The organism is Jatrophihabitans sp. (assembly GCA_036389035.1).
Classification (GTDB): Bacteria; Actinomycetota; Actinomycetes; order Mycobacteriales; family Jatrophihabitantaceae; genus Jatrophihabitans_A.
Genome location: DASVQQ010000005.1, coordinates 1 through 57,671 on the forward strand (window position 1 = coordinate 1; position 57,671 = coordinate 57,671).

44 protein-coding genes (1 of these 44 running past the window's edge) are annotated in these 57,671 nt (G+C 68.8%); 21 read left to right on the forward strand and 23 right to left on the reverse strand.

Translation table 11 applies throughout. From position 1 onward, the window contains the following. The first annotated feature begins 512 nt into the window (after positions 1-512). A complete protein-coding gene (locus VF557_01775) occupies positions 513-2,435 on the forward strand; it encodes an HAD-IIIC family phosphatase (GenBank protein ID HEX8078918.1) in 1,923 nt (640 codons plus the stop codon). Continuing rightward, positions 2,426-2,653: a phosphopantetheine-binding protein gene (locus tag VF557_01780; protein HEX8078919.1), complete on the forward strand. Its 228-nt coding sequence runs from the start codon at positions 2,426-2,428 to the stop codon at positions 2,651-2,653. Before VF557_01775 ends, VF557_01780 begins: the two co-directional genes overlap by 10 nt. A gap of 627 nt (positions 2,654-3,280) precedes the next feature. On the opposite strand, the gene VF557_01785 is transcribed toward VF557_01780, so the two are convergent. Further along, a complete protein-coding gene (locus VF557_01785; GenBank protein HEX8078920.1) occupies positions 3,281-3,826 on the reverse strand; it encodes a hypothetical protein in 546 nt (181 codons plus the stop codon). Between VF557_01785 and VF557_01790 the strand changes: the two genes are divergently transcribed. The 6 genes from VF557_01790 to VF557_01815 all read left to right on the forward strand — a co-directional run bounded on the left by VF557_01790 (position 3,816) and on the right by VF557_01815 (position 9,030). After that, positions 3,816-4,730, forward strand: coding sequence for a beta-propeller fold lactonase family protein (locus tag VF557_01790; GenBank protein HEX8078921.1), 915 nt, complete (start codon positions 3,816-3,818; stop codon positions 4,728-4,730). The two genes, VF557_01785 and VF557_01790, sit on opposite strands and share 11 nt — an antisense overlap. Before the next feature lie 110 nt (positions 4,731-4,840). Continuing rightward, positions 4,841-5,182, forward strand: coding sequence for a VOC family protein (locus tag VF557_01795; protein HEX8078922.1), 342 nt, complete (start codon positions 4,841-4,843; stop codon positions 5,180-5,182). Between the two features lie 43 nt (positions 5,183-5,225). Beyond that, a complete protein-coding gene (locus VF557_01800; protein ID HEX8078923.1) occupies positions 5,226-5,717 on the forward strand; it encodes a DUF3253 domain-containing protein in 492 nt (163 codons plus the stop codon). Between the two features lie 185 nt (positions 5,718-5,902). Then, positions 5,903-6,106: a (2Fe-2S)-binding protein gene (locus tag VF557_01805; protein ID HEX8078924.1), complete on the forward strand. Its 204-nt coding sequence runs from the start codon at positions 5,903-5,905 to the stop codon at positions 6,104-6,106. A 38-nt stretch (positions 6,107-6,144) separates the two neighbouring features. Continuing rightward, positions 6,145-6,609: a bacterioferritin gene (bfr, locus tag VF557_01810; GenBank protein ID HEX8078925.1), complete on the forward strand. Its 465-nt coding sequence runs from the start codon at positions 6,145-6,147 to the stop codon at positions 6,607-6,609. Between the two features lie 1,080 nt (positions 6,610-7,689). Beyond that, positions 7,690-9,030, forward strand: a complete 1,341-nt coding sequence (locus VF557_01815) for a hypothetical protein (GenBank protein HEX8078926.1) — start codon at positions 7,690-7,692, stop codon at positions 9,028-9,030. A 42-nt stretch (positions 9,031-9,072) separates the two neighbouring features. Here the strand turns inward: VF557_01815 and VF557_01820 are convergent, their stop codons facing one another. The 5 genes from VF557_01820 to VF557_01840 all read right to left on the reverse strand — a co-directional run bounded on the left by VF557_01820 (position 9,073) and on the right by VF557_01840 (position 15,658). Then, positions 9,073-10,212, reverse strand: coding sequence for a geranylgeranyl reductase family protein (locus VF557_01820; GenBank protein HEX8078927.1), 1,140 nt, complete (start codon positions 10,210-10,212; stop codon positions 9,073-9,075). 10 nt (positions 10,213-10,222) lie between these two features. Next, on the reverse strand, positions 10,223-11,251 hold the full coding sequence (locus VF557_01825) for an NAD-dependent epimerase/dehydratase family protein (GenBank protein HEX8078928.1): 1,029 nt from the start codon (positions 11,249-11,251) through the stop codon (positions 10,223-10,225). After that, the gene (locus VF557_01830) at positions 11,248-14,001 is read right to left on the reverse strand and encodes an alpha/beta fold hydrolase (GenBank protein ID HEX8078929.1); all 2,754 of its coding nucleotides are present in this window, start codon (positions 13,999-14,001) and stop codon (positions 11,248-11,250) included. Before VF557_01830 ends, VF557_01825 begins: the two co-directional genes overlap by 4 nt. A 31-nt stretch (positions 14,002-14,032) precedes the next feature. After that, positions 14,033-15,058: a 3-oxoacyl-ACP synthase III gene (locus tag VF557_01835; GenBank protein ID HEX8078930.1), complete on the reverse strand. Its 1,026-nt coding sequence runs from the start codon at positions 15,056-15,058 to the stop codon at positions 14,033-14,035. A 126-nt stretch (positions 15,059-15,184) separates the two neighbouring features. Next, positions 15,185-15,658: an SRPBCC family protein gene (locus tag VF557_01840; GenBank protein ID HEX8078931.1), complete on the reverse strand. Its 474-nt coding sequence runs from the start codon at positions 15,656-15,658 to the stop codon at positions 15,185-15,187. Between the two features lie 242 nt (positions 15,659-15,900). On the opposite strand from VF557_01840, the gene VF557_01845 reads away from it, so the two are divergent. Next, positions 15,901-17,025: a YihY/virulence factor BrkB family protein gene (locus VF557_01845; GenBank protein HEX8078932.1), complete on the forward strand. Its 1,125-nt coding sequence runs from the start codon at positions 15,901-15,903 to the stop codon at positions 17,023-17,025. Here VF557_01845 and VF557_01850 read toward each other — a convergent pair. After that, positions 17,022-17,543 (reverse strand): carbonic anhydrase, encoded by a 522-nt coding sequence (locus VF557_01850; GenBank protein ID HEX8078933.1) that lies wholly within the window; start codon positions 17,541-17,543, stop codon positions 17,022-17,024. The two genes, VF557_01845 and VF557_01850, sit on opposite strands and share 4 nt — an antisense overlap. Positions 17,544-17,811: 268 nt before the next feature. Here VF557_01850 and VF557_01855 point away from each other — a divergent pair, with 268 nt between their 5' ends. Continuing rightward, positions 17,812-19,293: an MFS transporter gene (locus VF557_01855; GenBank protein HEX8078934.1), complete on the forward strand. Its 1,482-nt coding sequence runs from the start codon at positions 17,812-17,814 to the stop codon at positions 19,291-19,293. Between the two features lie 63 nt (positions 19,294-19,356). Here VF557_01855 and VF557_01860 read toward each other — a convergent pair whose 3' ends face one another. After that, entirely contained in the window at positions 19,357-20,130 is a 774-nt protein-coding gene (locus VF557_01860) for a GAF and ANTAR domain-containing protein (protein HEX8078935.1), read from the reverse strand. A 166-nt stretch (positions 20,131-20,296) separates the two neighbouring features. On the opposite strand from VF557_01860, the gene VF557_01865 reads away from it, so the two are divergent. Beyond that, positions 20,297-22,369: an EAL domain-containing protein gene (locus tag VF557_01865; protein HEX8078936.1), complete on the forward strand. Its 2,073-nt coding sequence runs from the start codon at positions 20,297-20,299 to the stop codon at positions 22,367-22,369. Positions 22,370-22,452: 83 nt separating this feature from the next. Then, entirely contained in the window at positions 22,453-24,753 is a 2,301-nt protein-coding gene (locus VF557_01870; protein HEX8078937.1) for an EAL domain-containing protein, read from the forward strand. Positions 24,754-24,861: 108 nt separating this feature from the next. On the opposite strand, the gene VF557_01875 is transcribed toward VF557_01870, so the two are convergent. Together VF557_01875 and VF557_01880 are read right to left on the reverse strand one after the other, a co-directional pair. Continuing rightward, complete coding sequence (locus VF557_01875) at positions 24,862-25,593, reverse strand: hypothetical protein (protein ID HEX8078938.1); 732 nt, start codon at positions 25,591-25,593, stop codon at positions 24,862-24,864. Between the two features lie 85 nt (positions 25,594-25,678). After that, positions 25,679-26,614: a hypothetical protein gene (locus VF557_01880; GenBank protein ID HEX8078939.1), complete on the reverse strand. Its 936-nt coding sequence runs from the start codon at positions 26,612-26,614 to the stop codon at positions 25,679-25,681. A gap of 408 nt (positions 26,615-27,022) precedes the next feature. Between VF557_01880 and VF557_01885 the strand changes: the two genes are divergently transcribed. From VF557_01885 to VF557_01895, 3 genes are all read left to right on the forward strand, one after another. After that, a complete protein-coding gene (locus VF557_01885; GenBank protein ID HEX8078940.1) occupies positions 27,023-27,988 on the forward strand; it encodes a DUF1702 family protein in 966 nt (321 codons plus the stop codon). Between the two features lie 164 nt (positions 27,989-28,152). After that, positions 28,153-29,115, forward strand: coding sequence for a DUF1702 family protein (locus VF557_01890; GenBank protein HEX8078941.1), 963 nt, complete (start codon positions 28,153-28,155; stop codon positions 29,113-29,115). 3 nt (positions 29,116-29,118) lie between these two features. After that, positions 29,119-30,501 (forward strand): cytochrome P450, encoded by a 1,383-nt coding sequence (locus tag VF557_01895; GenBank protein HEX8078942.1) that lies wholly within the window; start codon positions 29,119-29,121, stop codon positions 30,499-30,501. A gap of 304 nt (positions 30,502-30,805) precedes the next feature. Here the strand turns inward: VF557_01895 and VF557_01900 are convergent, their stop codons facing one another. Continuing rightward, positions 30,806-31,636 (reverse strand): helix-turn-helix transcriptional regulator, encoded by an 831-nt coding sequence (locus VF557_01900; GenBank protein ID HEX8078943.1) that lies wholly within the window; start codon positions 31,634-31,636, stop codon positions 30,806-30,808. Positions 31,637-33,541: 1,905 nt separating this feature from the next. Then, positions 33,542-34,723 (reverse strand): acyl-CoA dehydrogenase family protein, encoded by a 1,182-nt coding sequence (locus tag VF557_01905; protein HEX8078944.1) that lies wholly within the window; start codon positions 34,721-34,723, stop codon positions 33,542-33,544. Positions 34,724-35,255: 532 nt separating this feature from the next. Here VF557_01905 and VF557_01910 point away from each other — a divergent pair. The 4 genes from VF557_01910 to VF557_01925 all read left to right on the forward strand — a co-directional run bounded on the left by VF557_01910 (position 35,256) and on the right by VF557_01925 (position 39,990). Beyond that, positions 35,256-36,044: an enoyl-CoA hydratase/isomerase family protein gene (locus tag VF557_01910; GenBank protein ID HEX8078945.1), complete on the forward strand. Its 789-nt coding sequence runs from the start codon at positions 35,256-35,258 to the stop codon at positions 36,042-36,044. Further along, entirely contained in the window at positions 36,041-37,624 is a 1,584-nt protein-coding gene (locus tag VF557_01915) for a CoA-transferase (GenBank protein HEX8078946.1), read from the forward strand. The genes VF557_01910 and VF557_01915 overlap by 4 nt, the downstream gene beginning before the upstream one ends. 103 nt (positions 37,625-37,727) lie before the next feature. Continuing rightward, complete coding sequence (locus tag VF557_01920; protein ID HEX8078947.1) at positions 37,728-38,603, forward strand: alpha/beta hydrolase; 876 nt, start codon at positions 37,728-37,730, stop codon at positions 38,601-38,603. Positions 38,604-38,736: 133 nt separating this feature from the next. Beyond that, positions 38,737-39,990, forward strand: coding sequence for a cytochrome P450 (locus tag VF557_01925; GenBank protein HEX8078948.1), 1,254 nt, complete (start codon positions 38,737-38,739; stop codon positions 39,988-39,990). Positions 39,991-40,015: 25 nt separating this feature from the next. On the opposite strand, the gene VF557_01930 is transcribed toward VF557_01925, so the two are convergent. Then, positions 40,016-40,888 carry an arylamine N-acetyltransferase gene (locus tag VF557_01930; GenBank protein HEX8078949.1) on the reverse strand — a complete coding sequence of 291 codons (873 nt, stop codon included), beginning with the start codon at positions 40,886-40,888 and terminating at the stop codon, positions 40,016-40,018. A gap of 253 nt (positions 40,889-41,141) precedes the next feature. On the opposite strand from VF557_01930, the gene VF557_01935 reads away from it, so the two are divergent. Beyond that, the gene (locus VF557_01935; GenBank protein ID HEX8078950.1) at positions 41,142-41,900 is read left to right on the forward strand and encodes an FkbM family methyltransferase; all 759 of its coding nucleotides are present in this window, start codon (positions 41,142-41,144) and stop codon (positions 41,898-41,900) included. Between the two features lie 24 nt (positions 41,901-41,924). Here the strand turns inward: VF557_01935 and VF557_01940 are convergent, their stop codons facing one another. The 10 genes from VF557_01940 to VF557_01985 form a co-directional block, all read right to left on the reverse strand. Further along, the gene (locus VF557_01940; GenBank protein HEX8078951.1) at positions 41,925-42,572 is read right to left on the reverse strand and encodes a winged helix-turn-helix transcriptional regulator; all 648 of its coding nucleotides are present in this window, start codon (positions 42,570-42,572) and stop codon (positions 41,925-41,927) included. Between the two features lie 141 nt (positions 42,573-42,713). Beyond that, the gene (locus VF557_01945) at positions 42,714-43,262 is read right to left on the reverse strand and encodes a flavin reductase family protein (GenBank protein HEX8078952.1); all 549 of its coding nucleotides are present in this window, start codon (positions 43,260-43,262) and stop codon (positions 42,714-42,716) included. Further along, the gene (locus tag VF557_01950; GenBank protein HEX8078953.1) at positions 43,249-43,749 is read right to left on the reverse strand and encodes an acyl-CoA thioesterase; all 501 of its coding nucleotides are present in this window, start codon (positions 43,747-43,749) and stop codon (positions 43,249-43,251) included. The genes VF557_01945 and VF557_01950 overlap by 14 nt, the downstream gene beginning before the upstream one ends. Positions 43,750-43,751: 2 nt before the next feature. Beyond that, complete coding sequence (locus VF557_01955; protein ID HEX8078954.1) at positions 43,752-49,670, reverse strand: type I polyketide synthase; 5,919 nt, start codon at positions 49,668-49,670, stop codon at positions 43,752-43,754. After that, positions 49,667-50,680 (reverse strand): enediyne biosynthesis protein UnbU, encoded by a 1,014-nt coding sequence (locus tag VF557_01960; GenBank protein HEX8078955.1) that lies wholly within the window; start codon positions 50,678-50,680, stop codon positions 49,667-49,669. The genes VF557_01955 and VF557_01960 overlap by 4 nt, the downstream gene beginning before the upstream one ends. Next, the gene (locus VF557_01965) at positions 50,677-52,668 is read right to left on the reverse strand and encodes a CRTAC1 family protein (protein HEX8078956.1); all 1,992 of its coding nucleotides are present in this window, start codon (positions 52,666-52,668) and stop codon (positions 50,677-50,679) included. The genes VF557_01960 and VF557_01965 overlap by 4 nt, the downstream gene beginning before the upstream one ends. 455 nt (positions 52,669-53,123) lie before the next feature. Continuing rightward, entirely contained in the window at positions 53,124-54,188 is a 1,065-nt protein-coding gene (locus VF557_01970) for a carboxymuconolactone decarboxylase family protein (protein HEX8078957.1), read from the reverse strand. Between the two features lie 86 nt (positions 54,189-54,274). Further along, positions 54,275-55,930: a GMC family oxidoreductase gene (locus VF557_01975; GenBank protein ID HEX8078958.1), complete on the reverse strand. Its 1,656-nt coding sequence runs from the start codon at positions 55,928-55,930 to the stop codon at positions 54,275-54,277. Next, positions 55,927-56,496: a DUF5987 family protein gene (locus tag VF557_01980; GenBank protein HEX8078959.1), complete on the reverse strand. Its 570-nt coding sequence runs from the start codon at positions 56,494-56,496 to the stop codon at positions 55,927-55,929. Before VF557_01980 ends, VF557_01975 begins: the two co-directional genes overlap by 4 nt. A 59-nt stretch (positions 56,497-56,555) precedes the next feature. Beyond that, entirely contained in the window at positions 56,556-57,350 is a 795-nt protein-coding gene (locus tag VF557_01985) for a TIGR03084 family metal-binding protein (GenBank protein ID HEX8078960.1), read from the reverse strand. A 255-nt stretch (positions 57,351-57,605) separates the two neighbouring features. On the opposite strand from VF557_01985, the gene VF557_01990 reads away from it, so the two are divergent. Beyond that, a protein-coding gene (locus tag VF557_01990) for a hypothetical protein (GenBank protein HEX8078961.1) crosses the window boundary here: on the forward strand, positions 57,606-57,671 show its 5' portion. It continues 8,622 nt past the right edge of the window; the window shows 66 of its 8,688 coding nt (coding positions 1-66); its start codon is at positions 57,606-57,608; its stop codon lies off the right edge, out of view.

The window sequence follows — 57,671 nt, forward strand, 5'->3', positions numbered from 1 at the left end:
CCGCGACGGTGAGGGTGTCCTCGTCATCCACGGGGTGGACTACAACGGCAACGGCATCTACGACTTCGGCGCGGGTGCCAGCGAGCTCGACCCCAGCCTGCCCGCCGAGGCCACCGACCCGGCCGCCTGCGGCGTGCTCGCAGTCGTCAAGTGACCCCCGCTTTCTCCGAATCCTGACGATCCGTCACCAGCGATGGCCCGCCGGCACACGGTGGGCCATCGCCGACGTCCATCGTGATCGAACAGCAGCGTGACACAGGACCGCGGTCGATCAGTCCGGCAGCTGCCGGATCTGACCGGACCTCAGGTCGTCGTTGCGTAGCCTCCGGACCCGCTCGCAGGGCGTCCATCGAGGGTGCTTGTCGCCCCCGGGCATCGGCGCGGCAGTTGATGTTTGTGCCTTGTGGGCATACAACATGAAGCGTGACTACTCGCACGGCCACCGGTTTGACATCTACTCTGCTGCCGGCCCGATTCCGCGCGGCCCGCCTGAGTCGACAGGAGCGAGAAAGATGAGCCCTTCCATCGAGCCCGAGCCGCCTCACGCCCTCGCTGAGCTGCGCGCACTGCAAGCAGCTCCGGGTCTCGGCTGCAGATGGCAGGCAGTCGGAGCGTTGCTCAATCGAATGGCCGCCGCTGACAACGGCATCATCGAGCTCGCCAAGGCGGGTCGGCTACTGCAGCGCACCGGTGCCGAGCGGATCCTCGCCGAGGCCGCAGCCACCTCAAGCCCGATCGGGCAGCCGGAACCGGTCGGCATCACGGTGACCGGCACTGGCACCCTCAATGACCTGACGCCGGCGCTGACGGCCGAGTTTGCTCGGCACGGTCTGCTGGCGGATCTCACCATGACCGACTTCGCAAGCTACCGGCAGTCTCTGCTGGAGCCTCCGGTCCCCGCCCAGCTAACGCTGTGCGTTCTGGATTCCTCGGCGGTGACCGACCGGTTACCGTCGCCATGGCGCATTGAGGATATCGAGGCTGCGCTGGCGGCTGTTGCCACCGAGTTGACTGAGCTGGTGGCCGGCTACCTGCGACAGGCCAGTGGCGTCCTGGTGCTCAACACCCTGCCGTTGGCCCCCGAAATCAGCCGTCAGCTGATCGACCGCCGGTCGCGGACCAGGCTGGAAATCGCCTGGCGCGCGCTGGACACCGCGATCCTGCAACTGGCGCTGGAGCACGACCGGGTGGTGACCCTTGACCTGAATCCACTGGTAGCAGCGGGAGGAGCAGTTGCTGACCCCCGGATGAGCCTGTACGCGAAGATGAACCTGGGTCCGGAGTTGCTCGGCAGGTATGCGCGAGAGGTCACCCAGGTGGCCCGGGCAATGCGTGGCCGCACGAAGAAGATGCTGGTGCTGGATCTGGACGGGACGCTGTGGGACGGAATTCTCGCCGAAGACGGAGCAGTCGGCATTGCACCGGCCGGCACGTTGCGCGGCGAGGCCTTCCAGCGGTTTCAGCGCACTGTGCTTCAGCTTGGCGCTCAAGGTGTTCTGCTTGCGGTGAGCAGCAAGAACGATGGGGATGAGGTGCTCTCGGTTCTTGCCGACCATCCGGACATGACTTTGCGACCCGCTGACTTCACCGTGATCGAGGCTAGCTGGGAACCTAAACCGACCAGCCTGGAGCGGATCGCGGACAGCACCGGACTGGATCCGTCCAGCTTCGTCTTCATCGACGACTCAGCCGCCGAATGCGGTTCCGTCGCTGCGCTGCTACCCCAGGTCGCGGTAATCCAGCTCGACGACGAGCCTGCCCTGCATGTGCAACGGCTGCTAGCCGACGGTTGGTTCGACGTCGGTGAGCTCACCAGTGACGACCTCGAGCGGGCCGCCCACTATCGTCGGCAACCTGCTCGTAGCCAGTTGCGGTCAACGGCCGCCTCGATGGCGGATTACCTTCGCGAACTCGGCGTCACAGTGCGGCTGGCGCCGGTGCGTGAGCACGAGATCACTCGGGTGGCGCAACTGACCCAGCGCACGAACCAGTTCAACCTCACCACCGAACGGCTACAGCCAGCAGATGTCCAGGGGCGGTTAGCAGATTCGTGTTCCCTGGTACTGGGGATACATTCGGCTGACCGGTTCGGCAGCGATGGCTTGGTAGGTGCGGTGTTCGCCAGACGTTGCGGCGATGAGCTGGTGGTGGACAACCTGATATTGAGCTGCCGGGTGTTCGAGCGCGGCATTGAGCAAGCCACGATGTCGTGCCTGCTCAGCTACAGCAAGCAGCTAGAGGTGACGGCAGTTCGGGGGCGCTATCGGCCAAGCGCGAAGAACGGTCGCGTAGCTGGGTTGTACCCCTCTCAGGGATTCATGCCTTGCGGTGATGACGGCAAGACCTGGTTTTTCCTGCATGACCTTGCGGTCATCACATCACCACCGCAGCATATTGATGTTCACTTCGAGCCGGAGGGTTTGCTGTGCGGCTGACCGAGCAGGATTTCCTGGAAATTATCAACGACGAGTTAGGTTTGCCATTGCACGCCCGCGACCTCGACGACGACCTGGACTCCGTGGTCAGCTGGGACTCGATGCTCGTGATGACCTTGCTGACCAGCGTCGAGCGGCGCACTGGGCGCCAGGTGCAGGTCGGGCGCCTGATGGCGGTCCGAACTCTGCGGGAGATCTACCAAGGGTTAGCCGAATGAGCCTCAGGCGATTGTATCGGCGAGCACTTGCAGGATGCCGGATCAGCTGATCACGTTCGGGCCTGCGGGCTACGAGGCGTACGCGCGTCTGCGATACATCCCAGATCCCACCTCTCCAGGCCAGGACGAGACCGATGTAGCTGTTCCCGCCGGCCACCCCTTATGGGCAGCGCAGGCGCGCCGTGCCTTGAACGTCCTTGCTGATGTCACTGACACACCTAACGAGTGCTTCTTCTGCATCTGAGAAGGCACTCCAGGGGACGTGCTGTCGGCGACCGAGCTCCAGGGACCACGAGTAACGCTTCCGCACCGCCGATACGTCCTGTTCGCCGGACGGTTGAAGGACTTCATCGAGGTCGGCGATGGGCCGTTTGACGGCGACTGCGGCCCGGTGCCGGCCTTCGTGTGGCCGGCTGATCGTCGTTGGTGTTTCACGAGTGACTCTATCCGCACTGGGCGGGAATAGCGGCTGACCGCGTGGCCATCGAGAGACTGCGGCACACTTCCGGCCTCGACATCGTCGAAGCTATGCCCCATGAGCGTCCCCCGGCTTACCTTCGGTGATCCGGTAGCAGGTCAACAAACCAAGCCAAGGGCGGAAGGAGCGCCGGCGCCGCGATCGCTGACCTACGCAACGCCTGCAGCTCTACCCACACCGACGTTCGCGAGCTTCCCGATGGCGGCGATGAAGGCCTCCAACCGGAAGGAGCGGAAAAGCGCGCCGCACCGTTTGTGGGTTACGGTCAGGTCCTCCATCAAATCGAACTGACCGAGGACGATGAACATCCGTACCGAACCCGCTTTCGGGCGCCGGCGCCGGCGCCGCGTCGCCGTGGCGTGCGCCGTTGCCCTCGCCATGCTCTCGACCGCCTGCGACCGGGCACGAGAGGACTCCTCGCCGGCCGCAGGTGGCGTCACCTCTCCCACGAAGACGCCGACGGCCAGCGTCACGAAGACGCCGACGGCCAGCGCCACGGCGACCCCGACACCCACAGCGTCGCCCACCTCGACGCAATCGCCGACGCCGAAGCCCGCCGCCGACCCGCCGGTGTCCTTGCCGCCGGCGGACACCACGGACTTCACCCGGCTGGACCGGCTGACTGGCCGGATGAGCCCGAAGTCGGTGGTCGCGGGCCCCGGCGGCATCATCACCGCACAGAACATGATGTACACGCACACGATCTCGGTGTTCGACCCGAGCGGGAAGTTGATCAAGACAATCCCGGACTCGGTCGAGCTGGCGGACTTCGGGATCAAGGGCCACCCGGGCACCTCGCAAGGCGCCCCGGTCGAGGCGGCGTTCACGCACGATGGCAAGTACGTCTACGTGTCGAACTACTCCATGTACGGCCAGAACTTCGGGCCAGAGGGCAGTGACTCGTGCACGCCCGCGTCGCAGCCGGACAAGAGCTTCCTGTATCGCATCGACACCGCGACGCTGAAGATCGACCAGGTGATCCCCGTGGGATCCGTCCCCAAGTACGTCGCGGTCACTCCGGACGACAAGAGCGTCCTGGTGACCAACTGGTGTTCGTGGGACCTGTCGGTGGTCGACGTCGCCAGCGCCAAGGTCCGCAAGACGATTCCGCTGAACGGCAGCTACCCGCGCGGGATCGCCGTGGCACCCGACAGCCGAACGGCGTTCGTCGCGATGATGGGCAGCGCGCGGGTCGACAAGGTCGACCTGTCCGCCGGCAAGGTCTCGGGGTTCGCCGAGCCCGGGAGCGGCCCGCGTCACCTGGTGATCTCACCGGACGGCAAGTACCTCTACTCCACCAACAACGGCTCGGGCACGGTCAGCAAGATCGACGCGTCCAGCGGCCGGGTGATCGCGTCGGTGTTCACGGGCAGCCACCCCAGGTCGATGGCGATCTCGTCCGACGGCAAGGCCGTGTACGTCGTGAACTACGAGTCGTCGACGGTCAGCAAGCTGCGCACGTCCGACATGAAGGAGATCGCGGAAGAGCCCACCGATCACCACCCGATCGGCATCACCTACGAACCGAAGAACGGAACCGTGTGGGTCGCCTGCTACGCCGGCAGCATCATCGTGTTCGACGACAGCAAGGCCAGCTAGCCCAACCAGCTGGAACCGCTGCGGCGCCGCTGCCCACTCGCGCACAGCGGGCCCGGAACGGCAGGGACGAGACAACGAAGTGGACTCGTTCTGCGCATAGGTTGGTAGCCATGGACGTCGTGGGTTTGGGCTGGGCTGGAACGCGCACTGATCGCGCGACCGAGTTGGCACGCTTCTACCAGGACGTGCTGGGCCTGCACTGTGTGCATACCGAGCCGGACTTCTGGGTGTTCGAACTGCCTGACGGGCGCCATGTGGAGGTCTTCGGCACCAACTATCCCGGCAAATCGCATTTCGACAGCGGCCCCGTCATCGGCTTTGCGGTGGTTGATCTGGCGCAGGCCGTGCAGCAGTTGCGGGACGCGGGGGTGGAACTGCTCGGCGAGCCAGGTCCGACATGGCAGCACTTCCGGGGCCCGGACGGCAACGTGTACGAGGTCGTCTCCGCGTGAGCGCCGGGAGATCGCGGCTGAGCACGGCGGCGGTAATCACTGTATGACGGAGGCCGCGCGTGCTGAGGTGACGGCGGACGGCCGCTACATCGTCGTGAAGGGTCGGCGATGGCGGGCCAGCGACCCGGCCATTCCGGAGTCGCTTCGCCAGGAGCTGGTAGCCGAGCTGATGGCCGCGCGCCGAGACGTCCGCACCGACCCAGAGACCGCGCGTCCGCGGGTCCAGGACGCCAAGGTGGCGCTGGGAGAGCGGGGAGATCCGTGGTGGGACCCCACACCTGAGGGTCAACGGGTGCGGTTGGCCGCGGCGATGCGCGCGCTGCTGCGGCATCGAAGCCCTGAGGCGACGATCTGTCCGAGCGACGCGGCTCGGATCGTAGGCGGGACGTCGTGGCGGGATCTGATGGACATGGCGCGCGACGTCGCCAAGGGTCTGGCCGGCGATGAGGTCCTCGTGGTCCGCCAGCGCGGGATAGACATCAACCTGGCCACGGCGGTCGGCCCGGTGCGACTTGCTCGTGGCCGCCGATGGTGACACCGCCAGGGTCTTCGGCTGCGCACGCCTGCGCGCCGACGCTCCTTGGCACGGTCGCGGTTGACCTGCACCGCCCTGGTCATTACCCTCCTTAGGGTTGCCTAACAAGGAGATGGTGTGGCGAATCGCGCGCGGGGTCGGGTGGCGACCCCCACGGCTGGTCCGCACCCCGCTCGGAGCGCCTCATGGTGATCTGCCAGTGCAACCGGGTCACCAAGCGTGAGATCGAAAGCGTGGTGCACGCGGGCGCCCGCACCCCCGACCAGGTGACCTACGAAACGGGCGCCGGCAGCGTGTGCGGCAGTTGCCTGCCGGCACTGCAAGCCGTCTGCCAACGCGTGACCGCGGAGGCGTGTGACGTCTGCGTAGGCCAGGTCCTGGTCAGCTAGGCTCGCTTCGCAACCTCCTCGGGCGAAGGGAACGGTTCATGCGCGGCCAGGCCGGAATCATCGACGTGTTGAACCAGGTGCTCACCAACGAGCTGACCGCCGTCAACCAGTACTACCTGCACGCTGCCATGCAGAAGAACTGGGGTTACACCAAGCTCGCCGCGTACACCCGCGCCGAGTCGATCGACGAGATGAAGCACGCCGACCTCCTGATCGACCGCATCCTCTTCCTTGAGGGCTACCCGAACCTGCAGCGCCTGCACCCGCTGAGCATCGGCGAGCAGGTCCGCGAGCAGTTCCAAGCCGACATGGCGGTCGAGGTGCGCGCGCTCGAGACGCTGCGCGGCGGCATGGAACTCTGCGCCACCTCCGGCGACACCGTCACCCGGCTGCTCCTGGAAGAGATCACCCGCAGCGAAGAGGAGCACATCGACTACCTCGAGACCCAGCTGGCGCTGATGGACAGCCTGGGCGACCAGCTCTACCTGTCGCAGCAGGTCTAGGCGCAACGAGTACTGGGTCTCGGTCTCATACGTCGGTTCCCAGACCTCCCGCAGCAGCTCGCGCTGGGTGACGAGACTCCCGACGTTGCGGGCCAGCACTTCCAGCAGGTGCCACTCGGTGGGGGTCAGGCGGACCCCGGCCCCGCCACGGGTGACGGCGGTGGCTGTCAGGGGGCTGGGAGCAGCCTTCAGCTGTCGCGGCAGGTCCAGGCGTACCGAGCGGTCAGCCGCTCAGCCTGGGAGCGGGTGGCCCAATTCCGGGACGGCGAGCTGCCCTGGAAGGCGTCACGGTGGCATTCTCACCAATTCGGTCCTGCGCGCTAAAGCGAACAGGAGTAATGCGCGGCGTATTTATGCGCAGCATATAAAAGGCGACGTGGCGAAAATGCCGCTGCTGCAAAGATTGGCTGCGTGCCCGCATATATAAGAATGGAACCGGGTCGGTCGTCGCAGGGGTCACCTCTGGTGGTCGTCATGCTCAATCCGGCGGTGGGAGTTCACTCGATGGACGTTGCGCACACAGCATGGCTACACCGGTTGCAGCAGTCACTGCACTACCCAGTGCACTGCCTGATGGATTGTGCGCCAGGGCACCCGGGCACCTGTGCGGCTGACGACGCTCCGATGCGTCAGGGGCGCTCGAGGGAGCCGGTTCGCCGCCCGCATCTGTGAGCGTTTGTGCTTACAGAGCAAGCTAATCATCGAGGCCAAGCTTGCCAGCCGGCCTCCCGAACGGGGGGTTCGTCGCGCTTCGCACGGGTGGACAGGCAGCGCTGGCTGGGCGGACCGGCCGGCGTCGTCAGGCTCACTCACCGGGTGTCATGCCCGTCAAACCTTCACCGAAACGCTTTACCGCGTCCCATTCCGAGAAGCCAACCGGGCTTAGTCGGACAATAAGCACGCAGTCATTTGACAACGCTGGAAAATTCTGCCGAGTGCCTATCCAATCAGTCCGAGAGTGGGTTAGCCTGTTGCGCGCCGGACGTACCAGCTTCGTCTTTTAATTACCCGGCGCTTCCCAGAATCGGAGAATGCTTCGTGAGTGAGCAGGCAGCGGCAACCAGTCGTCGTATCGGGCGCATGCATCAGAACAAGCTGACCGAGAAGTACCTGGCGCATTTTCAGGCCAGCGGGGTCAAAGCGAGCGAGTTCCACGCCGCCGTGCAGCCGGTGACCGTGGGCACCAACATGGACGGCCGCTGCCTGACCAGGCCCGGGTTTCTCGAACGCGAGCAGGTCCAGCAACTCGAAGCCGACCTCGAGACCCTGTACCGGTGCCTGACCAGCCTGCCCGACCGGCTCTTCGGCGGTGACCTGGCCAAGTTCGTGGTCGCCACCGGGGTGCCCCAGCAGCAGGTGGACGCGATCGTCCGGGGCCGCGGCAACACCCCCAGCAGGCTGTCGCGCGCTGACCTCTACCACGACGACACCGGCTTCCGGGTGCTCGAGTACAACATGAGCGCCTCCCTCGGCGGCCTCGACGCCGGCGGGCTGAGCCGGGCGATGATGGCGCAGCCGGTCATGGCCGAGTTCGCCGCCGAGCAAAACGTGGGCTTCATCGACAGCATGGTCGAGGCGGCCGAGACGCTGAAGCTGGAGTGCGGCGTCCAGCCGGGCAACCGCCCGTCCGTGGCGTTCTGCGACTGGCCGGGCAGCTACCCGGACCTGGAACCGCAGCTGATCAAGAACACCGCCAACATCAGCAAGCTCGGCATGGACGCCTTTCCCTGCCACCTCGGGCACATGCGGATCGACGATGACTCCAACGTCTGGGTCGGTGACCGGCACGTCGACGTCATCTATCGCAGCTTCCTGATCGAGGACCTGCTCGACCCCACGGGACCGGCGCTGATCGAGCCGGTGCTCAGGGCTGCCGAGCGCGGCAAGGTGAAGATCTTCTCGCCGATGGACGCCGAGCTCTACGGCAGCAAGGGCGCGCTGGCGCTGCTGTCCGACGAGGCCAACCGCGGTGTCTTCAACGAGCAGGAACTGGAGTGCCTGGACCGGATCCTGCCCTGGACCCGGATGGTTCGCCCGGGTCCGGTGACGGTGACCGGTCGCACCGTGCTGCTCGAGGAGTACGCCATCGCCGAGCGCGAGGAGCTGATCCTCAAGCCGGTGATGCTGCACGGCGGCGCCGGCGTGGTGCCCGGGTGGCAGACCGAGCCGGATGAGTGGGCGGCCCAGCTCAAGGAGGCCATGCACGGGGAATTCGTGCTGCAGCGGCGGATCCACCCGCACACCGAGATGTTCCCCTCCGACGAGGGACTGAGCGAGTGGCTGCTGGTGTGGGGCGCCTTCCTCGGCGCCCGTGGCTACTCCGGGATGTTCCTGCGGGGCGGCCCGGCCGAAGCGCAGAACGCGGTGGTGAACACGCTCAACGGCGCGACCGGCTCCTGCTGCTTCCACGAGCTCTCCTGAGCCCGGGGCCCAGGCTGTCGGATTGCTCGACCGATCGGTTGCTCAGCCGCGAAACCGTAGGCGGCTGAGCAACCGGGGGGTGAGCAACCCGTCGGCCAGGCCGAAACTCACCAGGTCGTCGAAGGCCCGCTGGTCCTCGCGCCCCGCGCGCAGCCCGGCGTCGATCAGCGCTGTCCAACCTCCGAGCCGAGCCAGCGCCGAGGTGTGCCGCAGGTGCCGGCCCAACCGCCGGTGGGTGGCCGCCCGGTAGAGCCGGCCGGCGTCACCGCCGCTGGTCAGGGCCTGGGCCGCGGCCCGTCCGGCCAGCGCGCCGGACAGCACCGCGTAGAAGATTCCCTCGCCGGTGAAGGGATTGATCATCGACTGGGCGTCCCCGGCCAGCAGCACCGGTCCGTCCGGGATGGGTGGCCGCCCGGATGACAGCGGCAACCGGTGGGCCCGCAGGCCGGACGGCGGTTGAAGGCCCGGCAGCAGCTCGTGCAGCCGGGTGAGCAGATCGGACCGGCTCAGCGGCCGGCGGCCGAGCAGCTCGCCGTAGCCGACGTTTGCCTGCCCGTCGCCGATCGGAAAGCTCCAGGCGTAGGCAGGCCAGTGCTGATCGGTCATCGTGATGAACTGGCAGCCGGCGAGCTCCGGCAGTTCCGGGGCGTACCCCCGGATCGCCAGCGCCACCCGGCCCGGTCGCGGCCGGGCGCTGCCCCGGCGCACCACGGACTCCGCACCGTCGGCGCCGATCACCACCCGGGCCCGCAACGAGTCCAGGCGCACCCCGTCAGCCGCCACGTCGACCGCGCGAACCGGATGCCGGCGAACCTCGATCCCGCGGCGGCGCACCTCCTGCACCAGCCGCGCGTCGAAGATCTGCCGAGGCGCCACGTGCACCTGGTGGCGCATGCGCCGGCGCACCCGCACCCCGGTCGGCGAGCGCAGCGCCAGCTCATCGACCGTGACGGCGCCGGCGAAGACCCGCTCGACGTCGAACTCCAGCTCCGACAGCACTTCGGTGACCTCGTGGGCGATGCCGTCCCCGCACGGCTTGTCGCGTGGAAAGTCAGCACGATCGACCACCAGCACCGACAGCCCCGGTCCGGCCTGGGCGAGCGCCGCGGCGGCCGCGCAGCCAGCGGGCCCGGCCCCCACCACGATCACGTCGTAGTCCTGCTGACGCGCCGGCCGGCTCATCCTGCTCACCTCAGGCGCCCGGCGTCGTGCGCCCGGATGCACGCGGGTCGTGATCACCGCCGGTTCCCGGACCCGGCGAGGCGTAGTGCCCGGCCAGCCGGGTGAAGCCCTCCTCCAGGCTGACCCGGGGACGCCACCGCAGGGCCTGCCGGGTCCGGCGCTGGTCGAACCAGTGCGCGGTCGTCAGTTGCTCGGCCAGGAACCGGTTCAGCGGCGGAGTCTCGCGGCGGCCGGTGACGGCCCAGCCGGCCTCGATCACCGCGCCGAGAAGGTGGGCCACCGCAAACGGCACCCGGCCCCGCGGCCCGGGCACCCCGGCGGCACGGCAGACCCGCCGCAGGATCTCCGCCACCGGTCGCGGCTCGCCGTTGGACACCACCAACGCCTCGCCGTGCACCTCACCGCAGACTCCCACCGCGGCCAGCAACGCGTCCACGGCGTTGTCGACATAGGTCGTGTCGATCAGCGCCGCCCCCGATCCGATCAGCGGCAGCCGCCCGGCCCTGGCCCGCTCCACGATGGGGCCCACCAGTTGGGTGTCACCAGGGCCCCAGACCAGGTGCGGACGGATCGCCAACACCGCCAGCTCGGCAGAATCTGCTTGCAAAGCAAGGGTCTCGGCCATCGCCTTGGATCGCGCGTAGTGCCCTCTGGCTCGTTGCGGATCGGCCGCGCCGGCCCCGGCGCCGACCAGCGAGCGCCCGGCATGAGCCACCGCGGGGGTCGACACGTGCACCAGCCTCGGCACCCGGTGGTGCCGGCAGGCTGCGATCACCGCGCTGGTGCCGCCGACATTGACGCGCTCGTACTCCGCCCACGGCCCGACCACATCCACCTTGGCCGCCAGGTGCAGCACCGCGTCCTGACCCTCGGCCGCGTGCCGCACCGCCGCCGGGTCGCTGACATCGGCCAGCACCTCCCGGCATCCCAGGCCGCTCGGGCGGCGTTGCAGCACGGTCAGCTCAGCGCCGTCGGCCAGCAACGCCAGCGCCGTCGTCCTGCCGAGCAGGCCGCTAGCCCCGGTCAGCAGCACCCTCACGTCCGGCCTGCCAGCGCTTTCCCGGCCCACGCCGCCAGCGCCGCGCGATCCACCTTGGACGCATGCCGGATGTCGACCGGCAGCTCGCCGATCAGCAGCACCGCCGCGACCGGGACGTCGACCGCGGCCCTAACGGCATCGGCCAGGTCCAGGCCGGCCACCGGAGCCCGCCGGCCCAACCCGCTCAGGCCCAACCCGCGCTGGCCCAACCCGCGCCGGCCTGGCACGCGCGGACCCACTCCGCGCCGGCCCGGCACGCGCGGACCCACTCCGTGCCGGCCGTGCCCAGGCCTGTCCGGCACGACAACGGCCACCAGCTGCTGGGTTCCGGCCGGGCCGATACCGACGACCGCGGCGGCCGCGACCCCGGACACTTCTGCGATCCGCTGTTCGAGCCCGACCGGAGTCAGCAAGCCCTCAGCGGTGGTGATCAGGTGCTGAAGGCGGCCCTGCACCCACAGCCGGCCGGCGTCGTCGAGCCGCCCGGCGTCGCCGGTGCGGTGCCAGCCGGCGTCGCGTGAACTCGCCCGTTCGGTGGCCCACAGCGCGTCATAGCGGTGCTTGGCGTGGGCTGCTCGGACACAGATCTCGCCGACCACCTCCGGCTCGGCGCTCAGCTTGCCGAGATCCTGTCCGCACGCGTCCAGAGCACTGATCTCGATCTCGACGCCGGGGACCGCGCGCCCGACGCAGACACCGTCGCCGGGGCCAGCCTGCTCCAGCTCGGGCAGCGACACGTCGGTGACCGGCAGCACCTCGGTCATGCCGTACGGGGTGTGGGCCTGGGCTGCCGGCAGCAGCGCGCTCAGCTGCCGCAGCAGCTCCAGCGGCACCGGGGCGCCGGCTGACATCAGCAGCCGGACCCGGGCCAGCGCCGCCCGCTGCTCGGGATCCAGGGCAGCGGCGGTGGCTGCCACCGTGCGCAACGCCGCCGGCGAGGCGAACACCACGCTGGCGTCGATCGCCAGCACCGCGTCGGCCAGGGCGGCGGCGGTCAGCGTCGCGGGCCTGGTGACGTCGGTGGCCGGCACCGCCGAACCGACCCCCAGCGCCGGGCCCAGCAACGCGAACGGAGCGAACCCGGCGACGATCCGGTCGTGCTCGGTGAGCCGGTAGGTGCGGCGCACCACGCTCAGCTGCGCCCGGACCTGGTGGTGCAGGTACAGCACGCCCTTGGCGGGGCCGGTCGCTCCGGAGGTGAACACCACGGCCGCTTCAGCGTCCTCGGCCACCGCGGGCAGCGACGGCAGCTGGGCCACCGACGGCGGCTCGGTCAGTGACCTCAACCCGGCAGGCAGGCCGGGGCCGCCAGGCAGGATGGCCAGGTTCGAGGCCATCCGCAGGACGCGGCGTTGCGCGGCCGAGGCCGGCCCGACCAGCCAGCGCGTGCCGGGCAGCCGCATCGCGGCCGCGGCGGCCAGCCCCTGAGCGGTGCCGACCACATGGTCCAGGTTCGCGCTGCGCAGCGCGCGGCCCATCCCCCGCAGGCCGAGGCCCTTGTCAGCCACCACGACCACCGCGCCGGCCCGCCATCCGGCGTACACGGCCACGGTCAGCTCGATCGACGGTGGGACCAGCAGCGCCAGGCGCTGGCCCGGCCGCACGCCGCCGGCGACCAGGCCCGCCGCGGCCCGGCGGACCCGCTGGTCCAGCTCCGCCCAGCTGATGCTCGCACCGCCGACCTCGGCGATCGCCGTCTCGTGCGGGGTGCTGGCGGCCCGATCGGTAAGCCCCTGCCAGACCGGATCGGACGCGGGCGGCGTCGGCCGGGCAGCCACCGCGCTCGCGGCGGCCGGGGGCTGCTCACCGACCGCGGCCGCGGTGCGCCTGCCGACGTCCAGCTCGCGCAGCCAGTCCGCGACATCCTGGGCGTAGCGAGGAGCGTCCTCGGGCAGCAGGTGAGAGGCGCCGGCGTAGCGGTGCAGGTCGGCGCGGGGCAGCCGGCCCAGCAGGTCACGCAGGTACTGCTCGCCGAACACCGGATCGCGCGGTCCCCACAGCAGCAACGCGGGCACGTCCCACCCGGTGATGCCGGCGGTGATGGCCTCCAGCGCCGGGTGGCTGGGGTCCTGGACGCGGAACGGGATGTCGGCGACGAACTCCCCGATCGCGCGACGCCGGCCGGCGCCGCGGTACGGGGCGGCGAACGCGGCCCGGATCTCGCGGTCCAGCGGCGGCCAGGACAGGGCGGTGGCGCCGCGCAGGAACACCGGCGTCCGGACGCACAGCAGGTCGCGCAGCGCGGCCAGGTGCGCCAGCCGGATCAGTGCCGGCGGCCGGGAGTCCTCGGGCTGGTGCACCGCGGTGTTCGTCAGCACGAGGGCCTGGACCTGGTCGCGATGCTCCAGCGCCCAGCCGAGTGAGATGATGCCGCCCCAGTCATGGGCCAGCGTCACCACCGGGCCGGTGACACCCATCGCCGCTGTCAGCTCACCCAGCTGGCGGACCCGATCGGCCAGCGTGCTGGCGGTGGCCGGGTGTTCGGAGTAGCCCATGCCCAGCTGGTCGGGAGCGATGACCCGCCAGCCGCGCGGCGCGGCGGCCAGCATCCGCCGCCACAGGTAGGACCAGGTCGGGTTGCCGTGCAGGCAGAGCAGGGTCGGGCGGTGCGGTGAGGGTTCTGATCCGGGGTCGGAGTCCAGGACGTGCCAGCGCCGCCGGCCGTCGGCGCCCTGCACCTCGACGGTCCGCGACCAGGCCGGGTCCAGGCCGGGCAGGCTCGGCAGCCGCGTCGAGTCGCTGCCTGGCATCACCGCGGCGCCCGCGTTCTCGTCGCGCCGATCACCATTCCAGCTCGAGGCAGCACGCGTTCAGGCCCGAGCCGACCCCCATCAGCAGCACCTTCGCCCCCCGCGCGAGCGAATCGACCTGGGCGGCCAGGGTGAAAGGCACCGATGCGGGTCCGATGTTGCCGCGAGTGGGGAACGTCCGGGGCACCCGAGCCGGATCGATGCCCAGTGCCGCGCAGATCGCGTCGGTGTGCACCTGCGAGACCTGGTGGATGATGTAGCGGTCAGCGCCGCGTGCCCAGTCGAAGCCCTGCTGGGCGTCCCTCCAGAGCCCGGTGCACAGCTCGAGGCCGTGCTTGAGCAGGTTCTTGCTGTCGGTGCGCATCAGCTCGACGTCCCCGACGCAGAGCTCGTGATGCGACGTCGATGACCGGGTGGCGCCACCGACCAGCCGGTGCCCGTGCGGGTTGCGGTCAGTCCGGCCGAGCAGCATCGCGACCGCGCCCGAGCCAAGGGTGAGCGTGGCGAACTCGGCGATCACATCCTTCGATGTCGACACCTCCTCAGCCAGCCTGCGCAGCGCCGCCTGGTGGGCCGGACGGGCATCCTCACCGTTGACGACCAGCGCGTACTCGATCTGACCGGCGTCGATCATCGCCGCGGCCAGCTGCATGCCGTTGAGGAACCCCAGGCAGGCATTGGTGACATCGAAGCTCTGACACGAACTCGGCAACCCGATGGCGTCGTGGACCGAGGCGGCGGTCGCAGGCTCCAGGTGGGCCCGGCTGACCGAGGTGTTGACCAGCAGGCCGATGTCGTCGACGCTGACGCCCGACTCGGCGATGACCTTGCCGCCGGCCATCGCCGCGCCGTCGGCGAAAGTGGTGCCTTCGGCCCACCACCGGCGCGCTCGGATGCCGGCCAGCCGCTCGAGCAGCCCGGGCCGCAAACCGACCCGCTGGTAGGTCTTGCTCAGCTGGGCGTCTATCTCGGCCGAGGTCACCACGACCGGCGCGTCGATCGAAGCGACCGTCAACACGCTCGTGTTGCGAAACCGAAACTCTGAATTACCCGGCATGTCCAACCTTCACGCAAAGCGACACCGGGGTGCTGCTCCCGCGTCGGGGGTCCCCGCTGCGGCGTCTTCGCAGCCAACCTTTCCCCCTCAGTGTGCCATTGCCGGGTGTGGCCGGCCTGCCGGGTGCTATGCCGGCGGTGTGAGGACGCGGTGCTCCACCCGGTCGGCCAGCCGTCGCAGGGTCTGGCGATTGCGCTGCCGCAGCATCAGCCTGAGCAGCGGATTGTCCAGCCATTGCCCGGGCCCGGCGCTGGGAGCCTCCCGGATCGTCACCTCGGTCAGCAGCGGCGAGCGCGCCTCGAGCACGACCTCGACGGTCGCCTCGCCGAGCGGCCAGCCACGGGCCCGCAACAGCAGCCGGCGATCCGGCTCGCACGCCAACGACTCGGTGTAGTCAGACACCTCGAAGGGCCACACCCCGACCTTGTGATAGATCTTGCTGCCCACCTCGGGCCAGCTGGCGTCGACGTCCCTGATGTGGGCCGCGCCGACCACCCAGCCGACGTAGGCCCAGCCGTCGGCCAGCTCGGCGAAGACGCGTTCGGCGCTGGCGCGCATTCCAGCATGCACCTCGGTCATCCGCTTCTGCTTGCCAGGCATGGCTTCCCCTCGATAGGGCGCGTCCGGGACACGCGGTCGGCTGTGCTGAGACGGTTAGACCGTATCGCAGCCGCCGTGGTGGGCGAGGCGATGCCGGCCCCGGACGGCGGGCGGGCCAGGTGGGTGGCGCATTGCCGCGCCGACACCCCGGCCCGGTAGTTGCAGCGGGTTCGCCGAACCGCTTACTTTGAAGTGCGGACCTATGAGAAACCTGAACGTGGTTGAACCACCAGCCGCCCGCGGTGAGCCGCACCGTCCGGCCCCCGGTGAGCCCGCGCGAGCCGGCAGCCGCCGATAGCCAACTGGCCGCGCCGCCCTACCGGTCCTCCTGCCGGGCCCGGGCCGGCGCGAAGCCGGAGAACCGGAGCACCACGATGACCTCCAAGACGACCTCCAAGGCCGATCGAGCGCCCGACGAGCTGTCTGACCTCAGTGACACCTCCTGGAAGGGCGTGCTCAAGCGCTCGGTCAAGGAGTTCAAGAACGACAACCTGTCCGACTGGGCCGCGGCGCTGACCTACCGCGGCGTCCTGACGCTGGCGCCAGGGCTGCTGGTGATGGTCTCGATGCTGGGGCTGCTCGGCGAGTCCACCACCGACAAGCTGGTGGAGAACGTCGGGTCGCTCACTCCCGGCGGGGTGCGCTCGGTGTTCGAGCAGATCCTGGAAAGCGTCCAGTCGCGCAACAGCGCCGGGCTGGCCGCGCTGTTCGGCCTGGCACTCGCGTGGTGGTCGGCCTCCAGCTATATCGCCGCGTTCATGCGGGCCTCGAACGCCATCTATGAGATGGGCGAGGGCCGCCCGATCTGGAAGACGGTGCCGCTGCGGCTGGCGATCACCCTGGCGATGGCAGTGCTGGGCGTGCTGGCCGCCGTGATCGTGGTGTTCAGCGGGCCGCTGGCCGAACGGGTCGGTCAGGCGCTTGGCGTCGGTGACACCGGGCTGCTGATCTGGAGCATCGCGAAGTGGCCGGTGCTGATCGTCATCGTCAGCGTGATGCTGGCGGTGCTCTACTACGCCGCGCCCAACGTCAAGCAGCCCGGGATCCAGTGGGTGAGTCCCGGCGGCGTGCTGGCCGTCCTGATCTGGATCGTCGCCTCGGCCGGGTTCGCGTTCTACGTCTCGAACTTCGGCTCCTACAACAAGACCTACGGCTCGCTCGCCAGCGTGATCATCTTCCTGATCTGGCTGTGGATCACCAATATCGCGATCCTGCTCGGCGCGGAGTTCAACGCCGAGTTGCAGCACGCGCGCGCCATCGAGGCCGGTCAGCCGCCTGACGAGACCCCGTTCGCCGAGCCGCGCGACACCCGCAAGCTGACCCCGGACAAGCAGAAACAGGCCACCGGGCTCGAGAACAAGAACTAGTCGCCGACCACTTCCGCGCCGTCCACCTCGACGGTGAGCCTGCCGGTCTGGATGTCATAGACGCAGCCGATCACCGCCAGCTCGGCGGGCAGGAAGGGTGAGCTGCGGATCTTGAGCACGTCGCCGGCCAGCGTGGCTCGCTGATCGATGATGGTGCCGAAGTCCAGGCTGCGGGTGTCCACGCCGGAACCGGCCAGGATGTCGGCATGCACCTGCTCGTCGGTGACCTTGGCCATCCGGCAGTCGGTGTGCGCGACCACCATCACCCGGTCGACCGCGAGCAGGTGCACCGCCAGCACCAGGGTGCGCAGCACGTCCTCGGTCACCCGGGCGCCGGCGTTGCGCAGGATCTTGGCATCGCCCTTGTCCAGCCCCAGCATGGCCAGCGGCTCGATCCGGGAGTCCATGCAGGTCACCACGCCCAGCCCTCGGGCCGCCCGACCCTCAAGGTGCGGGTCGCGGTACCTGGCGACGTAGTCCTGGTTGGCGCTGAGCACATCTGAGAACGCCTCGATCATGGCTCCATTTGAACAGAGGCGCGATCGCGAGTATGCGGCGGGCGTGCTCTGTCCGCGCGTGCCGACGCTCACTGGTCCGTTATTGCTCAGAGTGTCCTCGTCCCGGTCACGCGGCCCCGGTCGATGCCAGACTGTGCGAGCGTGCCGCGCGGGCCCGCCGCGACCGCGGTCGCGTCGGCGGGCCCGGATCGGTCGGAAAGTCCCAGGTCAGTAGGAGGAGTGCGGTGCCCGCGAAGACCTCGGCCGGGTCGGCCACCGGCCGGCGGCGGTGACCGCGCCAAGTCGCCAGCTGGCACTGAAGTCCAGCGCCGGACGGTGGGTGTTGACGGCCACCGTGCTGGGCAGCGGGATGGCCTCGCTGGACGCCACGGTGGTCAACGTCGCACTGCCCCGGATCGGCGCCGACCTCGACGCCGGCCTGACCAGCCTGCAGTGGACGCTCAACGCCTACACCCTCACCCTGTCCGGGCTGCTGTTGCTCGGCGGGTCCCTCGGCGACCGGTTGGGCAGGCGCCGGATCTTCCTGCTGGGCGTGCTGTGGTTCGCGATCGCGTCGGCCGGCTGCGCGGCCGCGCCGACCGTGCAGGTGCTGATCGGCATGCGGGGGCTGCAAGGAGTCGCGGCGGCTCTGCTGACCCCGGGGTCACTGGCGATCATGGAGGCGGTGTTCCGCCGCGAGGACCGGGCCGCGGCGGTCGGCGCGTGGTCCGGGCTGGGCGGGATCGCCGCCGCCGCCGGGCCGGTGGTCGGCGGGCTGCTGGCCGGAATGGCGCCGTGGGGTTGGCGGCTGGTGTTCCTGCTGAACCTGCCACTGGCCGTGGTGGTCATCCTGGTCACCCGCAGGTGGGTGCCCGAGACCCGGGACGAGCAGGCCACCGGCCGGCTCGACCTGCCCGGCGCCGGGTTCGCCGCCCTCGGCCTGGGCGCCCTGGTCTACGCGCTCACCGAGGGGCCGGTGCGCCGGTGGCCGGTGTCGCTGGCGGTGACCGCGGCCGCCGGGGTGTTGCTGCTGGTGGCTTTCGGCGTCAACGAACACCGCCGGCGCGATCCGATGATGCCGCTGACGCTGTTCCGGTCCCGGCAGTTCAGCGCCGCCAACCTGGTCACCTTTCTGGTCTACGCGGCGCTGTCCGGAGCGCTGTTCCTGCTGGTGGTGCAATTGCAGCTGGTAGTCGGATTCTCGCCGGTCGCCGCAGGCAGCGCGCTGCTGCCGATAACCGCGGTGATGCTGCTGCTGTCGGCCCGGATGGGCAGGCTCGCGCAGCGCATCGGCCCGCGCTGGCCGATGACGGTCGGCCCGGTGCTGGCCGGGGTCGGGCTGGCCCTGCTGTCCCAGGTGGGGGCGGACTCGCACTACGTCACCGGGGTGTTGCCCGCCGTCCTGGTCTTCGCCCTGGGCCTGACTGTCACCGTCGCGCCGCTGACCGCCACCGTGCTGGCGGCCGCTCCGGAGCGCCAGGTGGGCGTCGCCTCGGCGGTCAACAACGCGGTCGCCCGGACTGCCGGGCTGCTCGCGGTCGCGGTGCTGCCGGCGCTGGCCGGCATCACGCCCGCAGCCCTCGCCGATCCGGTGCTGCTGTCCAACGGGTACCAGCAGGCGGTGTGGATCGCCGCGGGGTTGTGCGTCGCCGGTGGGTTGCTGGCCGCGCTCACCATCTCTGACGACGTGCTGGCCGGCGGGCCGGACCCTGCCACCGTGGCCCCCGCCGGCGTCCACCCGTCGTTGGAGCCGCCGGTACCCGGTCGCTAGAACCGTCCCGGCGCACGCCGTCCCAGCCGCACGCCGGACCAGCGCATGCCGGACCTCAGGCCCTCAGCTGGTGGAGACCTCGACCTCGGCGCCGTCCACGGCGGTGCTCAACTCGAGGACCTTGGCCGGCTTGGGCGCCGGCAGGTCGGGCAACGTGCCGGTCTCGACCACCTCGGCGGCGACCGCGCGCAGCTTGCGGTGCAGGTTCTGGCTGGCCACCCGCAGCAGCGTGAAAGCCTGTTCCTGGGTCACCTTGCGGGCCGACATCAGCACCCCGAGCGCCACCCCGATGGTACGGCTGCTCTCCAGCGCGGCCTCCAAGTTGGTCGCCTGGTCCTCGGCCTCGTTCAGCGCGATCAGGCTGGAGGCGTGCGCCGCGAAGATGGTGGCCGTGTCGATGGCGTCGGAGCTGAAAGCGCCCGGCTGATCGGCGTACAGGTTCAGGGCGACCTCTCGACCGGCGGCGAGCTGAAAGGCCAGCACGCTGCGGACCTCGGTCTGCTCGGCGGCAGCCTGGGTGAACTGCGGCCACCGTTGCTCGTTGTGGATATCGAAGAGCAGGTAGTTGGAGGCGTCTTCGGCCGCGGCCATGCAGGGTCCCTCGGCGAAGCGGTACTGCAGCTCATCGACCTGCTGAGCCACCTCGTCCGAGGCCGCGACGCTGTAGCCCTGCCCACCGCGGACCGCCGTGATGCTGGCCCAGCCACAGCCCTCGACGTGCTTGACGGCCAGTTCCACGATCCGGTGCAGGGCAGCCTGGTTGTCACCGTCGCCGTGCAGTTCGGCGCCGAGAGCGGCGAACTCTTGCGAAAGCTCCAGCATCTCGTTGGTGTCCATCTGCCCTACCCTTACCCGTTTGTCTGCGACGTGCAGAGACTGTGAGCATCTTGCATGATCACCCAGCGGTTTGGCTACTTAACAGTATTCAACCTGCAGGATGGCGGGCCCAGTTCCTCCTCTCACGATTCCTAATCTCCGGATCCGATCCGCCGATAGGAACCTCATGGTCGGGGAGCGGGGTGGCATGGGCGGTGGTCGCCCGTCTTTTCGCGCCCTCTCGATGTTCACCATGTTCTGGTACCCGTCGGTGCTGCTGGGCTGGGCCGCGCTCGCGCTCGCGATCCACTCCGTAGTCGGCTCGGATCTGGGTGAGGCCGGCGCGCCCCTGGCGATGACGGCGGTGCTGCTGGTCGTGCTGGAGCTGCGCCCCCTGATCCAGGGACGAGGCCACGATCCGCAGGGCGTGGTGATGTCAACCGCCTTCGCCTGCGCGATCCTGTTCCTCTGGGGGCCGTGGCCGGCCATCGTGGTGGTCAGCTTCGCCTCGATGGCAGCCGACCACCGGGCCCGCAAGCAGGCCTGGAAGGTGTTCTTCAACGTCGGCCAGTACAACCTCTCGATCTGCGCCGCCTGGGTCGTCATGGCGTTCAGCTCCCGCACCCCGACGGTGGAGCAGCCACTCGGCATGCTGACCGGGGCGGACCTGCCGTGGATGGCCGGCGCCTGCGTCGCCTACTTCTGCACCAACCTGATCCTGGTCTCCGGCGCGCTGGCCTGGACCAGCTCGTTCTGGCGCTTCCTGTCCAACGACTTCGTGCATTACACCGCGACGACCTTCTCGGTGCTGGCGCTCTCGCCGCTGATCGTGACAGTGGCCATCGCCGCCTGGGTGCTGCTGCCACTGCTGCTCATCCCGCTGGTGCTGGTCTACAAGATGGCTCAGATGTCGTTGGAGAAGGAGCATCAAGCCGGCCATGACGCGCTGACCGGCCTGCCCAACCGCACCCACCTGCAGGCCTCGCTGGCCGCCGAGCTGGCCCAGTCCAAGAGGGACGGGCGGCCGTTCGGGCTGCTGCTGATCGACCTCGACCGCTTCAAAGAGGTCAATGACACGCTGGGCCATCACGTCGGTGACCAGCTGCTGATCCACTTCGCCGAACGGCTGAGCAACTCGGTGCGTCCCAGCGATCACGTGGCCCGCCTCGGCGGCGACGAGTTCGCGGTCATCGTTCCGGACGCCGACGAGGCCGAGGCGCTGAGCGTGGCCGAGCGAATCCGGGCCTCACTGGAACACCCGGTGTCGCTGGAGGGGATGCGGCTAGAGATCGGGGCCTCGATCGGGCTGGCGATGCACCCCGAGCACGCCCTGCTCGCCGAGGACCTGCTGCGGCTGTCCGACGTCGCGATGTACGTCGCCAAGGAATCGCGCGGCGGCGTGGTGACCTACTCATCTCATCGGGATCGCAACTCCACCGATCGGCTGACCCTGCTCGGCGATCTGCGCCAGGCGCTGGACTCGGATGCCCTGAGCCTGCAGTACCAGCCCAAGGTCTCGCTGCGCGACCGCTCGCTGCTGGGCGTCGAAGCGCTGATCCGCTGGCAGCATCCCCAACGGGGCTTCGTGCCGCCGGAGGAGTTCCTGCCGCTGGCCGAGCGCTCCGGACTCATGCACCTGCTGACCGACCGGTTGGTGATGCGCGCGCTGGCCCAGGTCGCGGACTGGCGGTTGCTCGGCCTGTCGGTGCCGGTGACCGTCAACGTCGCGCTGAGCGACCTGCTCGAGGGCCGGCTGGCCGAGCTGGTGCGCACCGGCCTGAACCGCTACGCACTGCCGCCCGACATGGTGCAGTTGAAGATCGACGAGCGGGTGCTGGCACGGCCCAGCGATGAGCTCGACGAGGTGCTCGGTGACCTGGACGCGATGGGGGTGACGCTGAGCCTGGACGGCTTCGGCACCGGCTACTCCTCGCTGCTGCGGCTGCGGGCGCTGCCGGTGAGCGAGATCAAGATCGACCGGGCGTTCGTATGCCAGGTGGGTGAGAGCCGCTCGTCGGCCGGGATCGTCCGGGCCATCGCCGAGCTGGCCCATGCCCTGGGAATGCGAGCGATCGCCGAAGGCGTGCAGACCGAGGGTGAGTGGCGGTTGCTGCGCGAGCTCGGATGCGACGGCGCTCAGGGCTGGCACGTCGCCGCTCCGATGCCGGCCGTCCAGGCGACCGAATGGCTGCTGGCGCACCAGGGCAGCGGACTGGCGGAGCTCGACGACGTGATCATCCGGGCCGAGGTGGCCTCCTGATCACAGCGTCGGTATTCAGATCGGTTCAAGAACTGTCGATCAGCAGACAAGGTGTCTCTGACGAGCGTGGAGATGGGGGTGATATGTCCAGCGGGATTGAACGGCGCGAGGCCCGGGCCGCGCACGCCGTCCGGCTACTCGGCATCGCCACCTGGGTTGTCATCTCGGTCGGCTTCACCCTGAACCTGGTAGGCGCCAACGGCCCGACCGACATGGTGCAGGTCGCCCATATCCTCACCCTCGCGGTCTTCTTCGTGCTGATCCTGCTGCGGATCGCGGTCGCGGCCGCCGCCCGCCGCCGCCGCCGCAGCGCGCTGTGGGTGCTGTTCGCCGCGTTGACCCTGTGGGCCGCCGGCTCCGTGGTGCTCAACGCCAGCTCCTCCGAACCTGATCTGACGCAGTTCCCGGCCCCCGGCGAGTGGCTGTTCCTGGCCGCCTACGTCGGCATCGCCGGTTACCTGATCATCGACACCGCGCACCGCCTGACCGCGGCTGTGGACGGCTGGCTCGAGGCGATCGTGGTGTGTGGCGGCACCGCGTGCCTGGCCGGCAGCCCGTTGCTGGTCCAGGTGGGCGGCGCGGTCGGTGGCCACGGGGTGCCGCTGCTGCTGGCGATGCTCTACCCGATGATCGATATCGCCCTGATCCTGCTGGTGGTCGGTCAGGTGGTGCTGAGGGTGCGTCGCAGCTGGCAGAAGTCAGCGGTGCTGTGCCTGGGCCTGACGCTGTTCGCGATCGCGGACCTCAACTTCGTGCTCAACCTCTCCGACGGCACCTACGGCTTCAACGTGGTGGACGGCCTGCTCTGGGCGGCGGGCTTCGCGCTGATCGTCGAGGCAGCCTGCCGGCCCGGGGCCGAGGTGCTCAAGGCGCTGCCCCGGCGTCCGGGAGCCCTGCTGATGGTCGGGCCGGCCTTCATCGCGATCGCGGTGCTCGCGGTGCGCCCGCACAGCGGGTTGGGCCCGTACCTCACCTGGCCGGCGGTGATCACCCTGCTGGCCGCCGGCGGCCGGCTGGTGCTGGCGCTGCGCGAAGCCAAGGGCGCCGCCGAGGCCTTCGCGCTGTCGCGCACCGATGACCTCACCCTGTTGCCCAACCGGCGCTCGGTGATCGCCAAGCTGGACGCCGAGCTGGCGTCCGAGCGGCCCCTGGCGCTGATGCTGCTCGACCTCGACGGGTTCAAGGATGTCAACGACACCCTCGGTCACGCCGCCGGGGACTCGGTCCTGCAACTGGCCGCGCACCGGATGCGGCAGGCGCTGCCGTCCTCGGTGATGATCGGGCGGCTGGGCGGTGACGAGTACGCGATCGTGATGGCCAGCGACGACGCGCTGGTCCTGCTGGAAACCGCTCAGATGATCCTCGAGGTGCTGCTGCAACCCACCCTGGTCGAGGGCATCGAGCTGAGCACGAATGCCTCGATCGGAATCACGGTGCGCTCGGAGAACGACACCCAGAGCGTGGAGTTGCTGCGCCGGGCGGACGTGGCGATGTACCAGGCGAAGGCGACCCGGGCCGGCGCGGTCCTCTACGACGTGCACAGTGACGACTTCTCCCGCAAGAAGCTGCAGCTGGCCGAGGAACTGCGCAAGGCGATCCCCGAAGGCCAACTGGTGCTGCACTACCAACCGCAGATCGATGCCGCGACCCAGCGGGTCTGCGGGCTGGAGGCGCTGGTTCGCTGGCAGCACCCGCAGCGAGGGCTGCTGCACCCGATCGCCTTCCTGGCAGCGGCCCGCCGGGAAGGGTTGATGCTGCCGCTGTCGCTGGCCGTCGGCCGGATGGTGGTGGAGGACCTGCGTCGCTGGCGGCTCAGCGGCCTCGAGCCGCGGGTCTCGCTCAACTGCGCGCCCCCGGAACTGCTCAGCGGGGTCTTCCTGCCCCAGCTGTACGAAGCGATCGCCCAGGCCAAGCTGCCGGCCGAGAGCCTGGTCATCGAAGTCACCGAGGACTGCTTCATCGCCGAGCCGGCGCGGGCCCGCACCATCCTGCGAGACATCCGGGCGCACCGGGTGCAGATCGCGATCGACGACTACGGCACCGGCTTCTCCTCACTGTCCTACCTGCGCGACCTGCCGGTGCAGGAGCTGAAGATGGATCGCTCCTTCATCGCCGCCATGAACACCGACACCCGCAGCCGGATGATCGTGGCCTCCACCTTCCAGATGGCGCAGGCGCTGGGGCTGCGGACGGTTGCTGAGGGCGTGGAGAACGCCGCGACGGCTGCCGACCTGATCGCGATGGGCGTGGACGTCCTGCAGGGCTATCACGTAGCCAAGCCGATGCCGGCCGCTGATGTCGAGTTCTGGATCCGGGACCGCACCACGGTGTCTGACGGCGGGTTCGACTCGCTTCCGGTGGACGGTCAGCGGCTGGATCCGTAAGGGCATCCTCGCGGGCGCTGTCGGACCGTAGCCGCCGAACCTGTAGCCGTCAGGCCGAGGCCGTCAGGCTTGTGCCCGTCAGGCTTGTGGCCGTCAGGCTTGTGGCCGTCAGACCGAGGCGCCGACCGCCAGCGCCGAACCGGCGTCCACGGTGGACCGCTCGACGAACCGGAACTCGGCAAGCGGCGGTACCCGGATGCCGTCCAGCCCGATGCCCTGGGTGAACAGCCGGTGCGCTTCCGGGTTGGTGATGCGCTGCTGGTCGAAGGCCTCGTCGCAGTGCCGGTACACCGGCGTGCTGGCTGCCGAGCCGAGGTAGCGGGACGGCTGGGCGCCGGGCAGCGTGTGGCCGGTCATGCCCGCCGAGGCCAGCAGGGCCCGCACCCGCTCGTCGATGATCATCACCGCGGACCGGATCTGGTTGGCCCGGACCACCTGCACCAGCGCGTGGAAGAGTGCGGCCCCAGCCAGCTTGCCCGGCCCCTTGAGCCCCCGCCGGCAACCCAGCGTCGCCACGTCCCAGGTCTGCATCGGATCAAGCCGGGCGGCCCGCACCGACCTGGCCACGTCGAGTGACCAGGGCGGCCGGGCCGCGTCGTCCAGACTCTTGAGCCCGAGCTCGGTGGGCCGGATCAACCGGCAGGCGCCGAGCACGTCACCGCTGTCATTGGTCAGAGCGATGAACACCGAGGCATCATCGTAGGGCCCGTATTCGTCCTGCAGCTGCTGCCGGGTGTTGCCGTAGGCCCGCAGGAAGACATCGGCCTCGCACTCCCGGGTGGCCGCCAGCAGGTCCGCCTCGGGGTTGAACCGCAAGCTCAGTAGGGCGGCGCTTTCCATGCGGATCCTCTCGGCCGGGCCCTGATGGTCACTCGCGGTTTCAGCAAGCTTACTGTTCGCGACCGCCAATCGGGAGAAACAGACCTTAACCGTTGTAGGGCATCGTTGGGAACCAGCCGTAGCCGAAGATCGCCGGCACCCGGATGGTCCAGTAGACGACGGTGAAGACGCCGACGGCCAGGAATGTGGTCGCCGTGACGGTGGCGATCCGGCCCGGCTTGGCAGTCATCCATCGCACCAGCCAGCCCCGGCCGATCATGGTCAGCAACGCGAACAGGATCCCCATGATCAGCATGTTGCCCAGCGACTGCAGCACGAAGATCGAGGCGCCGTAGACCGGGTTGTTGTTCTCGGCGGCGTAGACGAACATCTTGTGGAACAGCGGGAACGGCCGTCCGATCAGGAAGCCGCCGATGAGCGCCCCCAGCACCACCAGCCGGGCGTTCGGGTAGCGCTGCTCCAGCTTGGCCAGCGGGTCCGGCACCAGCCGCAGCTCGGCGAGCCCGAGGTAGAGCAGGGCCAGCCCGATCAGGCCGAACACCACCGAGGACTGCACCAGCCGCACCGGCATGGTGCCCATCATGTCGGTGGACAACTGCGGGATGCTGGGTCCCCACCAGGCGCCGATCGCGCCGTAGAGCGCTGAGACCGGCAGCATGCCCGCCACCAGCCAGCCCATCGGGCGCAGCATCGACCGCAGCGTCTGCCGCCGGCTCTGCTGCTGCTCGACCATCGGCCCGACAACGCCGAACACCGCGATGTTGCAGGCGGTGAACGACCCCGCGACGCCGGTCACGAAGGCGAACATCGCGCCGGAGAGCAACCCGCTGATCGGCGTCGTCTCGGCGTCATGACCCAGTCCGGCCTTGGCGATGTTCTGACCGATGGTGGTGTCGACGAACTTGTACGACCAGAGCACAGCCATTGCGAGCCCGGCAAGGAACCCGATCAGCAGCGCCCGGTTGCGCCGTGAACTATCGATGGTGGTGGGTGGGGATTGAACCGGTTGGACGTCGACCATGACTATTGCCTTTCTGGGCCTGCTGAACTTGTTCTGATGCCAAGTTAGAAAGCGTCAGTTCCTAACCGCTGGACCCACGCCACCCCTGGAGCTCGAGGATCACACCGCTCCAGGGGACCGGCCTCTTCGAGCTTGCGGTGTGTCGCCGGCGCCGGGTGGGCCGGGTGACGAAAGATCCAGGGCATAAGCTCCGACCGGTACGGCACATGTCAAGACGCGCTGGACGCCGGCGACGGTCAGTATTTCCCGAATGCGGATCGACTCTCCGCACTCCGGGCGGGCCGACTCGTCATTCGAGCGTGCTGTGATCCTGCCGTCTGCGCTCGATTCGGACGGTACCGGTGGCCAGGTGTCAGCTTCCGGGTGACGGGGAGCACGCCAAGGCCCGTTACGACATGAGGAGAGACATTGCCTACGATTCTCGGTTCGATTCGAGGACTGGTGCTTGCCCCGTCGCTCGAGGATGTGAGCTTCGCCGGCCGCGGCTTCCCAGTGCCCCCCACCCTGGCCACCGATCGGCTCGAAGCCGTGCCGCAGGCTGTGGTGTGCGGATTCGAATGGGCCATCGCCGCCCATGACCTGACCGACGTCAAGCGCAGGCTGCGCCTGGTCGACGAGGAGCAGCGCGGCTTCGCCTTCGAGGGCGCGACGATGGCGTACACCATCCTTGACACCATCCGCGGCAACCGCACCCGCGAGCTGCTCAGCGGGGCGGGCGAGAAGCACCTCCTGCTTGCCTACATCGGCATCGGCTTCGCGATGGCAAGATTGCCCCGTCCCCTGTGGAGGAAAGTGCTGCCCGACCTGGCCTCGCGCTACCACCCGATGATGAGCTGGCTGGCGGTGGACGGCTACGGCTTCGACCGCGCCTACTTCGACACCGAACGCTGGGTCGACCGGCAGGAGATTCCGGCTGCCTACCCGTGGCAGGGCTCACCGGAGTACTTTCCGCGCGCGGTGGACCAGGGCATCGGCCGGGCCTTGTGGTTCATCTCGGGCGGTGACCCGGACAAGGTGAACGCGGCGGTGCGTCGCTTCGCCCCAGGTCGACAGGCCGACCTGTGGAGCGGAGTGGGTCTGGCGTCTACGTTCGCGGGTGGCTGCCCGCCCGAGGGCATGGCCGAGCTGCGCAAGTACGCCGACGAACACTGGGCCGAGCTCGCGCTCGGAGCGGTGTTCGCCGTCAAGGCCCGTACCCACGCCGGCTTCGTTCCCGAGCACACGGTGCTGGCCAACGAGCAACTGACCGACCTGTCCATCGAGGGAGCCAGCGCGCTGGCCGACCGCACCGAGGTCGGGCCGGACGGCAGCGGCGCGCTGCCCCAGTACGAGATCTGGCGCCGGCGCATCCGCGCGCATTTCACGGCGTCCTGAGTCGCGCTCGCGGGCCCCTGATGGCGCGAGTCGCCGGCGGCCTGCCGGCGGCGAATCGATGAGTAGGCACAACGGAGTAAGCACCTTTTATCCGGCGCTGCAAGCATTCGTTCATCGAGAACTCTAGGTCGTGTTGACCGTCGAGGGAGAAAAAATTGCCCGGCTTGAGGGCGCTCCGGCGCCGCATCCTTACCCCGAACATGTCCGCGACGAAGCTGGATGTCCGTGGTTTCAACGAGAAAGACCCAGCTGCCAAGCAGTTGCTGGAGACGGTGGGCGCCTCGTTCCTGACTGGCTACGGCTACGCCGTGCAGGCCCGGACGGTAGCCGAGTGCGAGCAGCAGCTGGAGCAGATTGCGCCGCAATTCAAAGGCTTTGCCTACGAAGGCGCGGCGATGGGTTACGCCGTGCTAGACGGCCTGCCGGTAGGCGGCAGCCGTAATGTGTCGAAGTTTCTGGCCGGCCGGGCTGGTCACCACGCCTACATGGCCTACATCGGCGTGGGGTGGGCGATGGCAAGGTTGCCACGCTTTCGGTGGTCACGGATCACCGTCGCCGATCCGCTGATGCGATGGCTGGTGCTGGACGGTTTCGGGTTTCATCAGGCCTACTTCAAGACTGACAAGTACGTGACCAGGCAGTATCAGGAGCCGGGGTTCCCGTGGCCGACCGAAGGCCAGCAGTGGTACGCCAATCACGCGATCGATCAGGGCATCGGCCGGGCGTTGTGGTTCGTCGGCGGCACCGAGGCCGAGCTGGTGGCCAGCATGATCGAGAAGTTCCCCGAGTCCCGTCAGCCCGACCTCTGGAGCGGCGCGGGCCTGGCGGCCACCTACGCCGGTGGCGCCGGTGAGGAAGAGCTGCTCGCGTTCTGGGACCGCGCGGGCAAGTACCGCCCGCAGGTCGCCCAGGGCTCGGCCTTCGCCTCGACCGCCCGGCTGGAAGCCGGTCTGGTTGTCCCGCACACCCGACTGGCCACCCAGGTGTTCTGCGGCATGACCCCGGAGCAGGCATCGCAGGCCAGCACCGACCTTCGCCCGGAGGGCCCCGCGGTCGATGACCTGCCAGTCTACGAGCTCTGGCGGCAGCGGATCGCCGATGCCTTCGTCAACCTGGGACGGATCTAGCTGATGGCCGGACCGACCCCCACGCTCGGTCTGCCGCGACGTACGCCGCCCGGACCGCCTCGCACGGCAACCCTCGGGCTGCTGACCAAGTTGACTTCGGACCGGCTGGGGCTGATGAACCTGGCAGCGTCGAACTACGGTGACGCGGTTCGGCTGTCGATCGGCCCGAAGACCCTGTACCTGTTCAACAATCCCGAGTACGCCAAGCATGTTCTGGCTGACAACGCCGGCAACTACCACAAGGGCATCGGGCTGGTCGAGGCCAAGCGCGCGATCGGCGACGGCCTGCTGACCAGCGACGGCGAGTTGTGGCGCAAGCAGCGCAAGATGATCCAGCCGGTGTTCCAGGCCAAGCGGATCGCCCAGCAGGCCGGCGTGATCGCGGCCGAGGCCGACAGGCTGGTGGAGCGGTTGCGAAACCATGCCGGTGGCGGGGCGGTTGACATCACCCAGGAGATGACCGGCCTGACCCTGGGCGTGCTGGGCCAGGCGTTGCTCGACGCCGACCTCAGCGCCTACGCCGGCGTCGGCCATTCGTTCGAGGCCGTCCAGGACCAGGCGATGTTCGAGATGGTGTCGCTGGGAAAGGTGCCGATGTGGGTGCCGCTGCCCAAGCAGCTGCGCTTTCGCAAGGCCCGGCAGAACCTCGAGGTTGTCGTCGACGCGCTGGTGGCCGACCGGCTCGCCCGCAACAGCGAGGGCGGCGGCGGTGGCGATGACGTGATGTCGCGGCTGATCGACTCGACCCGGCGAGAACCGGATCCGGTGGTGGGCAAGCAGCGGATGCGCGATGAGCTGGTCACCCTGCTGCTGGCCGGGCACGAGACCACGGCAAGCACTTTGAGCTGGACGTTCTACCTGATCGACAAGCATCCCTATGTCTGGCAGCGGCTGCACGACGAGGCTGTCGAGGTGCTCGGAGACCGATCGCCGACGTATGAGGACCTGCATCGCCTGACCTACACCTCCATGGTGGTCGAAGAGGTGATGCGGCTCTACCCGCCGGTCTGGATCCTGCCGAGGCTGGCGCAGGCCGATGACGAGGTCGGCGGTTATCACGTGCCGGCCGGCGCCGACGTGGTGGTCTGCCCGTACACGATGCACCGGCATCCGGAGTTCTGGACCGACCCCGAGCGATTCGACCCGGAGCGTTTCAACCCGAGTCGGACGGCCAACCGGCCGGGCTATGCCTACATCCCGTTCGGCGCCGGACCGCGGTTCTGCGTGGGCAACCATCTCGGCATGATGGAGGCGGTCTTCGTCATCTCCTCGGTCGTGCGGCAGCTACGGCTGGCCAAGCTGCCCGGTTACCGGGTGGTGCCCGAGCCGATGCTCTCGCTGCGGGTTCGTGGCGGGCTTCCGATGCTGGTCCACTCCGTGGTCTGAGCGCGCTGTCGCTGGCAGGCCCCCGTCCTGCTCGCCGGACGCCGAGTGTTCGGCGCGGTGAGGGCGGGGGCCTTCAGCGTTTCTGCGGAGGGGTTACTGCCCACCGGCTGCCCTGCGGGCTGCGGCCATCAGCGGCTGCTGCCGAGCGGGCCGGCTGCGGGCCCGATCCGCGCCTGGGCCAGAAGCGCTCCACGGCCCACACACCCGGGTGACCACAGCCGGAGCGGGTACACCTGACCACCAGGTGTACCCGCTCCGATGTGCTGTTGGCGACCGCGGCTGGCCGGGTCGCGGCCGGGCCACCTCAGGTCGCCGCCAGGCGGGAAGTGCCGGCCAGGGCCTTGCCGGAGCTGGTGGTGTCGAGCGGGCGCGGTCGCTGCCAGCCGGTGTCGGGCTCCGCGTCTGGCGCTGCGAGCGCTGAGGGCACCACGGGCGTCCGGCTGTCGAGTTCGGGCAGCGCAAGCAGGATCGGCAGATCGGTCAGGCGGGGCGGGCGAAGTTCGACGTTGGCGGTCACGGTGCGCCCGGCCACGACCTTGACCGGCCGGCTGGCGGCCACGTACACCGGCTTGCGCATCCACGGGCGGGGGTCGAGGTTGCGCACGGCCACCGCGGTCGCGTGGATGAACCATTGCCCCTCCGGCACCCCGAGGAGTTCGAAACTGCTTTCACCGTCGAGCACCGCGCACGCGATCGGAGTGCCCTGCGGGATGGTGCTGTCGAACAGCGACACGTACACCCGGGTCGGCACGTCGGTCTGCGGAGCCGTCACCGAGCCGCGGAGCCCGCCGAGGTGCTGGCCGGTGACCAGCGGGTACTCGGGAGCCGGAATGCCCGTTTCGGACAGGTAGCGGTAGCGCGCCGGTGAGATGCCGACGCTGCGTGTGAACCGGCTTGAGAACGTGCCAGGGCTGTTGTAGCCAACCTGGTAGGAGATGTCGGTGACGCTCGTGGTGGTCTCGAGCAGCAGGCTCTTGGCCTTGTAGAGCCGGATGGCCGTCAGGAACCTGCCCGGCGACGTGCCGGTGATGCTGCGGAAGACCCGGGAGAAGTAGAACCTGCTGAACACCGCCATGTCTGCCATTTCTTCGAGGGACAACGGTTCGTCGTACCGATCCCACATGTTTGTGATCACACGTTCGACGGCAGTTTGCACAGTTCCTCCTTGGATCTGGTTGACCAAGTTCGAGTCCGGCATCGATTTATGGATGCATGAGTGGCTAAATGAAAGAGCAAGAATGAGGGGGTCACGACATGCATTACCAGCCGTCGCTACGATTTACTGCATAACAGCGCTGCGTAACTACTTCACTCGGTGCAAAGTCCTGCGCCATTCGAGCGAACAAAAACACGCCACTCGCATTTTTCAATTCAGCCAATACGCTAATTGTCCTGGACAATGACATAACTGTGCCCACCCTGGCATTCTTGATGAGTACCTGCTGCATTGGCCGAGCTGGATCGAGGCCGACCTTAGCACCTTGTGTGTAAAAGAGACATACTGCCTTCGAGGGTAACCCACTGCAGTCGAGCTGTCGCTGCGGGCCACCTTTAGTCTGCCGCTCCGGCCGCCGAAAGGGAAGTTAGCAGGAAGGTTGCGCACATGCGAAGAAGCATTGGATGGTGTCTGCAGGCCTCCAATATCGGCTCCGCCTGCCGAGGCCGGAGCGGATGCTCGGTACTTACTGGCCGGCGAGTGCGCGGGGGCCGATAGGGGTGGGTGTGCGAGCCGAGCCGGATGCGGGGCACGTAGCGCCGCAGGGTGCTTGCGACCGCGTCGAGCAGGTCCGCGAGGGAGCTTCGGTTGCTGGCCGAGACCGCGCGACGGCTATCAGAATCGCGCTTGCCAGGCGCAAGCATGGGGGTTGCTGACAACTCTATCCGTTGTATTACAGGGGAGTTCTCGCTTATCGCTGCGAACCGGCGACGGCGCCGGCCGGGCACTTTCGCCACCAGCGCCCGACGCTGCGTGCCACCTGGGGCAAGGCCCGCTCGCAACTCGGCCGGCTGCCGACGGCGTGAGCATCAGGAGGGCCGCGCCAAATGCCTGCTAAACGTCGAAAGTAGCAAATCCAGACATAATAGAAGCGAATTGCGCATTGATGAAGTGGTCAAATGGCTCGCCACTAATGCAGGCTCCGGAGAAATGATCACTCTTAAACGGTAAAGCGCACGTTGAGGGCAAGACTTGGGCAGGCGTTTCATTTGCAAGTTCTTGATCTCTACCTATTCGATTTAGGACATTCAGTATCCCTAGGGCAGGTTTGGAGAATTATAAGCACAGTTGGCTGGTTTAACCTGGTGCTTTCCGGCGCGTGGATCTTACGATTGGGTGAGACGGGGGAGATCCACGCGCCGGTACTTCAGCGAAGCTGATCTTCGACACTGCCGGCGTGCCTTGAATATGCATACGCCGGCGTTTGTTGCGCAGTCAAGAGCATCATCGAGTGCCGCGCGCCCTACGAAGCGGCGCAGGCCGGCTCAGAATAGCGAACCCCGCCCCCCGCCCCCGCTGACGCCATAGGATAAGAGTCGAGCGATGGGTGGCAGCACCCGCGAGGCGTGCTGATTGCGCACATTCCCGAAGTGGATCCCGATTGGCTGCGACCGGCCCGTGGGCTGCTCGCGCACCCCTTGCCCGGACGACGGCCGCCGTATCGAATGCCGCCCCTCGGTTCGCGGTCATATGGCCCCTCCGGTGGATCCAGCGCGGCAAACCCGACCACCGGCCCTCCAGCTGCCGCTGGCGGCGGGGTGAGCCGGTCCGTAGCGGCGTCCGCGCAGAGAGCGGCTGCTCGTTGCCGCACGGTGAGTGGTGCTCAGTGCTGAGACCTCGGGCTCGAAGGCGAGCCCGCGCCGAGTGGCCTTGATCGGCGCTGAGCGGCCCCCGGCGGCCAGGGTGGGTAGGACGATCGGTGTGAGCGGCCGGGCTCGCTAGGGATCAGCGAGCCCGACCGCGGGGGGCCGCAACGCGACGACACCGATGGTCAACAGACCATCGGTGTCGTCGTGGATACCGGTCGTGGGGTACCGGGCTTGCTCAGATGTAGAGCGTGTTGGGCTCCTTGCCGCAGAGGATGCGGCCGTAGAGCTCGGAGTTGGTGTCCGGATGCATCAGGGCGTGCAGGTTGATGGCCTGGACGTCACGCGAGATCCGCTGCATCGGCACGTCGGAGTAGATCGAGGAGCCGCCACTGGCCGAGCTGAGAATCTCGACGGCATCCTTGGCCAGCTTGCACACCGCGCCCATGTCGGCACGCGCCTTGGCCCGCTCCCCGATGCTCCACTCCGAGCGCTCGGCGCACTTGGTGTCCACCACGGAGGCAAGCCGGTGCGCGTGGAACTCAGCCTCGTCGATCTTCATCGAGGCGTCCGAGACCTGAAGGTGGGTGAGCGGGGCATCGCCCTGGCTGTCGTAGGTGGTGTAGCTGATCTTGCGCTCCGGCAGCCGCTGGAGGAAGGCGTCCTGGGCGGCGAGCCCGAGACCGAGCACCGTGCCCACCGACGAGGCCGACGCGACCGGCAGCAGCGGCGCGTTGTAGATCGGGGACTTGGCGTTGAGCTTGGAAGCGCCTTGGCCCTGCAGGATCGCCGGCAATGGCATGATGCGCTCCTGCGGAACGAACACCTCGTTGGCGACGGTGCTGACGCTTCCGGTGCCCTTCAGGCCCGAGGTGTACCAGTCGTCGACGATGATCAGGTCCGACATCGGAACCAGCGCGATGATCGGCATCGGCTCGGTGTCCGGACCCACCTGGATCGCGACGATCTCCTGCCAGTGAGCGTGCGGCGCGCCGCTGATGAAACCCCACTTGCCGTTGACCACGACACCGCCGTCCACCGGGGTCGCCATCGCGGTCGGGCTCAGCGTTCCACAGATCCGGACATCCGGAGTCGAGAACACCTCGTCCTGCACCTGATCGGGGAACTGGCATGCCATCCAGGTCGGGATCCAGTACACCGACGCCGCCCAGGAGGTGGACCCGTCCGCCCGGCCGAGCTGGGCGGCGACATCCACCAGGGTGCGGGTGTCGACCTCGTAGCCCCCGTACCGGGCCGGGGTCCGCAGTCGGAACATGCCGGCGGCCGCGATGGCCTCGATCGCCTCGTCGCTGATCCGCCGGTTCTCCTCAGCCCAGGCAGCATGCTGCTGAATGAGCGGTGCCAGTTCGGACGCACGCTGAACCAGTTCAGCCCGCGTCGGAACTTCGGTCGTCAACACATTCTCCTCCTAGATAAAACGATGTCCAAGAACCGTTGGCCGGGGCTTGTCAACATGAACATGGCGCCAGCGATGGGTACTGCGGGTGCGGTCAGCCGGTGCACTCCAGCAGTGATGGCTCTGGCGGATGTCGGTAACGACCGTTCCATTCACCAGCTCCTGGAGCATCTCTCCACGTGCGGAACCGGCGCTTGAGTTCTAGACGAGCGGTGCCGGTCCGAGCCGATGGCGCCAATTCCTGGTGCTAGCTGGCCCGCGCCGTCCTAGCCAGCTTGCGCGAGCCCGGATGGATCGGCAACTGTGCGGATTGCCAACTCGGTCAACGGCATTGGCGAAGATGTTCCACCGCTCGGACGCAGGCAGGATGCAGTGGCCAGCTGCTGGCTGGAAAGTAGCCGGGCCTGTTCACCGGCGACGTTTCAGACGTTTCTTCCTTTCGCCCGCGCTGCCACCGTGCGGCCCTGGGTGGGCGGCCGGCGTCGTGCCTTGAACCTCTCAAGGACAAGGCCACGACGGCGGCAGGCTTCACTTCGTGGGAGGAACTGCGATGTCCGACGGCGCCGAGATCCCGGTGCTCAGCGACCGCCGCGGCGCGGTGGCGGTGCTGCGGCTGAACCGGCCGGCGGTTTGCAACGCGCTCAGCGCGGGACTGGTGAGCAGGCTCGCGGCGATGCTGCTCGAGCTCGATGACAGTCCGGACACCCGGGCGGTTGTGCTGACCGGATCACCACCGGGTTTCTGCTCCGGTTCGGACCTGACGGAGCTCGCCGGGCTGCCGGCCACCGAGAAGGTGCGACACGAGGACCGGACCGGGCGCCTTGCTCGGATGCTGGCGCAGCTCGACATTCCGGTGGTGGCCGCGGTGGAGGGTTTCGCCTTGGGCGGCGGCTTTCTGCTGGCCACCAGTTGCGATGTGGTCATCAGTGCCTCGCAGGCCCGCTGGCAGTTGCCGGAGGTGGGGCTGGGCTGGGTGCCGCCATGGGGACTGCACAGTCTGGTGGCCAGGGTGGGGCCGGCTGCTGCCAGGCGGTTGGCATGGGGTGAGCAGCCGCTGTCCGGCCGGCAACTGCACCGCATCGGCGCGGTGGATGAGATCAGCGAGCCGGGCCACGCGCTGCGGGACGCGATGCGGGTCGCGCTCAGGCTTGCCACGTTGCCGCCGCACGCGGTCGCTTCGACCAAGCGCGCGCTGGTCGAGGCAGGAGCCGCCGAAGGCATGGATGCCCGGACCTCACCGATGTTCGGCCTGGACGGCCTGACGAGCACCGCTCAGCTCAGTTTTGACAGGTTCAGCCGCCCTGAACGCGATCAGGCTCCATGAGCCGGCCGGCTCGGTCGCGGAGCAAGGTATGCGATCTGTCGGCCGCGGTGGCTGTGATCACCGACCACCAGGCGGTGGCCTGCACCGGGGTGCTCGGTTGGATCACCCCGGACGCGGTGCTGCGTGCGCTCGGTGAGCGCTTCGAACGGACCGGCTCGCCACGGCAGCTGACGTTCTACTTCCCGTGCGCCGTCGGCGACGCGATGGGTATCGGCGGCATGGACCACGTCGCCCGGCCGGGCCTGATGGCTCGGATCATCTCCGGCTCCTATATCAACCCACGGCATCCGGTCACCGGCGCCCGCCCGGCGCTGACCGAGCTGATCCGCAACGACCTGGTACAAGCGCACAGCTGGCCGATCGGCGCCAGCATGCACTGGCTGCGCGAGGTGGCCCGTGGCAGCCCGGGTTACCTGACCCGGATCGGCCTGGGCACCTATATCGACCCGAGGCACGGTGGCGGCAGGTTCACTCCGTCGGCCCGGGACGGCCTGGTCGAGGTGGTGCGGTTTCGCGGTGAGGAGTTCCTGTTCTATCCGAGCTGGCCCCTGGACGTCGCGATCCTGCGGGCCAGCTCGGCCGACGAGCACGGCAACCTCTCGTTCGAGGATCTGCCGCTCACCTCGGCCAATCTGGCCCTGGCACTGGCGGTGAAGGCCAGCGGCGGGACTGTCATCGCCCAAGTCGGCAGGATCGTGCCGCGCGGCAGCCGGGCCGCTCAGCAGGTGCGGATCCCGGGTGCGCTGGTCGACCACGTGGTACCGGTGACCGGCCAGCCGGTGGGCACCGATGTGCTGTCAGACCCGGGCTACCTGGCACCGGTTCCCGACGCCGTTCAACGGCTGCCCCGGTTGCCGGCCGGAGCGGACAAGGTCATCGCCCGCCGGGTGTCCCAGGAACTCCGGGTCGGTGAGACCACCATCCTGGGATTCGGCGGATCCTCCGACGCCATCCTGGCGATGGCCGAGGACGGCAGCCTGGACGGCGGCCGGGTGAACGACTACGTCTTCACCACCGAACACGGGCCGTTCGGCGGGGTGGTCATGAACGGCTGGCAGTTCTCGGCCAACTACTCACCCGAGGCGCTGCTGGACGGCGGATCCCAGTTCGACTTCATCCACGGCGGCGGCTGCGACTTCGCGGTGCTGGCCTTCGCTCAGATCGACGCGGACGGCAATGTCAATGTCAGCCGGTTCGGCGAGGCCAGCCCCGGCGGTGGGGGTTTCACCGATATCGCTGAAAGCGTCCGTCGGCTGGTCTTCGCGGGCACCTTCACCACCCAGGGCCTCCAGGTCAGCAGCGCGGGCGGCCGGTTGAGCGTGCGGCGCGAGGGCAAGGTCACCAAGTTCGTTCCCGAGGTCGAGCTGATCACCTATCGGGCTGGCGCGGGGGTGCGGCGCGGTCAGCAGGCCAGGATCATCACCGAGCGGGCCGTCTTCGACATCACCGCCGACGGCATCGTCCTGATCGAGATCGCGCCGGGCATCGACCTGCACCGGGATCTGCTGCGGTTGATGGGCTTTCCGGTCATCCTCGCCGAAAACCTGCGCACCATGGACCCGGCGCTGTTCCGTCCGTGACCCGGCTGGGAGCTGTCGCCTGACGGCCCTGGCAGCGCTGAGCGTGGCGCTGGTCGGGCATGATGTCGCTGCCCCGACCGCAGGCCGAGAAGAGAGGCAGTCGATGAGCGCGACCAGCACCCAGACGGTGGCGGTGCCCGGCGCGCGGCTGCACTGCGAGGTCAGGGGCTGCGGGCCGATGCTGCTGCTGATTGCCGGCGCGGCCGCCGACGCGCGCGCCATGGCCGGGCTGGCCACCCGGCTCGCGGCGAAGTACCTGACGGTCACCTATGACATGCGAGGCCTGTCGCGCAGCGTGCTGGACGGTCCGGCCGCGGATGTCGGCATCGAGGTGCTGGCCGACGACGCGCACCGGATCCTGACAGCGTTGAGCTCGGAGCCTGCCTACGTGCTCGGCTCCAGCGGCGGGGGCCTGGTCGGGCTGGAGCTGGCCGCCCGGCACCCTGAGCAGGTGCGGGCCCTGATCGCGCACGAGCCCGCGGCGATGACGCTGTTGCCCTACAGCCAGCAGTGGCAGGACTTCGTCGATGAGCTCGAGGACCTTCACCGGCGCCACGGAGCCGGCGTCGCGATGGGCCGGTTCCTGGACGGCATCGAGGCGGTCCCCGGGCCTGGCACCTCCCGGATCGGCCGGCTGAGCCCGCGGCTGGCGGATCAGCTACCGGACGTGTCCCGGATGTCGCCGCGGACCCGCGCGTTGATGCGCCGGTCGCAGGCCAACATGGATCACTTCTTCACCCATCAGATCCGCCGGGCGGCCGGCTACCTCCCTGATATCGAGGCCTTGGCCAGGATCAGCAGCAGGATCGTGATCGGAGTGGGAGTGGCCTCCGGTGGGCAGGCGCCTCAGGTGGCCGCGCGTGAGGTGGCACGGCGCCTCGGTGTCGACGTCGTGGAATTCCCGGGCGATCACCAGGGATACGCGACCGCGTCCGCCGAATTCGCTCGCGCCGTGGACCGCGTGCTGTCCTCGGAGTGAGTCCGACCAGGCCACCGAGATCGGCGCATCGCCGAAGAGGCGCCGGCGGGGCGGCCGGCGCACGATCGTCGGGAGCCGGCCGCGCGGCCGGACGAGGGCGGGTCGGGATGCGTGGTGAGTGGACCGGGGTGACGTGACGGAGTCAGCGCCGCGCCAGTCGCCGTTGGCGACGATCCGGGAGCTGGTCGGGTCACCGGGGCGCACCCATCCCTACCCCCGCTATGAGCTGTTGCGCGAGCACGGCGCCGTCGTCGCCGTCCGACCCGGGCTGATGGTCGTGGTCGGTTACGCCGAATGCGACGCCGCATTGCGCGATAGCCGGCTGCGGGTGCAGGACGGACTGAGCTATGACGCCATCTACCCTGACTGGCGCGAGCATCCCGCGTTGCGCGGCTATATCGACTCGATGCTGTACCGCAATCCGCCTGACCACGCGCGCATGCGCCGGTTGGTGAGCAGTGGCTTCACCCCGCGCCGGGTCAACGGCTTGCGTCCTGCCATCGAGCAGCTGATCGATCGACTGCTGGATCGGCTGGCCGAAGCCGGCGGGGCAGGCGCTCCGGTCGACTTCATCGCCGAGTTCGCCTCCCGGCTGCCGATCGCGGTGATCAGCGCCCTGCTGGGAGTGCCCGAGCAGGATCAGGCGTGGTTTCGCCGGATCGCCGCCGACGTGACGATCGCACTGGAGGGAATCACCAATCTCGACGCGCTGTCTGTTGCCGATGCGGCCATGCGGGACCTCAGCGCCTATTTCGTGGCCCTGATCGAGCGCCGCCGGCCCGAGCCGGCCGACGACGTGATCAGCGTGCTGGCGCATTCCGGTGTGGAGCGGCTCAACCAGCAGGAGCTGGTGGCCAACATGATGCTGCTGCTGACCGCCGGGTTCGAGACGACCAGCTTCCTGCTCGGGCACTGCCTGCTGCTGGCCTGCCAGCATCCCGACCTGGCCCGGCGACTGCGTGCCGAACCGGGCTTCTCGGTCAACTACGTGGAAGAGACGCTGCGGTTCGAGGCGCCGGTGCAGGCAACCAGCCGGTGGGCCGCTACCGAGCTGAGGCTGCTGGGTCACGCGGTGCCGGCCGGCACCAAATTGGTGCTCATCCTGGGAGCGGCCAACCGGGATCCGCGCCGCTTCGCCGACCCGGACCGGTTCGACCCTGACCGCGGCGACATCCAACCGCTGAGCTTCGGCGCCGGCAGCCATTTCTGCCTGGGCGCGCCGCTGTCCCGGATGGAGGCCCAGATCGCTTTGCCCAGGTTGCTGCGCCGGTTTCCGGAGCTTGCCCTCGCCGGAGCGCCGGTGCGCCGCGACACCTGGGTGGGCCGCGGCTTGGACGAGCTGCCGATCAGCCTGGGTCAGAAGTTGCCGGCCCGGGCGGGCGCCTGACGCAGGGCGTCAGCGGGCAGCACGCTCAGGACGCGCGACTGGCGGCCTTGCGAGCCAGCCACGACTCGTGGGCGGCTCGCACCTTGGTCCACAACGCCTCGCGTCGCTCGGGTTCGAGGTCGGTGAGTCCGAGGGCGAAGACGTCGGCCAGCGCTTCGAACCATTCGTCCCGGGTGCTCAGCTCCCGGACCGTCCGGCCGGTGCTGTCGACACGGCGCAGCAGGCAGCCGGTCAGGGTGTCGATGCTGCTCGCGTCGCGGCGCATGACAGTCAGCGCGCGCACCAGCCGCGATTCCGGCGAGCTCACCAGGTAGTGGTGCCATCGATGAAATTCCTGCTGGCGGGCCGGCTCCATCCGAATGTCGATACCGGTCACCGAACCGCGCGGGTCGTGATCCAGCCGGAGGCCGCCGGGTTCGGCCCTCGAGCGGCTCAGCCGGTAGTTGAACGGGCCCTGCTGGTGGGGTCCCGGCCTGGCCGGCACGGGCTCGTGCAGGCCGTCCCCGAGCCCGACGTCGACCAGCCAGTCGAGTCCGTCGAGCTTGACCGACAAGGCCATGTGCGGCGCGACGTCGGCGTTGACGGCCGGCATCCCGGCGCTGGCCTGGACTCCGGCGGCATGCCTGGTGACCTGGTAGCCCAGTGCCGCCAGCAGCACCGAGAAGGCGGTGTTGAGTTGCACGCAATAGCCACCCCGACCGCGCAGGATCCGGTTCACCGCATGGTGTGGCTGCACCGACGTCCACCGGCCGAGCTGGATGTCGATGACCTCGTAGGGAACCCGCTCGACATGTGCTCGGTGCAACCCGAACAGCCCCTCGACCGACGGCTGGCCGGGATCGGTGACTTGCAGCCGGCGCAGGTAGCAGGCCACGCCCTCGGCTGAGATGACTGGCATCGGTTCTCCTCAGCGCGGCCGGCTCGAGCTGGCCGGGTGAGACGACTCCTTCCATCCTCAGCGTGGCGCCGACCGGCGCCACCTCTGAGAGTGCCGGCTGAACAAGGGCAATCGCCGGCAGCTGGGCACGGGTCCGCAACAGGAGAGGTGGCCGGCAGCGTGCGCGGAGCGAGGATTGATCAAGCCCGGCGTTCCACGCCCGCGCACCGCTCGCTTTCGCGGCCAGCGCAGCCCTGTACTGAAAGGCGAACAGATGCCCGACCTTCCTCGGGCTGTGGCCGCATCGCTCGAGCGGCCACGGGTCGCAGCGGGTGCGGAGTCGCCGGACTCCACGCCAGGATGTCAGGACCCCGACGCCCCGGCTCGCTGGGAGGATCAGCTGCCGGCTCTGATCAACCGGCTGGGACTGGCAACCGACGGCGTCGTGCAGGTCGGGGCGCACGTCGGCCAGGAGGTGCCGGCCCTGACCCGGTGCGGGTTCCGCCGGCTGGTGATGGTAGAGCCCAATTCCGACCACACCGCGGCGTTGCGGCGGCAGTTGCACCTGCACCACCTCGACGCCGGCCTGCCCGTCCCCGTCGACGGCCTGCCAGCCCGCGAGGTGGTGCTGGCCGCGGCCGGCCGCGAGCGTGGCCAGGTGGTGCTGCACGTCACCGAGTACGACCAGCAGGCCAGCATGCTGATGCCGCTGTCGCCGATGGCGGTGATCCGCCAGGACACGATCGCGGTGATTCCGGTGCGCGAGGTGCAGGCCGGTTGCAACGTGCTGGTCATCGACGCCCAGGGCGCGGAGCTCGAGGTGCTGGCGGGTACCGACCTGAGCCGGTTGCAACTGGCCGTCATCGAGGGCAGCACCTGGGCGCGGTATGACGGGGGAGCCACCCTGGAGTCGATCGGGGGCTACATGCGCTCGCGGGGCTGGGCCCAGATCGCGTACTGGGCCCACGCCCGACCGCACGTGGCCGACGTCGCGTGGCTGGCGCCGCCGTCCCAGCCGGCTGATCCGCCCTGAGCGTGGGGCAGCGCCGGCAACGGCTCAGACGTGGAAGGTCTTGGCGAACTCGGTGAGCAGCTCGGGGTCACCGGTCACCCGGACGCTGCCGCTTTCAAGGGCCTCTGACGGGGTGACCCTGCCGGTGAGCAGGGCTGCCAGAGCGTGGCCGGTCTCGATCACCAGGTCGGGATCGGCCTGCGGGCCGTCAACGAGGCCCAGCTCGCCGTCCTGCACGGTCAGGCCGATGACGACCCCGTTGACCCTCAGCTCGTAGCTGACCGGCACCGGCGGCTTCGGCGAGCCGGCAGCCCAATAGAGCGCGCGCATGCCCATCAGCAGCGAGGCGGGCGTGTAGATGTCATCGTCGTCCGGCGGACCCATCGACTGGGCGCCCCAGAGGCCCAGTCGCAGCAGGATGTCGTCGAGTTCGCGACCGTAGTCGGTGAGCTCGTAGACCACCGCGGTCGCCGGACGGGGCAGGATGCGCCGCTGCAGCACTCCGGACTGCTCCAGCTCCTTCAACCGGGCCGACAGGACGTTGGTCGGTATCCGCGGCAGGCCCTGCCGCAGGTCGGTGAAACGCTTGGGTCCGAGGATCAGATCCCGGACGATGAGCAGCGCCCAGCGCTCGCCGACGATCTCCAGGGCACGGCTCAGCCCGCAGATCTGTCCGTAGCTTCGACGCGCCATACGCCGGGACTCTACAGCCTGGTTGTTTTGCGAGAGAGGCAATCTTGGGCAAATTGTTCTGAATATCCAAGGGCCTGAACGCCGTTTGCAAGTATTAGATGGGGTTGGACGGCCATTGAGACAAGTTGCCCTCGTTAGCCCTCAGAGCTGCTCGGACTCCAATCGGTGAAAGTCACCGCCGAAGAACAGTAGCGCGTTCCGCCTGAAACTGCGGCCGAGGTCGAGAACCGCCCCCAGAAAGATCGAGTGGTCACCGCCCTCGTAGACCGCTGCCAGCCGGCACTCCAACCAGGCCAGCGTTCCGCTCACGATCGGCACCCCGGTGTGCCGGCCCGGCGTCCAGTCGATCACGTCGAATTCCCGATCGCCCCGGGGCCGGCTCCGATCGGCGAAGTAGCGGGCCACCGGCTCCTGAGCGGTGGACAGCACCGAGATGGCAAACGATCGGCCCTGCAGGATCGCCTGGTGCATGACCGCGTCCCGAAGGACGCAGACCAGCACCAGCGGCGGGTCCAAGGACACCGAGGTGAACGAGTTCGCCGTCATGCCGTGCGGCGTCGTGTCGCCGTTGGCGGTGACGACCGTGATCCCGGTGGCGAACATCCCCATGACGTCCCGGAACTCGTTGCTATCCTGGGCCACCGGTGTGCCGCCGGCCCGCGGATCGAGCATCCGATCAGCTCGCGCCATCGGCCGGGGTCTTAGCGGGAGTCGCCGCCGAGCTCACGTAGTTGCCGGCCGGAGCCGAAGAGGTGATCGCGTACGGCGCCAGCGCCGCGCGCAACACCTCCGGCACCCTGGTCGGCTTGGTGTCGGTGTTCGGCCCGCGCATGCAGGCGATCCGCTGCCGCCCCCGGGCCACCAGCACCTCCATATCGTCGCGAAGCCGGACGTAGTCGAAGGCGAAACCGATCTGGGTCTGAGTCAGGTCCTCCAGCCGCATCCTGATCGAGAGCTCGTCGAACGCGCCGATCTCCACCATGTACTCACACTCGCACTTGAGCGTGAACAGCTTTAGATCGTTGCGCAAATCCTCCAGCACGGCCGCCGCCCGATCCTTCAGGAACATCTCCCGGCAGCGGCCCTGCCATCTCAGGTAGTTGACGTAGTAGACATTGCCCACCAAGTTCGTCTCCTCGAAACCAACCAGGTGCCGGTATTCGTAGTACTGCTCCACGGTCAGTTCTCGCCTTCGGTCAGCATGGTGAACACCACCGTGTCCTTGACATCGCGCACCGTGGTCGGGAACGTGGTGATCCGGGCCGTGCCCGAACGCAGGCTCACCCAGCGGTCACCCCGCTGCTCGCCGACCGTGATCGGCTCGATCCGAGCCCTGCCCACCTTGCGCAGGCACTCCACCGCACCCCACACCCGGGTGGCCGCCAGTGACAGATCCTCCTGCCGCTCAGCGGCGAGCAGCTGCGCCAGGGCGAACGGCTCCCGGCCGAGCAGATCGGCCCAGTCCTGCTCGGACCTGCTGGTGACCACTTCCACGTCACAGCTCACCGGTTGCGACCCGCCCGCGACCACGAAGGTCAGCCCGGCCGTGTGCGAGGCCGAGACCTCGCTGCCGCCGCCGACCTCGGGCTTGCCGTCGGGACGGTAGCGCACCGTCGTCGGCTCGCCCAGCGCCCAGCTGAGCGCCTGGGCGGTCTGCTCCCGCCGAGCGGCCTGGCCGTGGGCCGGGGAGGGGCCGTCGGGCACCACCCCGCACCGCAGGCTGATGCCGTCCAGGCCCAGTTCGGTACGCCGCTCCAGGTAGGGCCCGAGCAGGCTGGCAAGCCACGGACCGGCTCCGTCCTGCTTGCGGACCGCCTGCAGCCGCAGGCCCTCCCAGCGCTCGACCAGCTTGCCCTCGGCGTCGAGGACATCGAGGTCATAGAGGTAGGTGTCACCGTCGCGCAGGCGTTCCACCGCGTGCAGCGTGACCTTCTCACAGCCCTGCACGTCGCGGCGATCGGCCAGGTACAGCCGTTCGATGCCGGCCGGCAGCAGCGTCGCGTCCGGCACGCAGCATTGGATGCTGTGCATCATGGCGTCCCGGGTCCCTGGATCGGCCAGCACCAGTTCCTGGGTGAGGAAGCTCGCGAACCAGTCCTGCGAACTCGAGTTGCCGATCTCGGCGACGCAGCCCTTGGCAGCCAACTGCTGGTAGCCCCGCAGCCGCTGGAACCGCCCGCCCTGGAACAGGACCGAGCCGTACAGGTCCCGGGCCGCGTCCAGCGGCAGCAACTGAGAAGGGCTTGGCGGGTTGACCGTCCCGGCCAGCTGCTGGGAGTACCGCAAGGTCGCCCGGAAGTGGTCGGCCTGAAAGCCGGTGTCACTGCTGCGGATGACCGTCTCGACGTCGCCGTCCTCGGTGACCAGCGCCGCGATCCGGATCGTGGTGTGGCCGTCGACCGGCACCACGATCGGGCGCAGGAACTCCACGTCGGTGAGCACCGGCGGTCGCTCGTGGCCGGTCAGGACGGTGGCGGCCTGCGCCATCGCCTCCATTCCCAGCACCGCCGGGAACAGCAGGTCGCCGTCGAGCAGGTGGTCGGCAAGGTAGAGATCGCCGGTGGCCGACAAGTCGGCGTCAGCGACCAGCTCGATGCCGGGGTAGTACACCTGCGTCCGGTCCAGGAACCGCAACAGGGGAATCTCGTGCTGCTCGAGCGTGATCGTCGGCAGCCCCTCCGCGCGGCCCATCACCACCATGGTGGTGGGCGCGCTCGGATCGGCGAGCACCCTGCTCAGGATCTCGATGCCGTCCTCCGTCCTGATCGGCGAGATGCCTTCGCGCATCAACGACTCCAGCACCCCCAGCCGCTCACCCATGCCCGAGCCCGACCACACCGACCATTCCAGTGCGACGCACCGGCAATCGGGGTAGTCCTCGGCGACCCGGCAGGTCAGATCGGTCAGCCAGTCGTTGGCGGTGGCGTAGTCGGCCTCACCTCGCAGGCCGGCCCGGCCGATGATGCTGCCGAAGGTGACCAGCAGCCGCAGCGAGCCGGGATCGGTCGCCGCGAGCACCGCCTCCAACCCGCCGATCTTGGGCGCCAGGGTGCGCTCGAAGGAGGATTGGTCAAGGCTGAGCAGCGAGTTCGGCTCATTGCGTCCGGCGCCGTGCAGGATGCCGGTGACCGGCCCGAGGGTGTCACGGATCTCCTCGACCGCGGCCTTCACCTCATCGGCAGAGGTGACATCGGCCCGGACGTAGCGGTAACGCACCCCGGCCGCGGCCATCCGCTCCAGGTTGGCAGCCAGTTCGGCGTCGCCGTCCGGGCCGGACCGGCCGAGCAGGCCGACCGCCGCGCCGGTGTCCTGGGCGAGCGAGAGCGCGCACTCAGCCGTGATTCCCTTGCCGCCACCGGTGACCAGCAGGACGTCCTGCGGGCCCAACGGCGGTTTGCCGTCGGCAGCTGGGGTGAGCCGCAACGGGCGCAGCACCGGAACCCGGCGAGCCCCCGCAGCGTCGTAGCTGACCTCGCTGAAGCCGTCGGTGGCAGCGACGTCGGCGACGATTGCGCCTACCGCGGCCGTCACCCGGTCAGCGCTCAGATCCAGTGGCAACGGCAGGCTGACCACCGTGGTCGACACCGTCGGAGCCTCCAGGCACAGCGTCTTGGCCAGGCCGGCCGCACCGCGCCGATCGCCGACCACCACGAAGCGAGCCGGCGCCGGCAGAGCCAGCACCGCCTTGGCAGCGGCCAGCATCAACGGGACGTGGCTCTCGTCGCAGTCGCGCGGCAGGCAGAGCACGACTCCGCTGCCGAGGCCGGCGCTGAGCAAGGCCTGCCGGAGCCCGGCGGCCAGCGGGTGCCGCTCGCTGGCGAACACCTCCCAGTCACCGGCGCCCGTAGGACCGGCAGCCGGTCCGGCCGCCCCCGTCACCTGGTCGATGGCGAAGGCCCGCACCCAGGGCGCGACACCCAGCGCGGCGGCTGTCGGCTCCTCGGCCGCTAGAGCGCTCTCACCCAGCTCATCGAGCATCTGGGCAAGCTGGGCCAGGGTGGAGGTGGCGAACGTCGAAGTCGCCATCGGAGCGGTCAACCCCAGTTCACGCGAGGCCTGGTTGACGATCTGGCCGACCGTGATCGAGCTCAGGTGCAGCTCGTCCAGCGGGTGGCTGCTGGCGCTGACAGCCTCCAGCGGCAACTCGGCCCGCTCGGCCGCCAGCCGGCGAAGGACATCCACCGCGCTCTGCGGCGGACCGGCGGGCGCCTGCCCCGTCGTGCCCGGCGCGGCCGGGCTCTCGGGTTGGGACGGCATGCCGCCGGGCGGTACCGGTGCTGGCGCCGTGCTGAGCGCGGCGGCCGGCAGCGTGGTGCTGGCAGGCGCCGCAAGCGTGGCCGACAGCCCCGCCATTCCCAACTCGTCCGCAGGCGCCTGCTCACAGGGACTGGCGAAGAACCGGAACTGCTTGCCGGGTTCCAGGATGCGGGTGAACCGGTCCCGGTACAGCTCGGCATGCCGGACCGGGGCACCGAGGACGTAGCACGCCGCGACCGCTCGCAGCAGGCCTGCCAGTGAGTTGCTGTCGGTTTCGAGCGAGATCGTCACGACGGACGGGGCGATCTCGCTGGCCAGCCCGCGCAGGATGGTGCCGGGCCCCACTTCGAGCAGCAGGTCGACATCACCGGCCAGAGCGGTCACCGCCTCGGTGAAGCGCACCGGTTCGCGGACTTGGCGCACCAGCAGCTCCGGCAGATCCGAGTCGGCGGCCAGGGTGTCACCGGTGACCGTGGACACCACCCGGCGTCGCACCTCTGAGAACTGGTGGGTACCCAGGTGGCTCCGCAACGCATCGGCGGCCGGAGCCACCAGCTCGGAGTGGAAGGCGTGGGACACCGGCAGCCGCATCGCGGTCAATCCCTGGGCCGAGGCCTTGGCGCAGATTCGATCTACGGCGTCGGCCGGCCCGGACACGACGGTCTGGTGCGGGCCGTTGTAGCCGGCGATGCCCACCGGCTCGCCCTCCAGCATCGGCGTGACCAACTCGGGCCCGGCCATCACACCGGCCATGGCGCCGTTGTCGCTGCTGGTCTCGGCCATGATCCGGCCGCGGGCGGCGGCGATCGAGAGCAGGGTCGCCTCGTCGTAGGCGCCGGCCCAGTGCAGCGCGGTCAGTTCACCGAGGCTGTGCCCGGCGGCGGCCGCGCCCTCTATCCCGAGCAACCGCAACAGCCGGAGGCCCGCCACCGAGGCGGTGGCGATTCTCGGCTGAGCCACCGCCGTGTCGGCCAGGTTTGCTCCCTTGGACAGCGGGTGGTCGCGGTAGAGCTGCTCGACCACCTCGAAGCGGCGGCCGATGGCGCCACCGTCACCGCGCCGCCCTGCGCCCTGGCCGGGGAACAGGAATCCGATCCGGGGCTTGCCGGCGGCGTTGCCGAGAAACACCCCACCCTCCGCGTCGAGCACTGACCGGGCGCCGTTGTCCAGCAGCATCAACAGCTTGCCGAACTGGCTCTCGGCCTGCTCCGGAGTGCTGAGGACCACCGCAGCCCTGACCGGGCGGTCGGCCAGGCCGGCCTCGAGGGTGCCGGCCAGGTCACTGAGCTCGGCGAAGGACATCCGGGTCGACATGGCCGCAAGCTGGCTGATCCTGCCGCGCAGGTCGGCGATGCTGCTGGCGTCGATCAGCAGCAGTTCGCAGTCCTGCCGAGAGCGCACCAGCTGCTTGACCTCGGCCGCGATCTCGGTTCGGCGCTCGCTGCCGGACTGCTGCTCGAGCACCATGTGGGTGTTGATGCCGCCGAAGCCCATCGAGGACACCCCGACCCGGATCGGTCCGCTCTCCGGCCACAGCTCTGCCGAGCTGGGGACCCGCAACCCGGGCCGGTCGCCGAGCAACTCCGCATGCGGGTCGACGTGCCCGGTCGCCGGCGGGATCACCTGGTGGTGGATGGCCAGGATGGCCTTGAGCAGGCCACCGACTCCAGCCGCTCCCTTGGTGTGCCCGATGTTGCCCTTCAGCGTGCTGATCGCGGCCGGCGCCGCCTCGGGGTCGGCCAGCCGGCGGGCGGTGGACAGGGCGCGCAGCTCGGTGGCGTCACCGACCGCGGTGCCGGTGCCGTGCCCCTCGATGTAATTGACGGTCTCGAAGCCGAAACCGGCGCGGCGATAGGCGCGTTCGATGGCCAGCTGGTGCCCGGCCGCCTCCGGACGGGTGATCCCGCCCTTGCCGTCGGAGGAGTAACCCCAGCCGACGATGCTGGCGTAGCGCTTGAGGCCGCGGGCGATCGCGTCCTCCTCACGCATCAGGACCAGCATCCCGCAGCCCTCACCGGGCCAGAACCCGTTGGAGTGCTGGTCATAGACCCGCATCTCCCCAGAGGCCAGCGCGCCGGTCTTGGAGAACCCGATCACCTCGAACGGATCGATGCTCAGGTCGACCCCGCCGGCGATCACCGTGTCGAGGTCTCCGTCGGACAGCGCGTTGCACGCGGTGGTCACCGACAGCAGCGAGGACGCGCAGGCGCCGTCGACGGTGTACCCGCCGCCGTGAAGGTCGAAGTGGTTGCAGACCCGGCCGGCGATGGTGTTGGCCAGCCCGCCGGCCAGCGTGTCCTCGTCCACCGGCGCGAACGGGCTCTTGTAACGGGTCTCGAGCTGGTCGAGGAACCCGCTCAGCGCGGCGTCGTCCCAGCCCTGCTCGCGCAGCGCGGCGCCGACGGTACGCCGGACGTAGGGCCAACGCAGCCGCATCACGCTCGCCCGGCTGAACTCGCCGGTCAGGGTGTTACCTATCACCACACCGGTGTTCTTGCGGTCCAGGCCCTCTCCGTTGGGGAATCCGGCGTCGGCCAGTGCCCGAGCGGCGGTGTCCAGCGCGAGCCAGTGCGTCAGGTCGGTGGAGCGGTAGGTGCTGCCGGCCACCCGGTACTTGACCCGGTCGAACTCGAAGCCCTCGATGACCGCGGCCTTCTGCGCGTAGAACCGGTCCGGGGCGGCCGGGTCAGGGGAGTAGTAGTCCTCCAGCCGCATCCGCTCGTCGGGGATCTGGCGGAAGGCCCGCCGCCCGGCTAGCACGTTCTTCCATAGATCATCAGGGGAATCGGCGTCAGGATAGCGGCAGGAGATGCCGACTACTGCGATTCGATCTGCACTCATACTGCCACCGCCGCGGGGTTCGGTCCCATGGGACGCTCGACGCCGGCCGCTGCCGCGGCTCGACGCTGCTTGGACTTGTTGATGAAGTGCGCGGCCCACCAGCCCAGACCGCGCAGGCCGCACACCGCGGTGGTGGCGAAGAACAGCGTGTAGACAACGTTGAACTGCATCATCACGGCGTACACGAAGGCGACCGATGCGCCGAAGATGAATTGGTTGCGTGCCTTGAACGGCGTGGTGCCGGGGTCGGTGATCATGTAGTTGGTGAACAGCACGAACGCGACTCCGGTCATCGCGCCGAGCGCGGAGAACAGCGAGACATCCCAGATCCAGTGCCGGACGAAGGCCTGGATGGCGAAGCCGCCCATCCAGCCCACGATCAGCGCCACCTTCTTGGTGAGCATCGCGTTGATCACCGTTCCGGCGGTGGCGATGATCAGCGGAATCATCACCCGGAAGAAGGTGTTGGCGTTCTCGGTGAACTGGTAGGGCGGGGCGATGCTGCACCAGTGGCTGAAGCAGAGCAGCACCGCGGTGATGCCGAAGTTGGACGGGTTCATGAAGTGCCGCATCCGGCCGGCGATCGGCGCCTGCAGGACGTGCTTTGCGCCGACACCCACGACGATGCCGAAGGCCACCGGCCAGAACTGGTTGTTGGCGTAGAGCAGCATGTTGACGGCCAGGGCGGTGATGTGAGCCGGTAGCAGTGCCTCGTAGAGGCCCCGCACGCCATTGCCCCTGAACTTCGCCGGCCGCCGGTAGACCCAGGCGCTGATGCTCTCGAAGACGATCTCGGTGGCATAGCCCACCAGGATCGACAGGATCGGCCACAACCACGGTTGCTCGAAGCCGAGCCATGCGTAACCGAAGATGTTGAGCACGCTGATCGAGATGGCGAAGTTTCGCAGCGCGATGTAGCGAGCGTCCGGCTTCGGCTTGCTGGCAGCCACGATGGGCGCTGTCGGCGCCGCCGGGCTGGATGCTGGTTGCTGCTGGACAGTGGCGGTCATCGGCTTGAAACCTCCTGGACAGTGTCCGTCAGGACGAGAGAGTGGACGCCAGGCGTCATCTGAACCTTTTGCTGGTGGAGTTGGCCCTTGACGTCGCGCCATTGCAGCTCCACGTCGGCCGGACCGCTGTAGTCACCGAGTCCGAAGTGAACCTCGAAGCTTCGGAAACCGCCGTGGCCGCCACCGCCGTCAAGCTGAGAGATCCTCTTCCCGTTCGGGGTGGTCACGGTCACCGTCGCGTTGTAGGCCGGCGTTCCGATGTTGGCCAGACCGCTGCCGGCGACCGCGCTGCTGTCACTGGCAGGGCGGTAGAGGTGCAGGTTGAGGTAGTTGCCCTTGTTCGGGGACTGGTTGGCGTAGAAGGCCGGTGGGCCCCACTGCCGGGCGATCGCGAAGTCCAGGGCACCGGTGCCGGTGGTGTCAGCCGTAGCGAGCCCCCGGGTCGGAATGGGAACGTCGGTGCCGATCTTGGAGCTGATGTTGACGTACTCGCCGTCGGAGTTCTTGGCGTAGAAGGCCATGTGCTGGTCACCGGCGATGTCGTCACCGGGTCCGGCGTTCGGCCACATCGCAGGGTTGCTGAGCAGGTCGTCGTTCGTCATGGCCATCTCCTGCAGCCAGGGCCACCGGTCGATCTCGCCCTTGACGAATCCGGTCGTCTGCAGCACGGACAGGTCGCCGTTGTTGAGGAAGTCGCCCATCTTGACGTCCCAGCACCAGCCGGTCCACGCCATTCCGTACTTCACAGCCTCCTGCTTGAAGGGCGCGATACCGGCGTCCAGCTTCTTCTTCATCGTGGCCTTGTCCTTGGCCTCGTTGATGAAGATGAAGTTGCCTTCCTGCAGGCCCCACTTGACAGTGATGTTGCTGACCGCGATGTCGAACCTGCCGGTGCCGTTGAGGTCGCCGAAGTCCACGCCCATGCCCTTGAACGAGTCCTTGCCGAGCACGAAGGACTTGGCGGTGGCCGGCCCGCGCTGACCGCTGGCTTCCTTGAACCTGATGTTGCCCGGAACCGAGACGTTGTGCAGCAGGTGGTCGTGGCCGAAGTCGTTGGCGATGTAGATGTCGGGCAATCCACTGCCGGTCAGGTCCGCCCCGGCGATGGCCAGGGTCCAACCGGTGGAGGCCTGGTAGGGGACAGCGCCTTGCTGCTCGACGTAGGAGGCGGTCGGCTTGTCACCGGAGGTCGCGCTGTGCCAGCGCAGCACCCGCTCACCGCCGCCGTTCTTGGCGGTGGCCAGCGAGTCGTTCATCCTGACGTTGTTCTGCCCGTTCGGGTTCAGCACGTCGGACTCGGGGAAGTAGTTGCCGATGATGATGTCGGGGTTGCCGTCGCCGTCGAGGTCACCGACGAAGTTGGCGTCGGTGTGCCACCGCGGGCCGTGATACCTGCCGTCCAGGGACTGCGAGGGGACCAGCTCCTGCGGGTGGTAAGCGGCATTGGACAGCGGAGCGGTGGCGCTGCTCTTGGCCAGGAACAGGATCGGGGTACGGCCCCAGTAGGTGACCAGCAGGTCCATCCGGCTGTCGCCGTTGAAGTCACCGGGGTTGCAGCCCATTGGCGCCATCGCGTTGTCCATGGGCAGCGGGCTGGGGTCGAGCACGAACGGCGGGAACTGGTCGGCCGCCGGCGCGGTCGGCGTGTAGGTCACGACCACGTCGTTGGTCCGGGTGTCCACGATGCACATGCCGTTGGAGCGGCCGTTGCCGACCAGGTCGTTGATCGCGATGCTGGCGCCGACCGAGGAGACCCAGGCGGCGATCTTCTTGTACGCGCGGTTGACCGGTCGGATGGTTTCCATCTTCTGGTCGTTGTATCCGGCGGGCATGGCGATAGGCATTTCTTTGAACTTGTACTGGGTGGCCACCGAGTCCGCGCCGTAGGTAGCCACCCGGCTCTGCGCCACCACGTATAGGGAGAGCAGGACCACGGCGGCTACCAGAGCGGGAATTAGCTTGCGGACACGTTCACGGGACACTGCCATGATCCACCCTTCGCGGAGTTACAAGTTCGACTGCTCTGATGCCGTCGTCGAGGTTCGAGTTCGGGCCCAACACGACGCGACGCCTGGGGTGCCGTCCTGCTGTGAGCACGCACCAGGACGAAACCTCAGGCGTCGGTTCGCCTGCCGGCCATTGCGTGCCGGGTTCGAATTGACCCGAAATGGCGTTGATCCAAGAATGCGACCCGGCCACACAACGGGCATCTCTTGCCTTGCTCGGCTGCCTCTTGTTGGCACTTTTCGCCTTTACTGACCGGGCTATTCGAGAACGTGACGTGAACCACTACCTGTTTCGAACACGAACGAGACGGGCGCCGGCGAACCGGCGGAGCTGCGAGTGGCTCGAGCACAGTCGGTGATGTCGGCACCGGTAGCCGGAACCGGGCAGCCGGAACCGGCCGGACGGCATGGCCGTTCGGCTATGGCCTTTCGGGCACTCAGTTGATTCGCAACCAGCTGCCGACCCGGCGCGCGGCCGCCATGCTTGCCCACGAGGTGGTGACGATCAACGCCTCGTCGCTGGGCTGTTCGGTCCGGAAGGCGTCGATGACCGAGTGGTCGACCTGGAAGGGCGCCAGCGCGGCGAGCAACGCGAGCCGGCCACTGGCCCGTTCGCCGGCCGGCAGCGCCAACACCTCGTCCTGGACCCAGGACCGGCTCAAGCCGAGCCGTTGGCCATCCCAACCGGCCAGCCGCGAGCGCAGCGCTGCCTGCACGGAAGGGGGAACGTGCTGCCGGCCGGCCGCGTCGATGGCCGCGCTGGCACGGGCGAACGCCTCGCCGACATGCGGGCTGCCGGCCGCCCACCACAGGTCCGGTGGCAGCGGCGCCGGGGGCAGCAGCTCCAACGAGGCGCCCGGCTGGTGCGTTCCCCGGGCGGCGGCGCTCATGAACCGGCCGAGCATCCGCAGCGCGCCGCGGCGGGCTCTGGCCGGAACGGCTGGCGGCAGCGGCGAGTCGGTGAGAAAGATGTCGACCATCCGGTTGAGGTACTGAAAGGTGACGGCGACGCCGGCGATCTCAGGCGCCTGTTCCTTCGGGAACGGCGCGTCCTGGGACTGGCTGTCCTGCCGGTTCCCCGACCGGCGCGCCCACTGGGCGGCCGCACGCACCTCGGGATCCGCGATCGAGTCGATGTTGTCGGAGGAGACCGCGGCCGCGGTCGGGCTGCCGAGCAGGCCGGACAGCGTCGCCGAGTGCACCGCGATGCAGTAGGGGCAGGCGTTGCCCAGTGATACTGCCGCCGCGACCGCTTCCTTGGCGCCCCGCGACACCTGGCCGTCAGCCACCAGCGACTCCCGGAGCATCATCCAGCTGGCGGCCAGCGGGCCGGGCGCCGGCGAGTGCAGCGCCACCGGCGGCGCCAGCATGCCGAAGTCCCGCTCGGCCTGCCGGTAGACCCTGCTCACTGTGTCGTCGGAGCCACCCATCCGGGCGGGCGTGACGTGCTTGACGTGATCCAGGGAGCGGCGAAGCGCCGATTGCAGAAGGGACCCGGCCATCGATGCTCCTTGCTATGGGGCAGGTGCTCACACTCGGCGTGGAGTCCAGGGCGGCGTCAGCCGGGACCGCCGCCCTGGTTCCCCCGTCAGTCGCCGAGAAGTTGCGCGACCATCTTGTTGGCCTGGTTGCGCGCGCTGGTGTCGCCGTCCGGCGCCGGCGCCCCGTAGCGGACGTCGATGCCCCGCGCCTGTGCCGCCCGGACGATCGCCGGCATGGCCCGCTCGGCCAGGGCCGCGATGGTCATCGCCGGATTGACGGTCAGCGCGCTGGGGACCGCCGAGCCGTCGGTGACGAAGATGCCCGGGTGGCCGCGCAGCTCGTGGTTGTCGTCCAGCGCCGAGGTGTTCGGGTCATCGCCGATCCGGCAGGACGCCAGCGGGTGCACCGTGTAGGCGCCCACCACCTCGTTGGTCCAGGGCATCACCTTGGCCAGGCCGTCCTTCTCCAGGATGCTCTTGACCGCGGCGTCGGACTTTGCCCAGCCGTTGAGGGTGTTCTTGGTCGGCTCGTACTTCAGCGGGCCCAGGCCGAACATCTGCTGGGACACCCGCATCGAGTTGCCGGTCGCCGGCGGCGGACCGAAGACGCCCTCGTTGTCGTCCTCGGACATGGTGAAGGTGGTCAGCCAGGACTTCCAGTGCCGCATCATCTCTTTCTTCTCCTTGCCGAACCAGGTCGGCCCGGTGGCGTCGGCGACCTGAGCCAGGATGGTGCCCAGCCCCGGCGGGAAGTACAGCTGCTCCAGGGAGAACCGGTCGTACTCCGGTAGCGAGCCGTCCAGCCAGTCCCAGCACGCGGCGACCGGGCCCTTGCCGATCTGGCCGGCCTCGAAGGCGATGCCGTCACCGCGGTCCAGGCCCAGAACCTCGCGAACCCGGTCCTCGTTCAGCACGGCGGTGTTGAGCCGTTCACCGTTTCCGGAGAAGTACTTTCCGACCGCGTCCGGCATGACGCCCAGGCTCGGCTCCGAGCGCTGCAGGATCACCGGCGTCGCGGCCGTGCCGGCGGCCAGCACGATCAGCTTGGCGTCGACGACGCCGCTGCCGGTCTGCACGCGGTAGTCGACCTCGTCCAGGGTGTTGTAGTGGACCCGGTAACCACCGTCGGAGTTGCGGGTGATCTGCTGCACCTCGTGCAGCGGCCGGATCTCGGCGCCGTGTGCGATCGCGGCCGGCAGGTAGTTGAGCAGCAGCGAGCGCTTGGCGTCGAACTTGCAGCCCGACATCATCCAGTTGCAGTTGGTGCACCGCGAGGTGTCGACCGCGGCCGGAACGGGATTGCAGGTGTGCCCGGCGTTGTCGCAGGCCGCGGCCCACAGCCCGCCGGCGTAGGGCACGGTCTCCCACTTCTGCTTGGTGATCGGCAACGCCTCGGCCACCCGGTCATACCAGGGTTCCAGGGTGTCCCGGCTCACCGCGGCCGGCCACATCCGGCGGCCGATGCTGCCCTTGCGGTCGAAGATGTAGCCCGGCGCGCGGGGCATGGTGGCGAAGTAGACGACGCTGCCGCCGCCGACGCAGTTGCCGCCGAGCACGCTCATGCCGTCGCCGACGGTGAACTCGAAGATCCGGGTCGTGGAGGATCCGAGCTTGAAGTCCTGGTCGTAGTCCTCGGCCTCCAGCCACGGGCCGCGTTCCAGCACCAGGACCCGGGCGCCGCCGGCTGCCAGGTGGTAGGCCGCGATGGCGCCGCCGAAGCCGCTGCCGATGACGAGGACGTCGGTGCTTTCGGTGCTGGTCATGCGGGGCTCCCGGAGGCGGTGGTGTTGGGGTGGATCTTGGCGAGCGGCCGGCCGTAGGTGTAGTCGGGGAACCGCCACAGGCCGTCAGCGTCCGGCGGCGCGAAGCCGAGGGTGAGCAGGCCGGGATGCCCGCTGGCCAGCGCGTCCGCGGTGTGCATGTGCGCACCGGTGTCCCAGGCCATGTTGGAGAACATCACCAGGTTGACCCAGCCCTGCCGCTCCGGGTGGTCCCACGCGGTCAGCCGCAGCACCATGGCGACCCGGTCGTCATAGTCGAGGCTGACGAACGCCGGCACCGTGTCGTCGAGCTCGATGCCCTTCTCGTTCGCGTAGTTCTGCGCGTGGCCGTTGAGCATCCCGGCCAGGCCACCCAGCCACTGGGACAACCCGCCGGCCTCTGACTCCAGCAGTTCGATGGCGCCCGCCGCCACCGAGCCGCCGTCGTGGGACACCCCTGCCACGGCCCGGTCGCCGGGCCAGCGCTTGTTGCCGGGAACGATCGTGTCGGCGAAGGCCTCGAGGGTCATCACCTTGATCTGCTCCTCGTCCGAGATAGCTGATTCCATAAGGTCTCTCCTGTCTGACAGAGCTGGATGAGCCGGCGCTGCCGGGGTCGCAAGCGCGATCAGCTGTCGAACTGCCCGGGCTTGCGGCCCTCGCCGGCCGGGCCTCGGTAGGCCTGCGCGATCTCGAGCCAGTGCTCGGCATCCGGGCCGACGGCAGTGATCGCCAGGTCCTTGTGGTGGCGGCGACGGGTGACCAGCAGGCAGAAGTCCGCGGCCGGGCCGCTGATCCGCTGGCTGGCGTTCTCGGGCCCGTAGTGCCATGAGTCGCCGGACGGCGCGGTCAGGTCGAAGCCGAATTCCACGTTCGGCCGGGGCTCGTCGCGAGCCAGGTATCCGAAGTCCCAGACGCGCACCGCGAACCCGCAGAGAAACCTGATGTGGTCGGTGTAGGTGCGCTGGACGCCGAGCGCGTCGGCGATGTCCTGGCCGTGCGCGAAGGCCTCCATCAGGCCGGCCATCATCAGCACGGGCGGTGGCAGCGGGTTGACCAGCCACGGCAGGATCTGGTCGGCCGGCAGCGCGGCCAGCGCGTCCACCGTGGCGTGCCGCTGGGCCTGCCAACGCGTGAAGAGCACCTCGGGCGGGTCGGACAGATAGCCACTCAACGCGTTGGCCACGTTGAGGGTGAAGTCGTTGTCGAGCTTCAGCATCATGGTGACGAAGCCGTCGGGGTCGGTGGCTGACAGCTCGGCCATCCGGTACGTCGCGGCCAGGTGCGCGACCTGATGCGCGATGGTCCAACCCGGGGCAGGCGTGGGCAACTGCCACTGCTCGTCGTCAAGGCCGGCCAGCAGCTTGTCGAGCTCGTCGCACTCTGCTGTCAACGCCCCGCTCGGGTCAGGAAGCTGGATCACTTGTCTTGTCCTCTCGCCACTGCTGCTCAGTAGGGATATTCCGGAATCGAGCGTGCTGCAGCGCCCCGGCGAGTGTCTTCTTTGCTCGTGCGTGAGCCAGGTTTTGGGCTATCTGGAAGTCCGAGGCGTCGCGCCGGCGTGGCCCGAGCGCCCGGCCGCGTAGAAACGCCGATCAAGGAGTCCCCAGCGCGGCCATTCCGCCTCATATGGATCTCACATCGGTTACTCTTCGCATATGTTAGGGAGCGCTGCGTGATGGGCTGGCGGCACCCGGTGCGCCGGGTGACCGCGCTGGTCACTGCCTGCGTGCTGACGACCCTG

Coding starts and splice junctions, on each gene's coding strand:
- bfr (HEX8078925.1), top strand. CDS start 6,145: ATGCGCGGCCAGGCCGGAATCATCGACGTGTTGAACCAGGTGCTCACC.
- VF557_01775 (HEX8078918.1), top strand. CDS start 513: ATGAGCCCTTCCATCGAGCCCGAGCCGCCTCACGCCCTCGCTGAGCTG.
- VF557_01915 (HEX8078946.1), top strand. CDS start 36,041: ATGAGCCGGCCGGCTCGGTCGCGGAGCAAGGTATGCGATCTGTCGGCC.
- VF557_01860 (HEX8078935.1), bottom strand. CDS start 20,130: ATGGACACCAACGAGATGCTGGAGCTTTCGCAAGAGTTCGCCGCTCTC.
- VF557_01935 (HEX8078950.1), top strand. CDS start 41,142: ATGCCCGACCTTCCTCGGGCTGTGGCCGCATCGCTCGAGCGGCCACGG.
- VF557_01865 (HEX8078936.1), top strand. CDS start 20,297: ATGGTCGGGGAGCGGGGTGGCATGGGCGGTGGTCGCCCGTCTTTTCGC.
- VF557_01880 (HEX8078939.1), bottom strand. CDS start 26,614: ATGGTCGACGTCCAACCGGTTCAATCCCCACCCACCACCATCGATAGT.
- VF557_01955 (HEX8078954.1), bottom strand. CDS start 49,670: ATGAGTGCAGATCGAATCGCAGTAGTCGGCATCTCCTGCCGCTATCCT.
- VF557_01850 (HEX8078933.1), bottom strand. CDS start 17,543: ATGATCGAGGCGTTCTCAGATGTGCTCAGCGCCAACCAGGACTACGTC.
- VF557_01895 (HEX8078942.1), top strand. CDS start 29,119: ATGGCCGGACCGACCCCCACGCTCGGTCTGCCGCGACGTACGCCGCCC.
- VF557_01835 (HEX8078930.1), bottom strand. CDS start 15,058: ATGCCGGGTAATTCAGAGTTTCGGTTTCGCAACACGAGCGTGTTGACG.
- VF557_01815 (HEX8078926.1), top strand. CDS start 7,690: ATGCATCAGAACAAGCTGACCGAGAAGTACCTGGCGCATTTTCAGGCC.
- VF557_01960 (HEX8078955.1), bottom strand. CDS start 50,680: ATGACCGCCACTGTCCAGCAGCAACCAGCATCCAGCCCGGCGGCGCCG.
- VF557_01875 (HEX8078938.1), bottom strand. CDS start 25,593: ATGGAAAGCGCCGCCCTACTGAGCTTGCGGTTCAACCCCGAGGCGGAC.
- VF557_01940 (HEX8078951.1), bottom strand. CDS start 42,572: ATGGCGCGTCGAAGCTACGGACAGATCTGCGGGCTGAGCCGTGCCCTG.
- VF557_01870 (HEX8078937.1), top strand. CDS start 22,453: ATGTCCAGCGGGATTGAACGGCGCGAGGCCCGGGCCGCGCACGCCGTC.
- VF557_01930 (HEX8078949.1), bottom strand. CDS start 40,888: ATGCCAGTCATCTCAGCCGAGGGCGTGGCCTGCTACCTGCGCCGGCTG.
- VF557_01830 (HEX8078929.1), bottom strand. CDS start 14,001: ATGCCAGGCAGCGACTCGACGCGGCTGCCGAGCCTGCCCGGCCTGGAC.
- VF557_01790 (HEX8078921.1), top strand. CDS start 3,816: ATGATGTACACGCACACGATCTCGGTGTTCGACCCGAGCGGGAAGTTG.
- VF557_01965 (HEX8078956.1), bottom strand. CDS start 52,668: ATGGCAGTGTCCCGTGAACGTGTCCGCAAGCTAATTCCCGCTCTGGTA.
- VF557_01920 (HEX8078947.1), top strand. CDS start 37,728: ATGAGCGCGACCAGCACCCAGACGGTGGCGGTGCCCGGCGCGCGGCTG.
- VF557_01800 (HEX8078923.1), top strand. CDS start 5,226: ATGACGGAGGCCGCGCGTGCTGAGGTGACGGCGGACGGCCGCTACATC.
- VF557_01975 (HEX8078958.1), bottom strand. CDS start 55,930: ATGACCAGCACCGAAAGCACCGACGTCCTCGTCATCGGCAGCGGCTTC.
- VF557_01795 (HEX8078922.1), top strand. CDS start 4,841: ATGGACGTCGTGGGTTTGGGCTGGGCTGGAACGCGCACTGATCGCGCG.
- VF557_01840 (HEX8078931.1), bottom strand. CDS start 15,658: ATGCCTGGCAAGCAGAAGCGGATGACCGAGGTGCATGCTGGAATGCGC.
- VF557_01970 (HEX8078957.1), bottom strand. CDS start 54,188: ATGGCCGGGTCCCTTCTGCAATCGGCGCTTCGCCGCTCCCTGGATCAC.
- VF557_01820 (HEX8078927.1), bottom strand. CDS start 10,212: ATGAGCCGGCCGGCGCGTCAGCAGGACTACGACGTGATCGTGGTGGGG.
- VF557_01980 (HEX8078959.1), bottom strand. CDS start 56,496: ATGGAATCAGCTATCTCGGACGAGGAGCAGATCAAGGTGATGACCCTC.
- VF557_01945 (HEX8078952.1), bottom strand. CDS start 43,262: ATGGCGCGAGCTGATCGGATGCTCGATCCGCGGGCCGGCGGCACACCG.
- VF557_01805 (HEX8078924.1), top strand. CDS start 5,903: ATGGTGATCTGCCAGTGCAACCGGGTCACCAAGCGTGAGATCGAAAGC.